Origin of the sequence: Salmonella sp. 32100201201700099SM (genome assembly GCF_017572645.1) — a bacterium.
Lineage (GTDB): Bacteria > Pseudomonadota > Gammaproteobacteria > Enterobacterales > Enterobacteriaceae > Salmonella > Salmonella enterica.
Genome location: NZ_JAGERQ010000010.1, coordinates 57,672 through 115,342, shown reverse-complemented (window position 1 = coordinate 115,342; position 57,671 = coordinate 57,672). Strand labels below are relative to the sequence as shown.

At 50.7% G+C, this 57,671-nt stretch carries 52 protein-coding genes, 1 tRNA gene and 4 pseudogenes (2 of these 57 cut by a window edge); 35 read left to right on the top strand and 22 right to left on the bottom strand.

Annotated features, from left to right (window positions below):
- From J4685_RS16675 to hprR, 3 genes and pseudogenes are all read right to left on the bottom strand, one after another.
- Positions 1-1,444, bottom strand: a pseudogene (locus J4685_RS16675) (C69 family dipeptidase); it reaches 26 nt to the left of the window's first position.
- A 172-nt stretch (positions 1,445-1,616) separates the two neighbouring features.
- Positions 1,617-2,981 carry a heavy metal sensor histidine kinase gene (locus tag J4685_RS16670; RefSeq protein WP_000240025.1) on the bottom strand — a complete coding sequence of 455 codons (1,365 nt, stop codon included), beginning with the start codon at positions 2,979-2,981 and terminating at the stop codon, positions 1,617-1,619.
- Positions 2,974-3,654, bottom strand: coding sequence for a response regulator transcription factor HprR (gene hprR / locus J4685_RS16665; protein WP_000698204.1), 681 nt, complete (start codon positions 3,652-3,654; stop codon positions 2,974-2,976). Before hprR ends, J4685_RS16670 begins: the two co-directional genes overlap by 8 nt.
- Positions 3,655-3,789: 135 nt before the next feature.
- On the opposite strand from hprR, the gene hiuH reads away from it, so the two are divergent.
- On the top strand, positions 3,790-4,200 hold the full coding sequence (gene hiuH / locus J4685_RS16660) for a hydroxyisourate hydrolase (protein WP_000833182.1): 411 nt from the start codon (positions 3,790-3,792) through the stop codon (positions 4,198-4,200).
- 332 nt (positions 4,201-4,532) lie between these two features.
- On the opposite strand, the gene J4685_RS16655 is transcribed toward hiuH, so the two are convergent.
- The 3 genes from J4685_RS16655 to hpaR all read right to left on the bottom strand — a co-directional run bounded on the left by J4685_RS16655 (position 4,533) and on the right by hpaR (position 7,283).
- The gene (locus tag J4685_RS16655) at positions 4,533-5,045 is read right to left on the bottom strand and encodes a 4-hydroxyphenylacetate 3-monooxygenase reductase subunit (protein ID WP_001195556.1); all 513 of its coding nucleotides are present in this window, start codon (positions 5,043-5,045) and stop codon (positions 4,533-4,535) included.
- A gap of 17 nt (positions 5,046-5,062) precedes the next feature.
- Positions 5,063-6,625, bottom strand: coding sequence for a 4-hydroxyphenylacetate 3-monooxygenase, oxygenase component (gene hpaB, locus J4685_RS16650; protein WP_000801496.1), 1,563 nt, complete (start codon positions 6,623-6,625; stop codon positions 5,063-5,065).
- A gap of 217 nt (positions 6,626-6,842) precedes the next feature.
- Entirely contained in the window at positions 6,843-7,283 is a 441-nt protein-coding gene (gene hpaR / locus J4685_RS16645; protein WP_000543922.1) for a homoprotocatechuate degradation operon regulator HpaR, read from the bottom strand.
- A gap of 274 nt (positions 7,284-7,557) precedes the next feature.
- Between hpaR and hpaG the strand changes: the two are divergent.
- From hpaG to J4685_RS16600, 9 genes and pseudogenes are all read left to right on the top strand, one after another.
- Positions 7,558-8,846, top strand: a pseudogene (hpaG, locus tag J4685_RS16640) (4-hydroxyphenylacetate degradation bifunctional isomerase/decarboxylase).
- Complete coding sequence (gene hpaE / locus J4685_RS16635; RefSeq protein ID WP_000723524.1) at positions 8,843-10,309, top strand: 5-carboxymethyl-2-hydroxymuconate semialdehyde dehydrogenase; 1,467 nt, start codon at positions 8,843-8,845, stop codon at positions 10,307-10,309. Before hpaG ends, hpaE begins: the two are co-directional and overlap by 4 nt.
- 1 nt (position 10,310) lies before the next feature.
- Positions 10,311-11,162: a 3,4-dihydroxyphenylacetate 2,3-dioxygenase gene (gene hpaD, locus J4685_RS16630; RefSeq protein ID WP_000516978.1), complete on the top strand. Its 852-nt coding sequence runs from the start codon at positions 10,311-10,313 to the stop codon at positions 11,160-11,162.
- A gap of 9 nt (positions 11,163-11,171) precedes the next feature.
- Positions 11,172-11,552, top strand: coding sequence for a 5-carboxymethyl-2-hydroxymuconate Delta-isomerase (locus J4685_RS16625; protein ID WP_001119858.1), 381 nt, complete (start codon positions 11,172-11,174; stop codon positions 11,550-11,552).
- A 142-nt stretch (positions 11,553-11,694) separates the two neighbouring features.
- The gene (gene hpaH / locus J4685_RS16620; RefSeq protein WP_000884795.1) at positions 11,695-12,498 is read left to right on the top strand and encodes a 2-oxo-hept-4-ene-1,7-dioate hydratase; all 804 of its coding nucleotides are present in this window, start codon (positions 11,695-11,697) and stop codon (positions 12,496-12,498) included.
- Positions 12,499-12,508: 10 nt separating this feature from the next.
- Entirely contained in the window at positions 12,509-13,300 is a 792-nt protein-coding gene (hpaI, locus tag J4685_RS16615) for a 4-hydroxy-2-oxoheptanedioate aldolase (RefSeq protein ID WP_000785059.1), read from the top strand.
- Positions 13,301-13,372: 72 nt separating this feature from the next.
- Entirely contained in the window at positions 13,373-14,749 is a 1,377-nt protein-coding gene (hpaX, locus tag J4685_RS16610) for a 4-hydroxyphenylacetate permease (RefSeq protein WP_001285795.1), read from the top strand.
- Between the two features lie 9 nt (positions 14,750-14,758).
- Positions 14,759-15,655 carry a 4-hydroxyphenylacetate catabolism regulatory protein HpaA gene (hpaA, locus tag J4685_RS16605; RefSeq protein WP_000336602.1) on the top strand — a complete coding sequence of 299 codons (897 nt, stop codon included), beginning with the start codon at positions 14,759-14,761 and terminating at the stop codon, positions 15,653-15,655.
- A 13-nt stretch (positions 15,656-15,668) separates the two neighbouring features.
- Positions 15,669-16,607, top strand: coding sequence for an MBL fold metallo-hydrolase (locus tag J4685_RS16600; protein ID WP_000976568.1), 939 nt, complete (start codon positions 15,669-15,671; stop codon positions 16,605-16,607).
- 407 nt (positions 16,608-17,014) lie between these two features.
- Here the strand turns inward: J4685_RS16600 and J4685_RS16595 are convergent, their stop codons facing one another.
- The 3 genes from J4685_RS16595 to cbpA form a co-directional block, all read right to left on the bottom strand.
- Complete coding sequence (locus J4685_RS16595; protein WP_001537781.1) at positions 17,015-17,377, bottom strand: anti-adapter protein IraM; 363 nt, start codon at positions 17,375-17,377, stop codon at positions 17,015-17,017.
- Positions 17,378-18,030: 653 nt separating this feature from the next.
- Entirely contained in the window at positions 18,031-18,336 is a 306-nt protein-coding gene (gene cbpM, locus J4685_RS16590) for a chaperone modulator CbpM (protein WP_001284253.1), read from the bottom strand.
- Entirely contained in the window at positions 18,336-19,256 is a 921-nt protein-coding gene (cbpA, locus tag J4685_RS16585) for a curved DNA-binding protein (RefSeq protein ID WP_000420603.1), read from the bottom strand. Before cbpA ends, cbpM begins: the two co-directional genes overlap by 1 nt.
- 235 nt (positions 19,257-19,491) lie before the next feature.
- Between cbpA and J4685_RS16580 the strand changes: the two genes are divergently transcribed.
- The 5 genes and pseudogenes from J4685_RS16580 to agp all read left to right on the top strand — a co-directional run bounded on the left by J4685_RS16580 (position 19,492) and on the right by agp (position 24,279).
- A complete protein-coding gene (locus J4685_RS16580; protein ID WP_001118902.1) occupies positions 19,492-19,854 on the top strand; it encodes a copper resistance protein in 363 nt (120 codons plus the stop codon).
- Positions 19,855-19,902: 48 nt separating this feature from the next.
- Positions 19,903-21,789: pseudogene (locus J4685_RS16575) on the top strand (protein-disulfide reductase DsbD family protein).
- Entirely contained in the window at positions 21,786-22,409 is a 624-nt protein-coding gene (locus J4685_RS16570) for a DsbA family protein (protein WP_000876685.1), read from the top strand. The pseudogene J4685_RS16575 and the gene J4685_RS16570 overlap by 4 nt, the downstream one beginning before the upstream one ends.
- Positions 22,399-22,905, top strand: coding sequence for a protein disulfide oxidoreductase (locus tag J4685_RS16565; protein WP_000907526.1), 507 nt, complete (start codon positions 22,399-22,401; stop codon positions 22,903-22,905). The genes J4685_RS16570 and J4685_RS16565 overlap by 11 nt, the downstream gene beginning before the upstream one ends.
- Positions 22,906-23,037: 132 nt before the next feature.
- Positions 23,038-24,279 carry a bifunctional glucose-1-phosphatase/inositol phosphatase gene (gene agp / locus J4685_RS16560; RefSeq protein WP_000749198.1) on the top strand — a complete coding sequence of 414 codons (1,242 nt, stop codon included), beginning with the start codon at positions 23,038-23,040 and terminating at the stop codon, positions 24,277-24,279.
- Positions 24,280-24,312: 33 nt separating this feature from the next.
- On the opposite strand, the gene J4685_RS16555 is transcribed toward agp, so the two are convergent.
- Together J4685_RS16555 and wrbA are read right to left on the bottom strand one after the other, a co-directional pair.
- Positions 24,313-24,540, bottom strand: a complete 228-nt coding sequence (locus J4685_RS16555) for a YccJ family protein (protein WP_001143125.1) — start codon at positions 24,538-24,540, stop codon at positions 24,313-24,315.
- A gap of 20 nt (positions 24,541-24,560) precedes the next feature.
- Positions 24,561-25,157, bottom strand: coding sequence for an NAD(P)H:quinone oxidoreductase (gene wrbA / locus J4685_RS16550; protein ID WP_001062893.1), 597 nt, complete (start codon positions 25,155-25,157; stop codon positions 24,561-24,563).
- A gap of 384 nt (positions 25,158-25,541) precedes the next feature.
- On the opposite strand from wrbA, the gene J4685_RS16545 reads away from it, so the two are divergent.
- Entirely contained in the window at positions 25,542-25,709 is a 168-nt protein-coding gene (locus J4685_RS16545; RefSeq protein WP_001273663.1) for a general stress protein, read from the top strand.
- A gap of 135 nt (positions 25,710-25,844) precedes the next feature.
- Positions 25,845-26,483 carry an HTH-type transcriptional regulator RutR gene (gene rutR / locus J4685_RS16540; protein WP_000083132.1) on the top strand — a complete coding sequence of 213 codons (639 nt, stop codon included), beginning with the start codon at positions 25,845-25,847 and terminating at the stop codon, positions 26,481-26,483.
- Here the strand turns inward: rutR and J4685_RS16535 are convergent.
- A complete protein-coding gene (locus J4685_RS16535) occupies positions 26,480-26,875 on the bottom strand; it encodes a lysozyme inhibitor LprI family protein (protein ID WP_000821059.1) in 396 nt (131 codons plus the stop codon). The two genes, rutR and J4685_RS16535, sit on opposite strands and share 4 nt — an antisense overlap.
- Before the next feature lie 58 nt (positions 26,876-26,933).
- Positions 26,934-30,896 (bottom strand): trifunctional transcriptional regulator/proline dehydrogenase/L-glutamate gamma-semialdehyde dehydrogenase, encoded by a 3,963-nt coding sequence (gene putA, locus J4685_RS16530; protein WP_000537496.1) that lies wholly within the window; start codon positions 30,894-30,896, stop codon positions 26,934-26,936.
- Between the two features lie 421 nt (positions 30,897-31,317).
- Here putA and putP point away from each other — a divergent pair, with 421 nt between their 5' ends.
- Together putP and phoH are read left to right on the top strand one after the other, a co-directional pair.
- Positions 31,318-32,826: a sodium/proline symporter PutP gene (gene putP / locus J4685_RS16525; RefSeq protein WP_001018463.1), complete on the top strand. Its 1,509-nt coding sequence runs from the start codon at positions 31,318-31,320 to the stop codon at positions 32,824-32,826.
- Positions 32,827-33,717: 891 nt separating this feature from the next.
- On the top strand, positions 33,718-34,506 hold the full coding sequence (gene phoH / locus J4685_RS16520) for a phosphate starvation-inducible protein PhoH (protein WP_000533527.1): 789 nt from the start codon (positions 33,718-33,720) through the stop codon (positions 34,504-34,506).
- 105 nt (positions 34,507-34,611) lie between these two features.
- Here the strand turns inward: phoH and J4685_RS16515 are convergent, their stop codons facing one another.
- From J4685_RS16515 to J4685_RS16505, 3 genes are all read right to left on the bottom strand, one after another.
- The gene (locus J4685_RS16515) at positions 34,612-35,493 is read right to left on the bottom strand and encodes a MurR/RpiR family transcriptional regulator (protein ID WP_000433675.1); all 882 of its coding nucleotides are present in this window, start codon (positions 35,491-35,493) and stop codon (positions 34,612-34,614) included.
- A gap of 285 nt (positions 35,494-35,778) precedes the next feature.
- On the bottom strand, positions 35,779-37,275 hold the full coding sequence (locus J4685_RS16510; RefSeq protein WP_000628085.1) for a sodium:solute symporter: 1,497 nt from the start codon (positions 37,273-37,275) through the stop codon (positions 35,779-35,781).
- Between the two features lie 336 nt (positions 37,276-37,611).
- Positions 37,612-38,292 (bottom strand): N-acetylmannosamine-6-phosphate 2-epimerase, encoded by a 681-nt coding sequence (locus J4685_RS16505; protein ID WP_000054244.1) that lies wholly within the window; start codon positions 38,290-38,292, stop codon positions 37,612-37,614.
- Positions 38,293-38,797: 505 nt separating this feature from the next.
- On the opposite strand from J4685_RS16505, the pseudogene J4685_RS16500 reads away from it, so the two are divergent.
- From J4685_RS16500 to J4685_RS16485, 4 genes and pseudogenes are all read left to right on the top strand, one after another.
- Positions 38,798-39,957: pseudogene (locus tag J4685_RS16500) on the top strand (N-acetylneuraminate epimerase).
- Positions 39,958-40,002: 45 nt separating this feature from the next.
- Positions 40,003-40,695, top strand: a complete 693-nt coding sequence (locus J4685_RS16495; RefSeq protein WP_000700610.1) for an oligogalacturonate-specific porin KdgM family protein — start codon at positions 40,003-40,005, stop codon at positions 40,693-40,695.
- A 282-nt stretch (positions 40,696-40,977) separates the two neighbouring features.
- Positions 40,978-42,258: an MFS transporter gene (locus J4685_RS16490; RefSeq protein WP_000560757.1), complete on the top strand. Its 1,281-nt coding sequence runs from the start codon at positions 40,978-40,980 to the stop codon at positions 42,256-42,258.
- A 10-nt stretch (positions 42,259-42,268) separates the two neighbouring features.
- Positions 42,269-43,375 (top strand): Gfo/Idh/MocA family protein, encoded by a 1,107-nt coding sequence (locus J4685_RS16485; RefSeq protein ID WP_000988591.1) that lies wholly within the window; start codon positions 42,269-42,271, stop codon positions 43,373-43,375.
- A 150-nt stretch (positions 43,376-43,525) separates the two neighbouring features.
- Here the strand turns inward: J4685_RS16485 and J4685_RS16480 are convergent.
- Positions 43,526-43,613 (bottom strand) — tRNA-Ser (locus tag J4685_RS16480).
- Positions 43,614-43,849: 236 nt separating this feature from the next.
- On the opposite strand from J4685_RS16480, the gene ghrA reads away from it, so the two are divergent.
- From ghrA to J4685_RS16460, 4 genes are all read left to right on the top strand, one after another.
- On the top strand, positions 43,850-44,788 hold the full coding sequence (ghrA, locus tag J4685_RS16475) for a glyoxylate/hydroxypyruvate reductase GhrA (protein ID WP_000402552.1): 939 nt from the start codon (positions 43,850-43,852) through the stop codon (positions 44,786-44,788).
- An 84-nt stretch (positions 44,789-44,872) separates the two neighbouring features.
- Positions 44,873-45,610: a phosphatase gene (locus tag J4685_RS16470; protein ID WP_000283643.1), complete on the top strand. Its 738-nt coding sequence runs from the start codon at positions 44,873-44,875 to the stop codon at positions 45,608-45,610.
- 23 nt (positions 45,611-45,633) lie between these two features.
- Positions 45,634-46,188 carry a molecular chaperone gene (locus J4685_RS16465; protein WP_001001883.1) on the top strand — a complete coding sequence of 185 codons (555 nt, stop codon included), beginning with the start codon at positions 45,634-45,636 and terminating at the stop codon, positions 46,186-46,188.
- Positions 46,189-46,288: 100 nt separating this feature from the next.
- A complete protein-coding gene (locus J4685_RS16460; RefSeq protein WP_001546652.1) occupies positions 46,289-46,771 on the top strand; it encodes a DUF1097 domain-containing protein in 483 nt (160 codons plus the stop codon).
- 38 nt (positions 46,772-46,809) lie between these two features.
- On the opposite strand, the gene csgG is transcribed toward J4685_RS16460, so the two are convergent.
- The 4 genes from csgG to csgD form a co-directional block, all read right to left on the bottom strand.
- Entirely contained in the window at positions 46,810-47,643 is an 834-nt protein-coding gene (csgG, locus tag J4685_RS16455) for a curli production assembly/transport protein CsgG (protein WP_001137620.1), read from the bottom strand.
- A 26-nt stretch (positions 47,644-47,669) separates the two neighbouring features.
- Complete coding sequence (gene csgF, locus J4685_RS16450; protein WP_000143883.1) at positions 47,670-48,023, bottom strand: curli production assembly/transport protein CsgF; 354 nt, start codon at positions 48,021-48,023, stop codon at positions 47,670-47,672.
- An 89-nt stretch (positions 48,024-48,112) separates the two neighbouring features.
- Positions 48,113-48,508: a curli production assembly/transport protein CsgE gene (gene csgE, locus J4685_RS16445; RefSeq protein ID WP_000833307.1), complete on the bottom strand. Its 396-nt coding sequence runs from the start codon at positions 48,506-48,508 to the stop codon at positions 48,113-48,115.
- Between the two features lie 4 nt (positions 48,509-48,512).
- A complete protein-coding gene (gene csgD, locus J4685_RS16440; RefSeq protein ID WP_000481519.1) occupies positions 48,513-49,163 on the bottom strand; it encodes a biofilm master transcriptional regulator CsgD in 651 nt (216 codons plus the stop codon).
- A gap of 754 nt (positions 49,164-49,917) precedes the next feature.
- Between csgD and csgB the strand changes: the two genes are divergently transcribed.
- The 6 genes from csgB (at position 49,918) to J4685_RS16410 (ending at position 53,761) form a co-directional block, all read left to right on the top strand.
- Entirely contained in the window at positions 49,918-50,373 is a 456-nt protein-coding gene (csgB, locus tag J4685_RS16435; RefSeq protein ID WP_000791655.1) for a curli minor subunit CsgB, read from the top strand.
- Positions 50,374-50,414: 41 nt separating this feature from the next.
- Positions 50,415-50,870, top strand: coding sequence for a curli major subunit CsgA (csgA, locus tag J4685_RS16430; protein ID WP_000771416.1), 456 nt, complete (start codon positions 50,415-50,417; stop codon positions 50,868-50,870).
- A 61-nt stretch (positions 50,871-50,931) separates the two neighbouring features.
- Positions 50,932-51,258, top strand: coding sequence for a curli assembly chaperone CsgC (gene csgC, locus J4685_RS16425; protein WP_000557254.1), 327 nt, complete (start codon positions 50,932-50,934; stop codon positions 51,256-51,258).
- Positions 51,259-51,389: 131 nt separating this feature from the next.
- Entirely contained in the window at positions 51,390-51,710 is a 321-nt protein-coding gene (locus tag J4685_RS16420; RefSeq protein ID WP_000111253.1) for a type 1 fimbrial protein, read from the top strand.
- Positions 51,711-51,798: 88 nt separating this feature from the next.
- A complete protein-coding gene (ymdB, locus tag J4685_RS16415) occupies positions 51,799-52,338 on the top strand; it encodes an O-acetyl-ADP-ribose deacetylase (RefSeq protein WP_000203942.1) in 540 nt (179 codons plus the stop codon).
- Positions 52,274-53,761, top strand: coding sequence for a phospholipase D family protein (locus J4685_RS16410; RefSeq protein WP_011233080.1), 1,488 nt, complete (start codon positions 52,274-52,276; stop codon positions 53,759-53,761). The genes ymdB and J4685_RS16410 overlap by 65 nt, the downstream gene beginning before the upstream one ends.
- A 16-nt stretch (positions 53,762-53,777) precedes the next feature.
- On the opposite strand, the gene mdoC is transcribed toward J4685_RS16410, so the two are convergent.
- Positions 53,778-54,932 (bottom strand): glucans biosynthesis protein MdoC, encoded by a 1,155-nt coding sequence (gene mdoC, locus J4685_RS16405; protein WP_000100069.1) that lies wholly within the window; start codon positions 54,930-54,932, stop codon positions 53,778-53,780.
- Positions 54,933-55,203: 271 nt separating this feature from the next.
- On the opposite strand from mdoC, the gene mdoG reads away from it, so the two are divergent.
- Both mdoG and mdoH read left to right on the top strand, forming a co-directional pair.
- Entirely contained in the window at positions 55,204-56,739 is a 1,536-nt protein-coding gene (mdoG, locus tag J4685_RS16400; RefSeq protein ID WP_011233079.1) for a glucans biosynthesis protein MdoG, read from the top strand.
- Positions 56,732-57,671: the 5' end (the start) of a glucans biosynthesis glucosyltransferase MdoH gene (gene mdoH / locus J4685_RS16395; protein ID WP_001044610.1), read on the top strand. The gene runs 1,604 nt beyond the window's last position; the window shows 940 of its 2,544 coding nt (coding positions 1-940); the start codon lies at positions 56,732-56,734; the stop codon falls past the right edge of the window. Before mdoG ends, mdoH begins: the two co-directional genes overlap by 8 nt.

Genomic DNA, 57,671 nt, shown 5'->3' with positions numbered 1-57,671 from the left:
ATTTCATATCTGTGCGGTAAGTCATTGTCGTAATAATATTATTGGTCAGGCGACGGGCGAGCGTCTGCGCATTTTGCATCGTTTTATCTTCAAAATTTTGCAGTAAGCGTTGTGCTTCTTTCGGATGCGACGCATATAATCTCAGATAGCTCTGCTCCATCTTATACTGTTGCTTAGCTGTTTGCTGTTCAAATGTTTTCCAGGCATGTTGCACATCTGGCGCAAACGTATTGTAGTCTTGCATAACCAGTGTTTGCAGCGTGCGGAATGTCCAGTAGGTAGAGTCGTTGCTCGCCCGATCGGTTCCTTTATCATCTCCGGGTTGATAATGACGCATCCCCTGGTAATAGGGGAGATAGACGCTAAGAGATGGCATTCCATAGGCGATGTATTCTACGTTGCCGATAGCCTGCGGTAATTTCGGTCTGACCTGTAAAATATGTGACTCCTGGGTACGAAAAACGGATATAGGTCGCCATGGTTCTTGTGGATTATGACTGGCATAAGGGTCGTGCGACGTTCCCTGATAGTGATTGCGTAACGCGTTTTTTACTGCCGCCACGCTGATCTTCGTTATTGGCGTTAAAAAAACAGGAAATGTTTCCCCTTCGCTAACGGCCGTATCCAGATGCGGATTAAACTGGTGTTGTAGCGTCCAGACGCGCGGATAATTATAGGTGGTATCGTTTTTGTTATCCTGCGAATAGGCTTGATGAAAGTCGAATTCGCCGCGGGCCGGATCATATAATCCCTGCTTTTTCGCAAAGCTTACTAACGTTGATGACGCCATATAATTCGCGTTATCATTCGGATCGTAATGCCGTAAACGTCCCTGATTGGCGGAAACGAAATAGCTATCTGCCGGAAGTCGTACTGCCAGCCATTGATGTCCGCTTCCCGTCTCCAGATACCATATCTCTTTGCTATCAATAAACGCGACGCCGAAACCTTCGCCAGCGCCTTTTTGTTCAATAATGTCGCCCAGTAATTTGGCGCCCTGACGCGCCGATTGCACCACTGGCAGGATCACGGACTCAATGGCGTCTTCCGTGATTCCCGTTTTTGTCACGTAAGGATCGGCAGCCAGCGCCGCTCTGCCGTTGTAAATGGTTTCCGTTGCGCTCATTCCGACGCCCGCCGAATTGAAACCGGCTTCACCCATGGCGTTATCGTTAGTATCAAAGTCATGAATCGCCGTATAGCGCATCGCTGTCTCCGGAAGCGGTCAGCTAAAATTGTTGCGATGTGCTTTATACTCGCCTTGTTGATGAAACGCGACGGGATGAATAACCTTATGCTTGGCGTTATTTGCCGAGCCATCCTCGTTGCGCGCGATAATAAAGGAGCCGTCAGCCGAAGCCTGATTGCCTACCAAAAGGGTAGTACAGGCGATGACTTTACCCATACCCAGCAGCGTAACGACGAAAGCAAGATACTTTTTCATAAAGGTTCCCACTGAATAACGCGTTATGGGATGAATTGACCCTGGATTGGAAACCGAGAAAGTGATCGAGCCAGCAATATTCTTTACCGGCATCCTTTATTTTCTTTTTATTGAGGTTGTATTGATAACCACAGCCCTGTGGCAGGGAAGGGGAACAGAACCTGTACTGACCTTAGCTATCACCGCTATCGGGCAGACGAACCGAAAAGATATTATGTTCATCGGCATAGCGGTAAGATGCCGAGCCACCGTGTAATAGAGCAATCGCGTTAACCAACGATAGCCCCAGGCCGAAACCGGCAGTGTGGCGGGCATTATCTCCTCGCCAAAAACGCCGGAAAAGCTTATCCGCATCAGCGGGGTGGCTGCCCGGATTAGCGACCCGAATTTCTGCAACGTTATCATCATAAGCGCTTTCAATACGTATCACGGCGTTTTCATCAGAATAACGGATGGCATTCGTCAGCAGGTTTGAGAGCACTCTTTGTAATAATATTTCGTCAGCCCATACCGTTCCCTGACATTGATTTATAAAACAGATGCGCTTCTCCTCGGCAAGGAGGCTAAGATAATCCAGCATATTTTCGACCAGCGCATTGAGCGAAACAGGCTGTTTTTTTACCGCTATATTCTGGTGTTCCGCGCGTGCCAGAAAGAGAATATTTTCTGTCAGTCGCGACAGTCCCTCCAGCTCTTCAATATTATCGACAAGGGCTTGTTGATACTCTTCGGCGCTGCGTTCCTGACTCAGCATCACCTGGTTTTTCCCCAGTAAAATATTAACCGGCGTGCGCAGCTCATGCGCCAGATCGTCGGCAAATTGGTTCAGGCGTTCAAAATCGTCGGAAAGCTTCTGGCGCATGGTATTTAGCGCTTGTCCAAGCGGCCTGAGCTCAACGGGTAACGCCTGTTCCGCCAACGGCTGGCGAAGTGTGCCGCTATCTGTCGCCGCGGTGAGTCGGCTGAGCGACGTAATGGCCCGCAGCCCGTTTCTGATGACTAATGGACTGAGTGCCGAACAGACGAGGATCGCGATAAGGCTAATCAGCAAACTGTTACGGCGATATTGCGCCAGCATTTGCCGCCTTTCCGTCGCCAGCCTGGCAATAGTAAGGGTCAGCGGGTCATCGCCGCTTCTGGCGTTTACTCGTACCGCGGTAAGTTCTGTGCCTTGTACCGCCTGGCGAAATAAGGTTTCGCGGGTGATGTTTTTAGCCAGCGGAATCTCGTTAAAGCGTTGGTCGGGGATGCCGCTATGATTAATCGCAACATTGTGGCCTGTTGCTGAATGGATCAATAAGATGTCCTGCTTCGTATCCACCATCCGATTGAAATAGAGCGGCAGATTTTCCGGCCTGGCGCCATCCAGTAACAGTTGCTGCATTTGCGCCGCCCGATTTATTAGCGTCATATCATCCCGATACGTTAATTCTTTGCTCAGCGCGTTATAGAGCGTCCAGCTAATGCCGGTACAGGCGAGGATAAGGATGGCGATAAAAGAAATTGTCAGGCGCAGCGTCATTGATAACTTAACCATTCTGCGACGTTTCCGCCTGTAATCGGTAACCCATCCCCCGGACGGTCATAATGAGCTTCTTTTCAAATGGATCGTCTACTTTGGCGCGCAGCCGACGAATCGCGACATCAACGGTGTTGGTTTCACTATCAAAGTTAATTCCCCAAACTTCGCTGGCGATCGCGGTTCGGGGCACGATTTCTCCTGCCCGGGACGCCAGTAACCAGAGGAGCAGGAATTCTTTGCGGGTCAGGGAAATCGGTTTGCCATTTCGTGACACCGATTGCTTTGTGGCATCCATGTCCAGACCATTGATCGTCAGTCGGGTAAAGACCGGGACGTGCTGTCTGAGTTGAGCTCTCACCCGGGCCAGCAGTTCGGCGAAGGAAAAAGGCTTAACAAGGTAATCATTAGCGCCCGCCTCAAGACCTTTGACGCGATCCTCAACCGAGTCGCGCGCCGTCAGGCAAATAACAGGGGACTGATGCGCAGTGCGTAACGCGCGTAAAACCTGCCATCCATCAAGCCCCGGCAGCATAATATCAAGAATAATCAATGAATAATGTTCCTGAAGGGCCAGGTGTAATCCGTCTCGTCCATCACAGGCATAATCAACCATATAGCCTGCCTCCGTGAGTCCCTGACGTACCCACTCAATGGTTTTCTGGTTATCTTCAATCAATAAAATCTTCATCGACGCAGTATGCCATAGGCTTGTTAGCGAATCCGTAAATCTCCAACAAGATGACATAATTGTCATGTCCGTGTAAGGTTAATCCTGGACGCGCCAGATATATTTTCCTGCATCAATACCGTAAAGGAGTGAAGCATGAAACGATATATACTGGCTACCGCGATAGCGTCTCTTGTTGCAGCCCCGGCAATGGCGCTGGCCGCTGGCAACAATATTCTCAGCGTACATATTCTCGATCAGCAAACAGGCAAACCAGCGCCCGGCGTGGAGGTGGTACTGGAGCAGAAAAAGGATAACGGATGGACGCAATTAAACACCGGGCATACCGACCAGGATGGACGTATTAAAGCACTGTGGCCCGAAAAAGCTGCCGCGCCGGGGGATTATCGCGTTATTTTTAAAACCGGCCAGTATTTTGAAAGTAAAAAACTGGACACGTTTTTCCCGGAGATTCCCGTCGAGTTTCATATCAGCAAAACGAATGAGCACTATCATGTGCCGCTGTTATTAAGTCAGTATGGTTATTCAACCTATCGCGGGAGCTAATTTAGAGCCTATCCCATTAGGGCTATTTTACTTGCCATTTTGGACCTGGGCAGTGCTCGCCAAAACGCGTTAGCGTTTTGAACGCCGCTAGCGGCGGCCCGAAGGGCGAGCGTAGCGAGTCAAACCTCACGTACAACGTGTACGCTCCGGTTTTTGCGCGCTGTCCGTGTCCAAACAGGCTGCGCCAATAACGCCTGGTGGGACAGGCTCTTAGATTTTATTAATCGCCGGGATTTATGGCGAGCAGACATCGCGGCGGGAATAAAAATCTTCAGCGTATCGACTCTCCTCCCACAAGCGGTGGTTATCCCGCTTGTGGGCATGAGTGACGGTTAAACAGGCGCTTCCATCTCAAGTCTGACCGGATGAAAACGGCGTTTGAAATAAATCAGGCCATGCCCATCCTGGCTAAGGATAATATTTTTGATCGCCACCAGATACACCAGATGCGTGCCAATGGTTTGTACCTCGCTGATCTCGCCTTCAAGACCGGCCAGCGCGCCGTTAAGTACCGGCTGGCCCAGCGGCCCGTTTTGCCAACATGGCTGGTGAAAACGCTCCTCCATCGCCATCCCCGTCATACCGGCAAAGTGGCGCGCCATCAGCTCCTGCTCATGGTTAAGTACATTAATGCACAGCCTGCCGTTACCCTGAAAAACGGGGTTCATGGCGCTATTGGCATTAATACATACCATCACGGAGGGCGGCGTATCGGTGACGGAACAGACCGCTGTTGCGGTGATACCACAGCGTCCGGCGTGACCCGCCGTGGTTACGATGTTGACCGCTGCCGCCAGACTTGCCATCGCATCGCGAAAACGCAGACGTTGTTCATCTACTTGCATGAGAACCTCCTGCCGCGTTATTTCAGCAGCTTATCCAGTTGATTGATGTCGTCGTTATTGTGCAAATGCGAAACCGTCCAGCCATTCTGATCGTATTCGGAGAGGCAGCGATCGACCATTGCCATCATCTTATCCATATTGCCGGAGCTCTGGGCCTGACGCAGGCACTGCAAACGAATTTCATCCTGGCTGCCCGAGTAATTAATCTCGTACAGCTCATGGCGACCGCCAAACTCGCTGCCGATGGCATCCCACATCAATTTAAGAATTTTGATACGTTCAACATGGTCCATTCCGTTAGAGCCGCGTACGTATTTCGCCAGGTACTGGTCGATTTGCGGATTATTCAGATCGCGGGCGCTGGAAGGCAGGTAAATCAGGCCGCTGGTAACGTTACGTTCAATAATATTTTTAATTTTCGCGTAGGCCATTGGGGCCATCACACGATAGGTTTGCAGCGCGGCGTGGTCCGGCAGCCAGGCGCCGTTTACCCACGGGGTTGCTTCAGAACACATAGAATCGCTCAATGCCCAGAACATATTGCGCCAGGCCACGACTTCGCCGAGATCGGCCTGCACGCCCCGGAACTCTACGGTACCCGTACATTCGAGCGATTTTTTCAGCAGCGCGGTAATGAAATCAAGTTTAACCGCCAGACGAACACAGGCTTGCAGTGGATACATACGGGCAAAGCCGCCTTCCATCGTCCAGCGACGGCAACGATCGAAATCACGGTAAATCAACACGTTTTCCCACGGGATCAACACCTTGTCCATCACCAGAATGGCATCGTTTTCATCAAAGCGGCTGGAGAGTGGATAATCAAACGGCGAGCCCGTCGCGCCCGCGACCATTTCATACGAGGCGCGCGAAATAAGTTTTACGCCTTCGGCATCCATTGGCGCGACAAACATCAGAGCAAAATCCGGGTTTTCGCCCATCACCTGGGCTGAGCCGAAACCAATCATGTTGTAGTGAGTCAGGGCGGAGTTAGTGGCGACGACTTTCGCCCCGCTGACAATAATCCCGGCGTCCGTCTCTTTCTCCAGCTTGATATAGACGTCTTTCACTTCGTCGGCAGGTTTGTGGCGGTCAATGGGCGGGTTGACGATAGCATGGTTAAAGTACAGGCCGGTCTCCTGAATACGGGTGTACCAGTTGCGGGCGTTCTGCTCAAACTGGCCGTAGAAGGCTGGGTTAGCGCCCAGAGCGCAGCCAAAGGCGGCTTTGTAATCCGGTGTGCGTCCCATCCAGCCGTAACTCAGGCGTGACCACTCGGCGATAGCATCACGCTGTTGGCGCAGATCGTCTGCGCTTTTCGCCACGCGGAAAAATTTATGCGTATAACCGCCGCTGCCGGTATCGGTATTCCAGCATAGGGTATCTTGCATCGACGGTTTATGTAATGCGTCATACAGTTGTGCGACAGAGGCTGCGGCATTGCGGAATGCCGGATGTGTCGTAACATCTTTAACGCGTTCGCCGTAAATATAAATTTCCCGCCCGTCCTGCAGGCTTTTTAAATACTCTTCGCCCGTTAACGGACGCTTGTTATCAGTACGAAAATCTTCAGGTTTCATTGCGGCCTCTTCCTCGTTAATCGGAATGTTTTGTTAATGATATGTTTCTTGTTTGTTGTTAAATTGAATAGGCAGAAGCGTAAACTGTGAAGAGACTTTCAGGACAACGGCGGGTACTTTTCAGATGAACGTCGAAGAAGAAGAGTAAAATGCGATCGCCGTCAACGTTGTAAGCGGGAGGGGATTCCCGTGTCGGCGGCGTGGGAAGGTAAGAATACTATGCTTCCGCTTCGCTATCAGGATGCTGGCGCCCCAGAGCAATAAGATCGTCCAGCAGCAGCATCAATTGCTGTGTTTTTTCGGGCGTGAAATCGGCCTCAATTTTTCGATAAGCCTCTTCTACCTGGCTTCGGGCACGGGCGTACAACGTTTGTCCCTGCTCCGTCAACATGACATATAACTTACGCTGATCGTTAACCGGCTTGAGTCGCAACACCAGTCCGTCTCGCTCCATGCGCGTCAATATTCCGGTCAGACTTGGACGCAAAATGCAGGTACGAAAGGCCAGCTCGTGAAAATCCATAGAGGGGCTATCGGCCAGGATTCGCACAATGCGCCATTGCTGGTCGGTCAGATTGTGGCTTTTAACGATGGGGCGGAAATAGGTCATTGCCGCTTCGCGCGCCTGAAGCAATGCGATGGTTAATGAATCATGCATAAGCGTTTCTCTTTTGCAGAATTATTAATACCTGAATAATCGTGTTTACCGATGTGAGCTATGACATCTGTTTTATGTCCAAAGTTTAACAGAAACAAGGGCTTTTATTTAACTATTTGATATTTATGTATTTAATAATGAGTTTGTGAGAATATTGTTAATCACATCACAAATACTTTACTTCAGCTTGCTAAATGTACAGCGAAAGCATAAATTTAATCATTAATATATTAATGAAATCACAGCCCGTTAAATCGGCCTGAGGAGTTTATGTATGAAGGGTACTGTTTTCGCCGTTGCGTTAAACCATCGCAGCCAGCTTGATGCCTGGCGAGAGGCTTTCTCTCAGCCTCCCTATAATGCGCCGCCTAAAACCGCAGTGTGGTTCATCAAGCCGCGTAATACGGTGATTCGTCACGGCGAACCCATTCCTTATCCGCAGGGAGAAAAGGTACTGAGCGGCGCGACAGTGGCGCTCATTGTGGGGAAAACCGCCAGCCGGATACGCCCTGAAGCGGCGGCGGACTATATCGCCGGGTATGCGCTGGCTAACGAGGTCAGCCTGCCGGAAGAGAGCTTTTATCGCCCGGCGATTAAAGCGAAATGTCGCGATGGCTTTTGCCCGTTGGGTGAAATGGCGCCGCTGAGTGATGTGGATAACCTCACCATTATCACTGAAATCAACGGACGAGAAGCGACCACTGGAATACTGCCGATTTACAGCGTAGCGCCGCACAACTGCTTAGCGCGTTAAGTGAGTTCGCTACGCTTAACCCTGGCGATGCGATCTTACTCGGTACGCCGCAGAATCGCGTTGCGCTGCGTCCCGGCGATCGGGTGCGTATTCTGGCGAAAGGTTTACCCGCTCTGGAAAATCCGGTTGTCGCAGAAGATGAATTCGCCCGCCACCAGACGTTTACGTGGCCGCTGTCAGCGACGGGAACGCTATTTGCGCTGGGGTTGAACTACGCCGATCACGCCAGCGAGCTGGCATTTACGCCGCCGAAAGAGCCGCTGGTATTTATCAAAGCGCCAAACACCTTTACCGAACATCACCAAACGTCGGTGCGCCCGAACAACGTCGAATATATGCACTATGAAGCCGAACTGGTCGTGGTGATTGGCAAAACGGCGCGTAAGGTGAGCGAAGCCGAAGCCATGGAGTATGTGGCCAGTTACACCGTCTGTAACGACTACGCGATCCGCGACTATCTGGAAAACTACTACCGTCCGAATCTGCGGGTAAAAAGCCGCGACGGCCTGACGCCGATAGGCCCGTGGATTGTGGATAAAGAGGCGGTTTCTGATCCGCATAACCTGACGTTACGCACCTTTGTTAACGGTGAGCTGCGCCAGGAAGGGACGACCGCCGATCTGATCTTCAGCATCCCGTTCCTGATTTCTTATCTGAGCGAATTTATGACGTTGCAACCGGGCGACATGATTGCCACCGGTACGCCGAAAGGGCTGTCCGATGTGGTGCCGGGGGATGAAGTTGTTGTGGAAGTAGAAGGCGTGGGTCGCCTGGTTAACCGAATCGTCAGTGAGGAGAGCGCAAAATGAAGAAAATAAATCATTGGATTAACGGCAAAAACGTTGCAGGTAACGACTACTTCCAGACCACTAACCCGGCGACCGGTGACGTGCTGGCGGAAGTGGCCTCCGGCGGTGAAGCAGAAGTGAACCAGGCTGTCGCGGCGGCAAAAGAGGCGTTCCCGAAATGGGCCAACCTGCCGATGAAAGAGCGCGCGCGCCTGATGCGTCGCCTTGGCGATCTGATTGACCAGCATGTGCCGGAAATCGCGGCGATGGAAACCGCCGACACCGGCCTGCCTATTCACCAGACTAAAAACGTGCTGATCCCGCGCGCCTCGCATAACTTCGAATTCTTCGCCGAAGTGTGCCAGCAGATGAACGGCAAGACCTATCCTGTTGACGATAAAATGCTCAATTATACGCTGGTGCAGCCCGTCGGCGTCTGCGCGCTGGTGTCGCCGTGGAACGTGCCGTTTATGACCGCGACCTGGAAAGTCGCGCCGTGCCTGGCGCTGGGCAACACCGCGGTGCTCAAAATGTCCGAGCTGTCGCCGTTGACTGCCGACAGGCTGGGCGAGCTGGCGCTGGAGGCAGGAATTCCGGCAGGCGTGCTGAACGTGGTGCAGGGCTACGGCGCGACGGCGGGCGATGCGCTGGTACGCCACCATGACGTGCGTGCGGTGTCGTTTACCGGCGGTACCGCCACCGGTCGCAATATCATGAAAAATGCCGGCCTGAAAAAATACTCGATGGAGCTGGGCGGTAAATCGCCGGTGCTGATTTTTGAAGATGCCGACATTGAGCGCGCGCTGGACGCCGCGCTGTTCACCATCTTCTCAATCAACGGCGAACGCTGCACCGCCGGGTCGCGCATCTTTATCCAGCAGAGCATTTACCCTGAGTTCGTGAAGCGCTTTGCCGAACGCGCGAATCGCCTGCGTGTCGGCGATCCGACCGACCCGAACACTCAGGTCGGCGCGCTGATTAGCCAACAGCACTGGGAAAAAGTCTCCGGTTATATCCGCCTCGGCATTGAAGAGGGCGCAACGCTGCTGGCGGGCGGTGCGGAAAAACCCACTGACCTGCCTGCGCATCTGAAAGGCGGTAACTTCCTGCGCCCAACCGTGCTGGCCGATGTCGACAACCGTATGCGCGTCGCGCAGGAAGAGATCTTTGGGCCAGTCGCCTGTCTGCTGCCATTCAAAGACGAAGCGGAAGGGTTACGTTTGGCGAACGACGTGGAATACGGTCTGGCCTCTTATATCTGGACCCAGGACGTGAGCAAAGTGTTGCGCCTGGCGCGTGGGATTGAAGCCGGCATGGTCTTCGTCAACACCCAGAACGTCCGCGACCTGCGCCAGCCGTTCGGCGGCGTGAAAGCCTCCGGTACCGGGCGCGAAGGCGGCGAATATAGCTTCGAAGTGTTTGCGGAAATGAAAAACGTCTGCATCTCAATGGGCGACCATCCTATCCCAAAATGGGGAGTTTGATATGGGCAAGTTAGCGTTAGCAGCAAAAATTACCCACGTGCCGTCGATGTATCTTTCTGAACTGCCGGGAAAAAATCACGGTTGTCGTCAGGCAGCCATTGATGGGCATATTGAAATAGGCAAGCGTTGCCGCGAAATGGGCGTTGACACCATTATCGTATTCGACACCCACTGGCTGGTGAATAGCGCTTACCACATTAATTGTGCCGACCATTTCCAGGGCGTCTATACCAGCAACGAATTGCCGCACTTTATTCGCGACATGACCTATGACTATGACGGTAATCCAGAGCTCGGCCACCTGATCGCCGACGAGGCAGTCAAACTGGGCGTGCGCGCTAAAGCGCATAACATCCCGAGCCTGAAGCTGGAGTATGGCACGCTGGTGCCGATGCGCTACATGAACAGCGACAAGCACTTCAAAGTGGTCTCCATCTCGGCGTTCTGTACTGTGCATGACTTTGCCGACAGTCGCAGACTGGGCGAAGCCATTCTCAAGGCGATTGAGAAATATGACGGTACCGTAGCGGTATTCGCCAGTGGTTCTCTGTCGCACCGTTTTATTGACGACCAACGGGCGGAAGAGGGGATGAACAGCTACACCCGCGAGTTCGATCATCAAATGGACGAGCGCGTGGTCAAGCTGTGGCGCGAAGGCAAATTCAAGGAGTTTTGCACCATGTTGCCGGAGTACGCCGACTACTGCTACGGCGAAGGCAACATGCACGACACGGTCATGCTGCTGGGAATGCTGGGCTGGGACAAATACGACGGCAAGGTGGAGTTCATCACCGACCTGTTCGCCAGCTCCGGTACCGGCCAGGTGAACGCTGTTTTCCCGCTGCCTGCGTAAGGGGGGGTTATGCCGCACTTTATTGCTGAATGTACTGAAAATATTCGCGAGCAGGCTGATTTACCAAGCCTGTTCAGCAAGGTAAACGAGGCGCTGGCCGCCACCGGGATTTTCCCCATCGGCGGTATCCGCAGTCGCGCCCACTGGCTGGATACCTGGCAGATGGCTGACGGTAAGCATGATTACGCGTTTGTGCATATGACGCTGAAAATCGGTGCCGGGCGCAGCCTGGAGAGCCGTCAGGAAGTCGGCGAAATGCTGTTTGGGCTGATTAAAGCCCACTTCGCCGACCTGATGGAGAACCGCTATCTGGCGCTGTCGTTTGAGATTGCCGAGTTACATCCAACGCTCAATTACAAACAAAACAACGTACACGCGTTATTTAAATAGCACACTCTTTCGCCCGGTGGCGCTGCGCTGACCGGGCCTACAAAAAAACGATGCACGAAGCAGTACCGAACCGTAGGCCGGGTAAGACGCACCTGCGTCGCCACCCGGCGCAGCAGCACCGAATGACGTAACAGGAAACACTATGCTCGATAAACAGACCCATACCCTGATCGCCCAGCGACTTAATCAGGCTGAAAAACAGCGCGAACAGATTCGCGCAGTGTCGCTGGATTATCCCAACATCACTATTGAAGATGCCTATGCCGTACAGCGTGAATGGGTCAATATCAAGATTGCCGAAGGGCGCACGCTCAAAGGCCACAAAATCGGCCTGACCTCAAAAGCGATGCAGGCCAGCTCGCAAATCAGCGAACCGGATTACGGCGCGCTGCTTGACGATATGTTCTTCCATGACGGCGGGGATATCCCCACCGACCGTTTTATCGTCCCGCGTATTGAAGTGGAGCTGGCGTTTGTGCTGGCGAAACCGCTGCGCGGCCCTCACTGCACGCTGTTCGACGTCTACAACGCCACGGATTATGTGATTCCGGCGCTGGAACTGATTGACGCCCGCAGCCACAACATCGACCCGGAAACCCAGCGCCCGCGCAAAGTGTTCGACACCATTTCCGACAACGCCGCCAACGCCGGGGTGATCCTCGGTGGTCGCCCCATCAAACCAGACGAGCTGGATCTGCGCTGGATCTCCGCGCTGCTCTATCGCAACGGCGTGATCGAAGAAACCGGCGTCGCCGCAGGCGTGCTGAATCATCCGGCCAACGGCGTGGCGTGGCTGGCGAACAAGCTTGCCCCCTACGATGTCCAGCTTGAAGCCGGGCAGATCATCCTCGGCGGCTCGTTCACCCGCCCGGTGCCGGCGCGCAAGGGCGACACCTTCCATGTCGATTACGGCAACATGGGCGCGATCAGTTGCCGGTTTGTGTAAGGAAAAAACGATGAAAAATGCTTTCAAAGACGCGTTAAAAGCGGGGCGCCCGCAAATCGGTTTGTGGCTGGGGCTTGCCAACAGTTACAGCGCTGAACTGTTAGCGGGCGCCGGCTTCGACTGGCTACTGATTGACGGTGAACACGCGCCAAACAACGTGCAGACGGTGTTGACCCAGTTGCAGGCGATTGCGCCTTATCCCAGCCAGCCGGTGGTGCGTCCGTCATGGAACGATCCGGTACAGATTAAGCAACTGCTCGACGTCGGCGCGCAAACGCTGCTGATACCGATGGTGCAGAATGCCGATGAAGCGCGAAACGCCGTGGCGGCTACGCGTTATCCGCCTGCCGGTATTCGCGGCGTGGGCAGCGCGCTGGCGCGGGCATCGCGCTGGAACCGCATTCCGGACTATCTCCACCTGGCCAACGACGCCATGTGCGTACTGGTGCAGATTGAAACGCGTGAGGCGATGAGCAATCTGGCGTCAATTCTCGACGTGGATGGCATTGACGGCGTGTTTATTGGTCCGGCGGACCTCAGCGCCGATATGGGCTTTGCCGGCAATCCGCAGCACCCGGAAGTGCAGGCGGCGATTGAGAACGCCATCGTGCAGATACGCGCGGCGGGGAAAGCGCCGGGGATTCTGATGGCCAATGAAGCACTGGCGAAACGTTATCTGGAACTGGGGGCGCTATTTGTCGCCGTCGGCGTTGACACCACGCTGCTGGCGCGCGGCGCAGAGGCGCTGGCGGCGCGCTTTGGCGCAGAAAAAAACCTGTCCGGTGCGTCCGGCGTCTATTAAGCCTGGCCCGGTAAGCGCAGCGCTACCGGGCAACCGTAGTACCCTACAAAAATTCCCATCAGAGGAAAAAAAATGAGCGACACATCATCTGCACTTCCGGAAAGCCCCGAGTCTGTCCGTTCGCACAACGCGCTCAGCACGGGTCAACAAACCGTCATAAATAAACTGTTCCGCCGACTGATCGTATTTTTATTCGTGTTGTTTATCTTCTCGTTTTTAGACCGTATCAACATCGGTTTTGCCGGGTTGACGATGGGGCAGGATCTGGGGTTAAGCGCCACCATGTTTGGCCTTGCCACGACGCTGTTTTACGCCACCTACGTCATTTTCGGCATTCCCAGCAACGTGATGTTGAGCATTGTCGGCGCCCGCCGCTGGATTGCGACCATTATGGTGCTATGGGGCATTGCATCTACCGCCACGATGTTCGCGGTGGGACCGAAAAGCCTGTATGTGCTGCGAATGCTGGTGGGCATTACCGAAGCGGGCTTTTTGCCAGGAATATTGCTCTATTTAACCTACTGGTTCCCGGCATTTTTCCGCGCCCGCGCCAACGCATTATTTATGATTGCCATGCCGGCCACTACCGCGTTGGGGTCGATTGTCTCCGGCTATATTTTATCGCTGGACGGCATATTCAATCTGCATGGATGGCAGTGGTTATTCCTGTTGGAAGGATTTCCGTCAGTTTTGTTAGGCATTATGGTCTGGTTTTACCTGGATGATACCCCGGCAAAAGCCAAATGGCTGACGGCAGAGGATAAAAAATGTTTGCAGGAGATGATGGATAATGACCGCCTGACGCTGGTTCAGCCGGAGGGGGCCATCAGCCATAACGCCATGCAGCAGCGTAGTCTGTGGCGCGAAGTATTCACGCCAATTGTACTGATGTATACGCTGGCCTATTTTTGCCTTACCAATACGCTTAGCGCCATTAGTATCTGGACGCCGCAAATCCTGAAAAGTTTTAATGAAGGCAGCAGCAATATCACCATCGGCCTGCTGGCGGCGATCCCGCAGATTTGTACTATTCTGGGCATGATTTACTGGAGCCGCCATTCGGACAAACATCAGGAGCGTAAACATCACACGGCGTTGCCGTTCCTGTTTGCCGCCGCGGGCTGGCTACTGGCGTCGGCGACCGACCATAACCTGATCCAGCTCCTGGGGATCGTGATGGCATCCACGGGTTCCTTTAGCGCGATGGCGATCTTCTGGACCACGCCGGATCAGTCGATCAGTTTACGCGCCAGGGCGATAGGCATTGCGGTCATCAATGCCACCGGCAATATTGGCTCCGCACTTAGCCCGTTTATGATTGGCTGGCTAAAAGATATCACCGGTAGCTTCAATAGCGGACTCTGGTTTGTCGCTTCTCTGTTAGTCGTCGGCGCCGCCATTATCTGGCTCATTCCCATGAAAGCATCGCGTCCGCGCGCCACCCCTTGAGGAGAAACTATGTGCCAACGTGCGATCGCCAATATTGATATCAGCAAAGAGTATGACGAAAGCATGGGCAGTAACGATGTGCATTATCAGTCGTTTGCTCGTATGGCGGATTTCTTTGGTCGTGATATGCAGGCGCATCGCCACGACCAGTTTTTTCAAATGCACTTTCTTGATACCGGGCAGATTGAGCTACAGCTCGACGATCATCGCTATTCGGTGCAGGCGCCGCTATTTGTGCTTACGCCGCCCTCGGTGCCACATGCTTTTATTACCGAATCGGATAGCGATGGTCATGTTCTGACGGTACGCGAAGAGCTGGTTTGGCCGCTGCTGGAGGTGCTTTATCCCGGCACCAGAGAGGCCTTCGGCCTGCCGGGAATCTGTCTGTCGCTGGCGGATAAACCCAACGAGCTGGCGGCGCTCAAACATTACTGGCAGCTAATTGAGCGGGAGTCCACGGAACAACTGGCTGGCTGCGAACATACCCTGGTGCTACTGGCGCAGGCGGTATTTACCTTGCTGTTGCGTAATGCGAAGCTGGACGATCACGCCGCAACCGGGATGCGCGGTGAACTGAAACTCTTTCAGCGCTTTACCCTGTTAATTGACAACCACTTCCATCAGCACTGGACGGTGCCCGATTATGCCTGCGAGCTGCATATTACCGAATCTCGTTTGACCGATATTTGCCGACGTTTTGCTAATCGCCCGCCTAAACGCCTGATTTTTGATCGGCAATTACGCGAGGCGAAACGACTGCTGCTTTTTTCCGACAATGCTGTCAACGAGATCGCCTGGCAATTAGGTTTTAAAGATCCGGCTTATTTCGCCCGTTTCTTTAATCGCCTTGCGGGCTGTTCTCCTTCGCAGTTTCGCCAACGTGAAGTTCCCTCTTTTCTCAACTAAGAAGAGTAAAAACATGATGAAAAAAAGCGTCGCTATGCTGGCGGTTTGTATGCTGGCGCAAAGCCACCTTGCCCTTGCTGCCGGTACTCCTGCGCCTCAAGAGATCAACATTGTTTTACTGGGCACCAAAGGCGGGCCTTCTTTGCTCAATACAGCCAGACTACCGCAAGCGACGGCGCTTACTATCGGCGATAAAATATGGCTGATAGATGCCGGCTACGGCGCCAGTCTGCAACTGGTGAAAAATGGCATTCCACTGCGCAACATCAATACTATTTTGCTCACCCATCTGCACAGCGACCACATACTGGATTATCCTTCCTTGCTGATGAATGCCTGGGCAAGTGGTCTGAAAGACCATACCATACAGGTTTATGGCCCGCCGGGAACCCAGGCGATGACGAAGGCTAGCTGGAAGGTCTTTGACAGGGATATCACGTTACGCATGGAAGAAGAGGAGAAACCCGATCCGCGCAACCTGGTTAAGGCGACCGATATTGGCCAGGGCGTCATCTATAAAGATGAACTGGTCACAATAAGCGCGCTGAAAGTGCCTCATTCCCCTTTTCCGGACGGTGAAGCGTTTGCTTACCGTTTTGATACCCAGGGTAAGCGAATCGTCTTCTCTGGCGATACGTCCTGGTTTCCGCCGCTTGCAACGTTTGCCCAAGGGGCGGATATCCTGGTACATGAGGCGGTACATGTCCCTTCGGTAGCAAAACTGGCTAATAGTATTGGCAACGGAAAAACGCTGGCTGAAGCGATTGCGTCGCATCACACCACGATTGAAGATGTCGGTAAGATTGCTCGCGAGGCCCACGTGAAAAAACTGGTGTTAAGTCATCTGGTGCCTGCGACGGTTGCGGATGACGTCTGGCAACAGGAAGCCATGAAAAATTACCCGGGCCCTGTCATTGTCGGTCATGACAATATGACGATAAGCGTACCGTAAGTATCAGGGCAGGGGTAAACCCACGGGCTGACATGATGTCAGCCCGTTATGCTTTTGGCGATCAGCATAACGCGCAGAGCTTTTGTCTAAAACATTATTTTTTCTAAACACTACTTGCTGATTTTTATGCACAATAAAGGTAAGATGATTGCTCTGGTGAAATATCACTAAATAAGAATGTCACGGATGGAATTTATACAGTGTTAAAAGCAATGCGTTTCTTTGTCTGCCGGCCATCAGTAATATCCTCTGTACCGGCTCCTCGTTGCCAAAGTGAAGGTTAGATTAAACGAATCAAAAAATATCCGAACTGTACAATTTTTATATCAAACATATTTAACTGCAAAATACTGCAAACGTGCGCGAATACACTTAATCAGTAGTATGGCTAATGCATACTTTATTTCCTAAACTTTCTTATTATCTATTTGAATATTTCTGGTTAAACCAAATGGACAAACGGATACCAGACACTCGAAAGGATAACTGCAGGCTTCTGGTTTAGGATTGCAGTTACCAGGACAGTGGCTATTTTCTTTAAGCGATTTCCATAGAACAGGATTAAACCTGGTAACGTTGTAAACAGTAACGGGATAAAGTTTATCGTTTATTAAGACCCCCTTATTAAAGGGGATGATAATGCTACCTGGAGGCATGTAAACATCTGCCTGATACCATAAGGTCAATCTAAGATTTTTTAGGCTATGTATGCATGAGAACGACACTCCGGTAGAGGGACTTATAACTGTATCAACGACCTTCCATTCCATTACAGAAACCTTTTAAGTGAAATAGTCAATGGTGTAAATTACATTTTCCGCAAGCCTATTCAGGATAGATGAAAATCTGAGAAACATAACTCGTTGAAAACGATCGTTTTTTATTGACCACTCTATTTATATTGATTTTTTAATAAGTTATTTATTTTATGCTCTTATTTTGTTTACATTCTATTACATTTTTGTATTTTAGGCGTGGTGTAAATATTGGGCGGTAGTGGATGTTATAACGCTCAATTATTAAACTGTAAGTGACTGTTGTATTTCTTATTTATAAATACCGCAACCTGTAAGCGCAGCGGTACATTTTACCCGGCATTGACAGTGAGAAGGTACGTATCAACCAGAGAGTACAAAACAGTGAAAGAATATATTCTTCAGGCAATAAATGATCGCTAACGTGTAAAAATAACCGACGTATCTAAAAAATGTGAACGTGTGGCTGGTCTTTATTTAAACGATGATCTTCGCAATGGCGCATTAATGGCTGACATTGGCGGTTCGTTGATCGGGTTGTGCGCGGTGAAAGGCTATATTTCTTCCGTTGGGGGAAGTATGTCAGAGGCATTCTGGTATTATACCGGGTGCATGTAAATCCGGGGTGGGCAGAAAGCCCACCCTCGGTTTATTGCCTTTATCGTGGATTAGGGATGCGAGATAAAGCGAGAAAGGCGTTGCAGCAGTAACCGGTTTTCTTCGCGCAGCCGTGAATTCTCTTCCAGCAGCGTTAACGCGACCGCGATCCCAGGCCAGTCGAGCGCCAGCTCCTCGCGTAAGCGTAGCGCGCGTTGTACCACGCTCGCTGCGCGATCGTCGAATTGCCAGTCGGTGTTATCGTCTTCGTAAGGCTCAATTACGCCAAGTCCGACGATTTCGTTTAGCTCCTCTTCCGTCACGCCGGTGTGCAAACAAAATTCGGTGATGGTAAAGGTGACAGTGATGTTAGCCATTATGCTTTCCCCCATTGCTGGCGTGGGTCAAAGGACGACTGCGCGTCCGCCAGTTGTTGCCACAGGGCAGCTGTTTTCTCGTCAGGTTTCGGCGGCATAACGATTTTGATGATGGCATAGAGATCGCCAGTGTGCTTTTTACTGGCTAATCCTTTTCCTTTGATACGCAGCCGCTGACCAGCCTGGCTGCCGGGGGGAATGGTCAGCAAAATACGCTCTTTAAGCGTTGGCACAGACACCTTAGCGCCGAGCGCCGCCTCCCATGGGGCAAGCGGAAGGACGACTTCCAGATCCTGATTGACGATATCAAAGAGCGGATGCGGGGCAATATGGATAACGAGCCATAAATCGCCATTAGGTCCGCCGTTTTCCCCCGGCGTGCCCTGGCCTTTCAGTCTGATTCGTTGCCCGTTGCTGACGCCAGCCGGGATTTTCACATTCAATGTTTTGGGAATTTCCCGCTCCACCAGGCCGAACGCGTTATAAACGGGGACGGAATAGCTAATCGTACGCTGGTGCTCTTCCAGCGTTTCTTCCAGGAATACCGCCACTTCAATTTCGATATCATGACCGCGTGCGGCGTGGCGGTGATGCGAATGGCGACCGTGCTGACCAAAAATAGACGAGAAAATATCATCAAAATCTTCAGCGTTATACGGCTGGCCTTCGTGTTGCTGGAACTGGCGATTAAATTGTGGATCGTTACGGTGTTGCCATAACTGGTCATACTCGGCGCGCCGTTGCTCATCACTCAGCACTTCCCATGCTTCAGCAACCTCTTTGAAACGGGCTTCGGCATCGGGTTCTTTGCTGACATCTGGATGGTACTTGCGGGCCAGTCGGCGATAGGCGGTCTTAATCGTCTTGAGATCGTCCGTCGGTTTCACGCCCATAATGGCGTAATAATCCTTAAGTTCCATAGCATCATCTCGCTAAATCAATACATACAGAAGGGACCCCAAAAAGGTTTCTCCACTAAGTGTAGGGTAAACCTGAAAAGTGCGTATGAAAACACCAGTTATATCATTAGTAAGAATAAATTACGTTGTTCGACTATCAGAAGGTTGCGCAGCGCGCCGACATAACTTTACAGGGGAAAGGTTGCCAAAACCGCGCCAGTGGCTAAGATAACTCGCGTTAAACAGTGAGGGCGCAATGGCGAAACAACAACGGATGGGCTGGTGGTTTCTTTGCCTTGCATGTGTCGTGGTAATGGTTTGTACCGCGCAACGCATGGCGGGCCTGCACGCCTTGCAGATGCAGGCGACGGCCTCTGCTGCGGTGGTCAGCGCTCCCTCCTCGACAGATGACGGCTCGCCGGTCACTCCCTGCGAATTAAGCGCCAAGTCGCTGCTGGCGGCGCCTCCGGTACTCTTTGAAGGCGCTATCCTTGCGCTTTGTCTACTGCTTTCCTTACTGGCGCCTGTCCGGGTCATGCGCCTGCCGTTTTCGCCTCCACGGGCTATTTCGCCGCCCACATTACGGGTACATCTACGATTTTGTGTCTTCCGTGAATGACAGACCGGTTATTACTAACGGTTAATTACTCATTCACGGAGAAAAAATATGATGATTTTATTCAGGCGGATACTGTTCTGCCTGTTATGGCTTTGGCTGCCCGTCTCCTGGGCGGCGGAAAGCGGCTGGCTGCGTTCGCCCGATAACGACCATGCCAGCATACGGCTACGTGCCGATACGTCCGCTAACGGTGAGACCCGGCTGTTGCTGGATGTCAAACTGGAAAACGGCTGGAAAACCTACTGGCGCGCGCCGGGGGAAGGGGGCGTGGCGCCCTCTATCGCCTGAAAAGGCGACATGCCTGAGGTAAGCTGGTTCTGGCCAACCCCCTCGCGCTTTGATGTGGCGAATATCACCACCCAGGGATATCACGACGAGGTGACCTTTCCGATGATCGTGCGCGGTACGCCGCCGGCGACCTTGCGCGGTGTGTTGACGTTATCAACCTGCAGCAATGTTTGTCTGTTGACCGATTACCCCTTTTCCGTGACGCCCACTGTGCAGAATGCCGATTTTGCCCATGACTATGCGCGGGCGATGGGTAAAATTCCGCTCCGCAGTGGACTAACGGACTCGCTTGACGTCGGCTATCGCCCGGGAGAACTGGTGGTCACTGCTACGCGAGCGGCGGGCTGGTCATCGCCCGGGCTCTATCTTGACACCATAGATGACGTCGATTTTGCGAAGCCTCGCCTGCGCGTAGAGGGCGACAGGTTACAGGCGACGGTGCCGGTGACGGACAGTTGGGGCGAAAAGGCGCCCGATTTGCGCAACAAATCGCTGACCCTCGTGTTAGCCGATGGCGCTATCGCCCAGGAGAGCACGCAAACCATTGGCGCTGCGCCAGCACAAACGCCGGACAATGCGGCGCTACCTTTCTGGCAAGTTGTAATGATGGCGCTGATCGGCGGACTGATTCTTAATTTAATGCCCTGCGTACTGCCGGTTCTGGGCATGAAACTTGGCTCTATTCTATTGGTAGAGGAAAAAAGCCGCTCTCACATCAGGCGACAATTTTTGGCTTCGGTCGCCGGTATCATTGCGTCATTTATGGCGCTGGCGGCGTTTATGACCCTCCTTCGCCTGTCAAACCATGCGCTGGCCTGGGGAGTCCAGTTCCAGAATGCATGGTTTATTGGTTTTATGGCGCTGGTGATGTTGTTGTTTAGCGCCAGCCTGTTCGGGCTTTTTGAGTTCAGGCTTCCCTCATCTATGACCACGAAACTGGCCACTTACGGCGGTAACGGTATGTCGGGACATTTCTGGCAGGGGGCATTCGCCACGCTGCTGGCGACGCCTTGTAGCGCGCCGTTTCTGGGCACGGCGGTCGCCGTGGCGCTCACGGCGTCGTTGCCGACGCTGTGGGGGCTGTTCCTTGCGCTAGGCCTGGGGATGAGCGCGCCGTGGCTACTGGTCGCGATACGACCAGGGCTTGCGCTACGTTTACCGCGCCCCGGGCGCTGGATGAATGTCCTGCGCAGGATCCTCGGTCTGATGATGCTGGGGTCGGCTATCTGGCTGGCGACGTTACTCCTGCCGCATTTCGGCTTCACTGCGTCAAAGAGCGCGCAAGACACGGTTCAGTGGCAACCGTTGAGTGAACAGGCAATCCAGTCGGCGCTGGCGCAGCATAAGCGGGTATTTGTCGATGTCACTGCGGACTGGTGTATTACCTGTAAAGTGAATAAATACAATGTCCTGCAAAAAGAGGATGTACAGGCTGCCTTGCAACAGCCGGATGTTGTGGCGCTGCGGGGAGACTGGACGCTGCCGTCCGATGCCATTACAGATTTTCTGAAAACGCGTGGCCAGGTCGCCGTGCCGTTTAATCAGGTATATGGCCCCGGCTTGCCGGAAGGGGAGGCATTGCCCACTTTGCTGACCCGCGATGCGGTATTACAAACGTTGAAAAAAGCGAAAGGAATAACCCAATGAAATACATGATTGTTTTGCTGCTGGCGCTGTTTTCGACGCTAAGCATCGCGCAAGAAACCGCTCCTTTTACGCCGGATCAGGAAAAGCAGATTGAAAATCTGATCCATGCGGCGTTGTTTAACGATCCTGCCAGCCCGCGGATAGGCGCTAAACACCCTAAGCTGACGCTGGTGAACTTTACGGATTACAACTGCCCGTACTGCAAACAGCTCGATCCGATGCTGGAAAAGATTGTGCAGAAATATCCTGACGTTGCGGTCATTATTAAACCGCTGCCATTCAAAGGAGAGAGTTCCATACTGGCGGCGCGTATTGCGCTGACCACCTGGCGCGAGCATCCGCAACAGTTCCTCGCGCTACATGAAAAACTCATGCAAAAGCGCGGTTACCATACGGATGACAGTATTAAACAGGCCCAGCAGAAAGCAGGGGCTACGCCAGTGACGCTGGATGAAAAAAGCATGGAAACGATACGCACTAATTTGCAGTTGGCAAGGCTGGTCGGCGTGCAAGGAACGCCAGCGACGATCATTGGCGACGAGCTGATTCCGGGCGCAGTGCCCTGGGATACGCTGGAAGCGGTGGTGAAAGAAAAACTGGCGGCTGCCAATGGCGGGTAAACTGCGGCGTTGGCTGCGTGAAGCCGCGGTTTTTCTGGCGCTCCTCATCGCGATAATGGTGGTCATGGATGTCTGGCGCGCGCCGCAGGCGCCTCCGGCGTTTGCCGCGACACCGTTACATACGCTGACGGGAGAGTCGACAACTCTGGCGACCTTGAGCGAGGAACGCTCCGTACTGCTCTATTTTTGGGCCAGCTGGTGCGGGGTATGCCGCTTTACTACGCCTGCGGTCGCTCGCCTGGCGGCTGAAGGGGAAAACGTCATGACCGTTGCGCTCCGCTCCGGCGGTGACGCTGAGGTTGCCCGCTGGCTGGCGCGCAAGGGCGTTGACTTTCCGGTCGTCAATGATGCTAACGGCGCCTTATCCGCTGGCTGGGAAATCAGCGTGACGCCAACGCTGGTGGTGGTTTCACAAGGTCGGGTTGTGTTCACCACCAGCGGCTGGACCAGCTATTGGGGCATGAAGCTTCGGCTGTGGTGGGCAAAAACGTTCTGAATATGCGCCGGGGTTTCCCGGCGCTAACGCGTTTACTGTAAGAAAAACCCCCGTTTTGCGAAATCGTTCCCGGAAAAATGATCCATTTCTGTCACACTCAGAACGATTTGATAACAACAAGAGGTCATAGGGATGAAAAAATCATTACTCGCTGTTGCTGTGGCAGGGGCTGTTTTGTTGTCATCCGCCGTACAGGCGCAGACAACGCCGGAAGGTTATCAATTACAACAGGTGCTCATGATGAGCCGCCATAATCTGCGGGCGCCGCTGGCGAATAATGGCAGCGTACTGGCGCAGTCGACGCCGAACGCCTGGCCGGCGTGGGACGTTCCCGGCGGGCAACTGACGACGAAAGGCGGCGTGCTGGAAGTCTATATGGGACACTACACACGTGAATGGCTGGTCGCGCAGGGGCTGATACCGTCGGGAGAATGTCCGGCGCCCGACACGGTATATGCCTATGCGAATAGTTTGCAGCGCACCGTCGCCACCGCGCAATTTTTCATTACCGGCGCTTTCCCCGGCTGTGATATTCCTGTTCATCATCAGGAAAAAATGGGCACTATGGATCCTACCTTCAATCCGGTGATTACCGATGATTCCGCCGCGTTCCGGCAACAGGCCGTACAGGCGATGGAAAAGGCGCGTAGTCAGCTACATCTTGATGAGAGTTATAAACTGCTTGAGCAGATAACGCATTATCAGGACTTGCCGTCCTGCAAAGAGAAGCATCAGTGTTCGCTAATCGACGCGAAAGATACCTTCAGCGCGAACTATCAGCAAGAGCCTGGTGTGCAGGGGCCGCTGAAAGTAGGGAATTCGCTGGTGGATGCGTTTACCCTGCAATATTACGAAGGGTTTCCGATGGATCAGGTCGCCTGGGGCAAGATTAACACCGATCGGCAGTGGAAGGTGCTGTCAAAACTGAAAAACGGCTACCAGGACAGCCTGTTTACCTCACCCACGGTGGCGCGCAATGTCGCTGCGCCGCTGGTGAAATATATCGATAAGGTGCTGGTTGCCGAGCGCGTTAGCGCGCCGAAGGTTACCGTACTGGTGGGGCATGATTCCAATATCGCGTCGCTGCTGACGGCGCTGGATTTTAAACCCTATCAGCTCCATGACCAGTATGAGAGAACGCCGATTGGCGGTCAGCTTGTCTTCCAACGCTGGCATGACGGCAACGCTAACCGGGATTTGATGAAAATCGAGTATGTCTACCAGAGCGCCCGGCAGTTACGTAATGCGGAAGCGTTAACGCTCAAATCGCCTGCGCAAAGGGTAACGCTGGAACTGAAAGGATGTCCGGTGGATGCGAACGGCTTCTGTCCGCTGGATAAGTTCGATAACGTCATGAACACTGCCGCAAAATAGCCGTATGCCCCCGCGCAGGCGGGGGCGTTTGTGTTATACGTTCTTACGTTCGATGATCTGCTCGCCCCAGAAGAGCGAATCTTTGTCCGTTTTCTCAAAGGCTTTGATCAGCACCTCATCGCTACCTTCTTCCCATATTTTTTCTGCCAGTTTCTCGTCATAGTGAGCGACTTCAAAAATGGCTTCGGCAATTTCCGGCGACGTATTACGCAGGCTTGCCCATTCGCCGACGCGGTGCGCTTTTGCTTCTTGAGTTGGCATTCGAATCCTCCTGTTGAAGATTAGCCGTTGAGTTTGACTGCCAGACCGGCGACGTATTCCCCCTGATAGCGAGCGATAGAGAGTTCCTCCTGGCTTGGTTGACGTGAACCGTCGCCTCCAGCGATAGTCGTTGCGCCGTAAGGCGTGCCGCCGCGAACCTGGGAGACGTCAAACAGTTCCTGTGCGGCATAGCCTATCGGGACAATCACCATTCCATGATGGGCAAGCGTAGTCCAGGTCGAGGTGATGGTCTGCTCCTGGCCGCCGCCCGTTCCGGTAGAACTGAACACGCTGCCGAGCTTGCCGTATAGCGCGCCGGATGCCCACAGTCCGCCGGTTTGGTCCAGGAAGGTACGCATCTGGCCTGGCATATTGCCAAACCGGGTTGGCGTACCAAAAATAATGGCATCGTAATCCGCCAGCTCCTGTGGGGTGGCAACCGGTGCGTTTTGCGTTTTACCGCCAGCTTTTGCGAAGATTTCAGGCGGCATTGTTTCTGGCACACGCTTTATAATGACCTCTGCGCCGTCGACTTTCTTTGCCCCTTCCGCCACCGCGTGCGCCATGGTTTCAATGTGTCCGTACATGGAATAATAGAGCACCAGAATCTTTGCCATTTGTACTACTCCTCAGATTAATCAGGTGTGTAGCGATTCGCTACGTCTATTTAAAGATATGCTCTCCTGTGAAGAGTGCAAATTTCAGCGCCATTTCTTTGATTTATAACAATAATTAATTTGGCGACCTTTGTTGCAAAATGATACATTTTTAAGCGCTTTGATTTTCCCAAATATAAGAATAACTTATTTATTTCTTATGGTTATTATTCTGCGTATTCGGCTTCCAATGTTGCAGAATATTTCGGTAAGCGGCCTACCACGACGTTTTTCACTATGCTTAATGTTACGCGGCGTTACTGATGATATCGTTCATACGCTGCGCGAGGAGATACTCCTCATTACCTATGCAATATGATGTCTAATCTATGACGGAGGTCAGTAATGGCAAACCATCGTGGCGGTTCCGGTAATTTTGCGGAAGACCGCGAAAGAGCATCAGAAGCAGGTCGTAAAGGTGGTCAGCACAGCGGGGGCAATTTTAAGAATGACCCGCAGCGTGCATCCGAAGCAGGCAAAAAAGGGGGCAAAAGCAGTAACCGTAATAGCTAGCCTGCGTCACAACAGCAAGACGCTGAGCGTTTCACGCTAAAAAGCGTCATGCGCCACCGCCGCCGGATTTCCGGCGGTTTTTTGTTTATAAGCCGGATTTGGTATGCTTGCGTCCTGACGAAAAGGAGAGGGCGCATGTCGCAACGCACAGAGAAAAAAATCGGGAAACGCTCGCAGGCCACCGGTGCAAAACGGCAGCTTATCTTAACCGCCGCGCTTGTTGTTTTTTCCCAGTATGGCATTCATGGCGCGCGTCTTGAGCAGGTCGCCGAGCGGGCAGGCGTCTCCAAAACCAATCTGCTTTATTATTATCCCTCGAAAGAGGCGCTGTATGTCGCGGTAATGCGACAGATCCTGGATGTCTGGCTGGCGCCGCTCAAGGCGTTTCGCGCAGAATTTTCCCCTCTGGAGGCCATCAAAGAGTATATCCGTCTCAAGCTGGAGGTTTCGCGTGATTATCCGCAGGCGTCGCGGCTCTTCTGCATGGAGATGCTGGCGGGTGCGCCGCTCTTAATGGATGAACTGACCGGCGATCTAAAAGCGTTGATAGATGAAAAATCCGCGCTGATTGCCGGATGGGTGCACAGCGGGAAACTGGCGCCCGTTTCTCCGCATCATTTGATCTTCATGATTTGGGCCGCCACGCAACATTACGCCGATTTCGCCCCTCAGGTTGAAGCGGTAACCGGCGCGACGCTTCGCGATGAAGCCTTTTTCAACCAAACGGTCGAAAGCGTTCAGCGCATTATTATTGAAGGGATTCGCGTGCGTTAACCGGCTGGCGGCAGTGGGCAGCTCAAATCACCCTCTTCACATTGCAGCAGCGAGGCTAAAAACGCTTCGCGTTCGTTCGTTTTATCGGTCAGACACTGGCTGGCGATCATGGGTTGAACGCTGCCGCCCTCCGTACCTGAGCGAATCAGCGCGCAATCGGCGTCGCGCAGGGCAATCCATGCCACCTGTGCTTTTTGTAACAGCTCACGCTGCGGCGGTTGCGCACGCTTAATCGCGCTTTGATAGGTTTCGTTCAGCTTTTTATCTGCCGCCTGGTATTGCGCGGCGGCGCAGCGATTCATTTCCAGCTGCGTACTGGCGCTGGCGCACTCATCGGCCAACGCCTGACTGCTGAACAACAACGCCGCGCAGGTAAGGAAAATTCGTTTCATACGCTCCTCTGACGCGAGTAAAAAGGCTCCATTGACGGAGCCTTAATTAACCACAGTATTAGCCAATTGTCATCAGGCTGGCATTACCGCCAGCGGCGGCAGTGTTTACGCTCAGCGAACGTTCAATATAGAGCCGTTCCAGCAGTATATTGCTTTCGCCGCGGGCGAACCCCTGTACCGACACTATCGCGCCTTCGCGGGCGGCGACGGCTTCGCACACGGTTCGCAGCTTGTCGGAGTCGCCGTGGAAAATCACCGCGTCAAACGGCTGCGCCATCAGCGTTTCCGCTTTCGCAAACTGGACACGCGCCGCAACGGCGGCGGGGAGACGTTTCGCCAGATCGCGGTGGAAGGCGTCGTCTGACCATAGCGCCTGACTGCCGACGGCGAGAACGGCGGCAAGCTGCGTCAACGCGTCCTGTTCGTCATCAGCCAGGCATAATACCCGTTCACGCGGCAACAGCGTCCAGGTATTACGCTCGCCGGTCGGTCCCGGTAGCAGGCGCTGCGTGCCGGCCTGCGCCAGATCGGCGAATTGTCGGCAGAGCGTCTGTAGCGCTGGACGATCCGCCGCCCATTGCGTCAGGGCGGTCAACGGCGCGAGTAGCTTGGTTTTAAGCTGCGCATCCACCGGGTAACGCGCATCCTGACGAGTCAGCGTCGTATTGAGCGCATTGGGCGGGCGGTGTGCCAGCAGGCGGTAGAGATAGAGCGGCCCTCCCGCTTTTGGCCCGGTGCCGGACAGTCCTTCGCCGCCAAACGGCTGGACGCCGACGACCGCGCCCACCATATTACGGTTAACGTACAGGTTGCCGACATGGGCGGAACCGGTGACTTGCGCAATGGTTTCATCAATACGGGTATGTACGCCCAGCGTTAGCCCGTAGCCGGAAGCGTTAATCTGTTCGATAAGCTCCGCCAGTTGGTTACGGTTATAACGCACGACGTGCAGCACGGGTCCGAAGACCTCTTTTTCCAGTTCTGCGAAGTTTTCCAGCTCAATAAGCGTGGGCATAACAAACGTACCGGTCTGCCATTCCTGCGCATCATCACTGTTTTCACGTGCGGCCTGGAAAACCGGACGGCCTTTGGCGCGCATCGTCTGGATGTGACGTTCAATGTTGGCTTTGGCCTCGCTATCGATCACCGGCCCGATATCGGTCGTCAGACGGCCTGGATTCCCCATCCGACACTCCGCCATCGCGCCGCGTAACATTTTCAGCGTATGTTCGGCGATATCGTCCTGCAAACACAGCACGCGGAGCGCGGAACAGCGTTGTCCGGCGCTGTCGAAGACGGAAGCCAGCACATCCACGACCACCTGCTCGGTGAGCGCGGAAGAGTCGACAATCATAGCGTTCATACCGCCGGTTTCCGCAATCAACGGAATAGGGCGGCCCTGGGCGTCAAGACGCGTGGCAATGTTGCGCTGCAACAACGTCGCGACCTCCGTGGAACCGGTAAACATCACGCCGCGTACACGCGCATCGGCGGTAAGCTGGGCGCCGACGGTTTCTCCCCGTCCCGGCAACAGTTGCACGACGCCCGGTGGTACGCCCGCTTCCAGCAAAATGGCAATGCCCTGGGAGGCAATCAGCGATGTCTGCTCTGCCGGTTTCGCCAGAACGCTGTTGCCTGCCGCCAGCGCGGCGGCGATTTGGCCGGTAAAAATAGCCAGCGGGAAGTTCCATGGACTGATGCAGACCACCGGCCCTAACGGGCGATGCGTTTCGTTATCGAAATCGTCACGCACTTGACTGGCATAATAATGGAGGAAGTCTACCGCTTCGCGCACTTCGGCAATGGCGTTGCTGAACGTTTTCCCCGCTTCACGTACCAACAGGCCAATCAACTGCTGCATTTGGTCTTCCATCAATACCGCCGCCCGCTGCAAAATAGCGGCGCGTTCTTGCGGCGGCGTCGCAAACCAAACCGGCGCCTGATTGACCGCGTTTTGCAACGCCTGTTCAACCTCGCTTTCTGTCGCTTCGCGTCCCCAACCAACAATATCTTTCGGTTCCGCCGGGTTGATAACCGGCGTCATCTCACCGTCGGCCACCGGTTGTTCCAGCACAGGTTTGGCCTGCCATTTCTGCATGGCGTTGCTTAACAGGGCAGAAGAAAGCGAGGCGAGGCGATGTTCATTCGCTAAATCAAGTCCGGCGGAGTTTATCCGACCTTCGCCGTACAGATCGCGCGGCAGCGGAATTTTCGGATGCGGTATGCCAGCCTGACCTTCCTGCTGCGCCAGTTTTTCCACGGCCTCGACCGGGTCGGCCACCAGTTCATCGAGCGGTAGGGTGGCATCGGCGATGCGGTTGACAAAAGAGGTGTTGGCGCCGTTTTCCAGCAGGCGTCGTACCAGATAGGCCAGCAGGGTTTCGTGTGTTCCCACCGGCGCGTAAATACGGCAGGGACGGTTAAGTTTTCCGTCCGCTACTTTACCGGTGACCTGTTCATACAGCGGTTCGCCCATGCCGTGCAGGCACTGGAATTCGTACTGACCCGGATAGTAATTTTGCCCGGCCAGATGATAAATCGCCGCCAGTGTGTGAGCGTTATGGGTCGCGAACTGCGGGTAGATCAGATTAGGAACGGCGAGCAGTTTTTTCGCGCAGGCCAGATAAGAGACATCGGTATACACTTTGCGGGTATAAACCGGATAGCCCTCCAGCCCTTCCATTTGCGCGCGTTTGATCTCGCTATCCCAGTAGGCGCCTTTCACCAGACGAATCATCAGCCGACGGCGGCTACGGGAGGCCAGATCGACTAAATAATCAATGACCAGCGGGCAGCGTTTCTGGTAAGCCTGAATCACAAAGCCAATGCCGTTCCAGCCCGCCAGTTCGGGTTCGAAGCAGAGTTTTTCCAACAGATCGAGCGAGATCTCCAGACGATCCGCCTCTTCGGCATCGATATTGAGACCGATATCATACTGGCGCGCCAGCAGCGTCAGGGATTTCAGGCGCGGATAAAGCTCCTCCATTACCCGATCGTATTGCGCGCGACTATAGCGTGGATGCAGGGCAGACAGCTTAATCGAGATGCCTGGCCCTTCGTAAATACCGCGACCGTTAGACGCTTTGCCGATGGCATGAATCGCCTGCTGGTAAGAGACCATATAGGCCTGCGCATCGGCGGCGGTTAACGCGGCTTCGCCCAGCATATCGTAAGAATAGCGGAACCCTTTCTCTTCCAGTTTTCGGGCATTCGCCAGTGCCTGAGCAATGGTTTCGCCAGTCACGAACTGCTCTCCCATTAAACGCATCGCCATGTCGACACCTTTGCGGATTAACGGTTCGCCGCTCTTGCCGATAATGCGGTTCAGCGAGCGTGAAAGATTGGCTTCGTTATGCGTTGAGACCAGTCGGCCGGTAAAGAGCAGCCCCCAGGTGGCGGCATTTACAAACAGTGACGGGCTACGGCCAATATGCGACTGCCAGTTGCCATTACTGATTTTGTCGCGAATTAACGCATCGCGCGTAGCTTTGTCGGGAATACGCAGCAGCGCTTCCGCCAGACACATCAGCGCTACGCCTTCTTGCGAAGAGAGGGAAAACTCCTGCAACAGGCCTTGTACCATACCCGCGCGACCGCTGGCGGATTTTTGATTGCGCAATTTCTCCGCTAGTTGATACGCCAGTTTATGCGCCTGCTCAGCGACAGGCGGCGACAGGCGCGCCTGTTCCATTAGCATTGACACCGCATCGGTTTCCGGGCGGCGCCAGGCGGCGGTGATGGCGGCGCGAGAGACGGATTGGGGAAGAATCTGTTCGGCAAACTCCAGAAAGGGCTGATGCGGCTCATCCTGCGGCGCGACCGGCTCCTCGCTTTCATTTGCCGCGCCGGCAAACAGCGCAGGTAGCTCCGGTAGCGTATCGCTATTTTCCAGCTTGTCCAGATAGCTAAAGATTGCCTGTTTTATTAACCAGTGCGGCGTGCGATCGATACGCGACGCGGCCATTTTGATCCGTTCGCGCGTGGCGTCGTCCAGTTTAACCCCCATCGTGGTGGTTCCCATACCCTCTACTCCTGTTATTCGCTCTATCTGCTAACCAATAGTTAGCGGAAAATATCCACTATGTTGCAACTTTGTGCAACCGCGTTAAATGTGACCTGCGTTGCAAGCTTAAAAATGAATAAATTGTTAAAAAAAGAAAGAGGGAGTCTGACGGGGAAAACCATCTGGATTTATTTTCTCTGCGGTAGTTAACACTTTTAAAAGGTGCAACCGCAAAAAATGTGAGAGAGTGCAACCTGGAGAAAAATAGTATCCCTCTGCAATCAAATTTGATGTAAATGGTGTGTTAAATCGATTGTGAATAACCACCGTTTCCGGCAGGATACGGTCGCCCTGGTAAACATAACACCCTTGCCACGTTCCGGCAGGGTACAAAACGGCACGCTACGGTAGTGCCAATAAATAAATTTGGAGAACCTTGATGGCTATTAGCACACCGATGTTGGTGACATTCTGTGTCTATATTTTTGGCATGATATTGATTGGGTTTATCGCCTGGCGCTCAACCAAAAACTTTGATGACTATATTCTTGGCGGTCGCAGTCTGGGGCCGTTTGTTACGGCTTTATCAGCCGGCGCGTCGGATATGAGCGGCTGGCTTTTAATGGGGCTGCCTGGCGCTATCTTTCTGTCGGGGATCTCTGAAAGCTGGATCGCCATTGGCCTGACGTTAGGCGCATGGATTAACTGGAAGCTGGTGGCCGGGCGCCTGCGCGTGCATACCGAATTTAACAATAACGCGCTCACGCTGCCGGACTATTTTACCGGTCGGTTTGAGGATAAGAGCCGAGTCCTGCGTATTATTTCCGCGCTGGTCATTCTGCTGTTTTTCACTATCTATTGCGCATCAGGTATTGTCGCTGGGGCACGACTGTTCGAAAGCACCTTCGGTATGAGCTATGAAACCGCACTGTGGGCGGGGGCCGCGGCAACCATTATTTATACCTTTATCGGCGGGTTTCTTGCCGTTAGCTGGACGGATACCGTTCAGGCCAGCCTGATGATTTTTGCGTTAATCCTGACGCCGGTGATGGTAATTGTCGGCGTAGGCGGTTTTAGCGAGTCGCTGGAAGTGATCAAGCAAAAGAGCATCGAGAATGTCGACATGCTCAAGGGGCTGAATTTTGTCGCTATTATTTCTCTGATGGGCTGGGGACTAGGTTACTTCGGTCAGCCGCATATCCTGGCGCGCTTTATGGCGGCGGACTCCCATCACAGCATTGTTCATGCGCGTCGTATCAGTATGACCTGGATGATTCTGTGTCTGGCGGGCGCGGTGGCGGTGGGCTTCTTTGGCATTGCGTACTTTAACAATAACCCCGCGCTGGCCGGGGCGGTGAACCAAAACTCAGAACGCGTATTTATAGAACTGGCGCAGATCCTGTTTAATCCGTGGATTGCCGGTATTTTGCTGTCTGCTATCCTGGCGGCGGTGATGTCGACGTTGAGCTGTCAGTTGCTGGTATGCTCCAGCGCGATTACGGAAGATTTATATAAGGCTTTTCTGCGTAAAAGCGCCAGCCAGCAAGAGCTGGTATGGGTAGGGCGAGTGATGGTGCTGGTGGTAGCGCTGATCGCCATTGCGCTGGCGGCGAACCCCGATAACCGTGTGCTGGGGCTGGTGAGCTACGCCTGGGCTGGATTCGGCGCGGCATTTGGGCCTGTTGTCCTGTTTTCTGTGATGTGGTCGCGTATGACACGTAACGGCGCGCTGGCGGGAATGATTATTGGCGCGGTGACGGTTATCGTCTGGAAACAATATGGCTGGCTGGATCTGTATGAGATCATCCCTGGCTTCATTTTCGGCAGCCTGGGGATCGTAATCTTTAGCCTGCTTGGCAAAGCGCCGACAGCAGCGATGCAGGAACGCTTTGCAAAAGCGGACGCGCATTATCATTCCGCGCCGCCGTCGAAGCTACAGGCGGAATAACCGACATGTCCGATAGCATTATTGCCATCGGACATATTTTACCAGGCGGCGTTATACGCCTGCCTGGTCCTCTGATAAGTCCCGGACCGATTGACTGAAGATGTTCAGGTAAATGAGGACGCTCTCTCAAACTATTTTTAGCCCTTGAGCGCCGTTAACGCGGGCGTAATACGTCTCGAGTAATCACTAACTGGCCATATATGAAATCGCCTGTTAATGGTACCAATAGCCTTGACGCAATAGAGTAATGACAAAAATTAAAACGAGTCAGCGTTACTGGCGTAAGTATGCCGCACAAAATTTTGCATAAATAATGCCGTTTTAGCGATGGGAGAGAGGACACGTTAACTACTCCGTTTTAACCTTTTATATGTTGAATATTCAATGGGTTATGGGTGGTTTCACCATTAATACCCATAGTAGCTAATGATTATCTTTTTTAGTCTCCTGCCAATGAAATAATTGTGTAATCTTTCTGTAAGAGACTGACAATGACGCAATAATGTTTGGTTAATGTTTGGTGAATATATTGTTGCATTATTGATGTTTTGTGTTGTACTTAGTAGTAATAGCGGTAGTTCCCGGCAGTGATGGTCACTCACTATGGAGATCGCGAATGGTAATGTCCGCACCAGGACACATTGTTTACAGTAGTTACAACACCCTGTACGGACATTCTCTCTCCGGTGGTGGTCTTGTCACCTTAAAAGCTCTCATCATTTCTCTTACTGTCCATACCCATGACGTCATATGTGGTGCGCGTAGCCGTGTGTGGCGTCGTTTCAAAAAGCAAGCTAAGGCTTACAAGGAAGCCAACCCTCAGATGTGTGTGCGCATAATCGCGTTCAAGAGAACGCGGGTGATGTATACCTACAACTCAAGGTGCTATCCATGGGAAGACAAAAAGCAGTGATCAAAGCTCGTCGTGAAGCAAAGCGTGTGTTGAGACGAGATTCGCGTAGTCATAAGCAACGTGAAGAAGAATCGGTCACGTCACTGGTACAGATGGGCGGAGTAGAAGCCATTGGCATGGCGCGCGATAGTCGCGATACCTCTCCTGTTAAGGCGCGAAATGAAGCACAGGCGCATTATCTGAACGCTATCGACAGTAAACAGCTTATTTTTGCGACCGGCGAAGCCGGCTGCGGAAAAACATGGATCAGTGCGGCAAAGGCGGCAGAAGCATTGATTCATAAGGACGTCGAGAGGATCATTGTGACGCGTCCGGTATTGCAGGCTGATGAAGATCTTGGTTTTTTGCCCGGTGATATCGCTGAAAAATTCGCGCCTTATTTTCGTCCCGTCTACGATGTCCTGCTTAAACGGTTGGGCGCGTCCTTTATGCAATATTGTTTGCGCCCGGAAATCGGTAAGGTAGAAATTGCCCCGTTCGCCTATATGCGTGGGCGTACTTTTGAAAATGCGGTCGTGATCCTCGACGAGGCGCAAAATGTGACTGCGGCGCAAATGAAAATGTTTTTGACGCGATTAGGCGAAAATGTCACGGTCATTGTCAATGGCGATATTACGCAATGCGACCTGCCGCGCGGCGTGCGTTCCGGATTGAGCGATGCGTTGGAACGCTTTGAAGAAGATGAAATGGTAGGGATTGTGCATTTCAACAAAGACGACTGCGTGCGCTCGGCGCTTTGTCAGCGAACGCTCCACGCATACAGCTAATATAGCATTGACTTTCAGAGCCCGGGAGACCGGGCTTTGTTGTCTATAAAGCGTCCAGCAGACTCATGGACAAAAAAGGAAAATGACGCCTGTACGTGAAGGGAATTATTTTGTCATGTCCAGGGCATTCATTGTCCGTAATTTGCTTTCTCGGGCCTGTTCCGGCGAGGACTGTACAAGAAGGGTATAGAGCAGGTCAAAGACGAAAAGCTGCGCGGCTTTCGTACCGATCGAGTCACCCTGCAACATTCCTTGCCGATTACCATTGATCAGGCAAAAATCGGCCTCTTCACATAATGGAGAACCCAGATTATGGGTAATGGCGACTGTGGTGGCGCCAGCCTGTCGGGCCAATCGGAGTGAATGCACTGTTTCTGGCGATGTGCCCGAGTGACTGACACCCATCGCGACATCGCCTGCTTTTAATAGCGTAGCCTGCATGTACATAAAATGGTTATTGCTTACCGCATCGCCCCGTAAACCAATACGCATTAGCTTGTGTTTCATATCCAGCGCCGTGATCCCCGATGAGCCCACACCAAAGATATAAACTGAGTGACAGTGACGTAGGGCGTCCACGACACCGAGAACTTGTTGCATATCAAGCAGATTTAGCGTTTCAGATAATACATTACTAATGGTGTTCTGCAATTTTAAACCAATGGCGTGGGCATCGTCGGATTCGCTAACTTCGGCATCCAGTAGAGGACTACTGTCATCAGACTCGGTAGTGGCAAGTTCAATGGCCAGGTCCATTTTAAAATCCTGAAAACCTTTATAGCCCAGGGTGCGACAAAAGCGAATAACCGTGGCTTCTCCGGCCTGTGTGTCGCGCGACAAATCGGCAATAGATGACTGTGTCACCTGTCTGGGGAAGGCTAAAATATATTGCACAATACGCTGGGAGGCACGTGTCAGGCTTTTTTGCATAGCACCCAGAGTGTCAAGGATTTTTCCGGGTTTAAGACGTGGGGGTTGAGGCTCCATATAGTTCCTGCTCTTGAGGGCTGATTGCGGCAAAAAGCCTGCAATATCGAACAGAGCAGAGCCTATCAAGTCTGCGGCATGAAAAAAAGCGCGATGTAAGTAAAGGAGGGGGAATATTTACATCGCGTTGCCAACTTATGACAGAACATCACTGGAGAGTAATCTGTTTGCTCTTACGGTGTTTATAGCGCGCCATCTGACGGATGGTTTATATCTGGCCCGGTATTGTCGCCCCGCGCGTTGGCGTCACCGTGTGCTGTGTCGGTATAGCGTGGTATCATGAAATCATAATGTCACCTTTGGTTCAGGTTTTTCATCCAGCGTCAATGGCGGTGCCGGGGCAAATAACGGGGCGAAAATAACGCCGCTGATCACCACGCTTAGCGAGCCAATGACCCCATAAAAGAAGAAGTTAAGGTCAGTGGCATAGCGTGCGCCCAGCACGGTAATGACGCTGATAATAATTCCTAAAACCGCACTCCCGGCATTTGCTCGTTTAAAGAAAATGCCCAGCATGAACAGACCGGTCATTGGCCCTCCCATCAGACCTATCAGACTATTAAATGCATCCCAGATTTCTGATTCATCGGCCATGACCAGCCATACCGAGGCCGCGCTACTTATCAGGCCCGCGACCAGAATAACTAACTTAGCTATTTTCATACGGTTTTCTGGCGTTCTTTTTTTATGACTCAAACGCTGATAGATATCGGAATTAAAACAACTGGAAATGCTGTTTAAGCTGCTGGAGATACTGGACTGCGCAGCAGCGAAAATAGCGGCGATTATCAACCCTGCAATGCCGACTGGCATTTCGGTGACCACGAATAAGGGTAAAATGCCGCCAGTGTTGAATCCCGCCGGTAATAATTGTGGATGTTGCTGATAGTAGACAAACAATGCCGAGCCTATAGCAAAAAAGAAAACAGGGATCACAGCAACCAGTTTGGCATTTGTAAGTAATGTTTTCTTCGTTTCCTCTATGGAGTCAGTCACGATATAGCGTTGGACCACATCCTGACTGGCAGTAAATTGCTGAATATTGGCAAACAGAAAACCAATCATCAATACAGGTACTGTGCTTTCCGTCCAGCTCCAGTGGAACTGCGTAGCCGGAAAGAATTTATCCGCTTGCTGCGTCACCGTAAAAATTTCACCAATGCCGCCCTGGACTTTGAGACATATCACTATAAAAATCAGTATCGCGCTGCCAGAAAGTAAGAGGCCTTGAATAACATCAGTCCATATTACTCCTTCAATTCCACCCATCCAAGTATAAATGATACACATCACGCTAATCAACAGTACCAAAATCACCGGGTCTATAGCGATGAAGGGGCGCAAGGCCAGCACGGTGAGGAAAGTGATAATGGCGATACGTCCGATATGAAACAACATAAATGACATGCTGGCGAATAGACGGCAGCGCACATCGAACCGTGCTTCGAGATATTCATAGGCTGATGTGACTTTCAATTTCCGAAAAAACGGAATATAGAAATAAAAAACCAGCGGTAAAATTGCGATAGCCAGATACTGACCAATGATAAACGTCCAGTCGGAAGTAAACGCTTTGGCAGGAATTGACATAAATGTAATTGAGCTTAACGTAGTAGCAAATACACTGACCCCAGCCGCCCAACCAGGAACCCGGCCACCACCGCGAAAATAATCGTCTGCTGTTTTTTGCCGTCTGGAAAAATAGACACCGACTAACATCATGGCCAGGAGGTAACCAAATAATACAAGATAATTAACGATGCCGAAAGAATGTGTAATCATAGTTCTTTCCTGCTTATGGTTTTGAGTAGAGTTGCGGTCATCGTCTGTGTATTTTTATCTTCCCATCATTCAGACGATACGATATTCAGATCAAGTAATAGTTTTTGTTAATCTCAATGACGCTAATCATGAGATGTAAAAGGCAGAGCATTTATGCTCCACCAATGGTGATGCCCAGACGCATGTCCTGCCGGATACCTGAAATAGCAGCTATCCGATATTGCGTTCAAACAGGTTTCAGGCCTGGGTATCGTATTTGCCGATAGCATTATTAACGTCGGATCATTCTCTGAGACATAAATATCAATAGTAAGCGTGTTCATTTTCTTTTCCTGTTCAGCGTCTTACTGCGTGACTGAACCACTGACAGATATGCTCGATACGGGTGATAGCGGAACCAACGGTAACTGCCCAGGCACCATGCTCAATAGCATTGGCCGCCAGTGCAGGCGTGTTATAGCGCCCCTCGGCAATCACACGACAACCTGCATGGCTCAGTTGTGTCACCATTGCCAAATCTGGCTCAACCGGCGTGATGGGGCCGGTATAGCCAGACAGTGTTGTACCAATGAATTCGATTCCTTTCTGATGGCAACTTATGCCTTCATTCACGGTTGAACAGTCTGCCATCGCCAGTAATCCATGCAGGCGAATACGTGTCAGTAAACTATCAATATCAACCGGGCGAGAGCGGAATGAGGCATCAAAAGCGATAATATCGGCACCTGCCTGCGCCAGGGCGTCAACATCCTGTAAATAGGGAGTGATACGGACTGGCGACCCTGTAAGGTCACGTTTAATTATCCCAATAATAGGAACAGAAAGATGGGGACGAACAGTCCGCAGATTCTCAATGCCTTCAATGCGCACAGCGACCGCACCCGCCGAAGCCGCTGCCTGTGCCATTGCAGCCACAATTTCAGGTTTATCCATAGGGCTGCCTGGTACCGGTTGGCATGAGACAATCAGCCCACCGTTTTCGTGTACACTTTGTTCCAGCCTGGCTAATAGTGACATCCAGTTCCGCCTTATATATTTTGAAGTTTTGCTCCGTTTTATGTTATGTTGTGGAGCGTTGCTGCATCAAGCAAAAAGATAGAAAAATGTGAACACAGTCATAAGGTATGTTTGTTATTCAATTACTGCGCCAGCGGATTTGAGGCTATAACCTGAAGCTACAAGACAAATACAATTCACTCTGACGGCAGCATGCTGTATTTTATTAACTGCTTCCGGCATAAAGATAAAATGCTCAGAAGGAGCTTATACGCCACGGGATAGCCAGTATGAAATGCATCACATAATTCTTGTTGTATTTATTCGAATGCTATCACTAATGAGTTTGACCATAACAGGTCACCCATAATCACTTCTAACATCACCATGGTGTGCTTTTACCTCGCACATGATAACCCCATGTAATTATTTTTAGCGCTTGGTCACATTTTGTCATTATCATTGTTGAAATTGTGCACCATAAGATCACTAATGATGAAGCTTTACTCCAATTGTATTTCTTCGCATGGGGATGCAGATGAAAAATTTTAAGAAAATGATGACGCTAATGGCGCTATGTTTATCAGTCGCTATCACCACATCAGGATATGCAACGACGCTTCCTGATATACCAGAACCACTGAAAAATGGTACTGGCGCTATTGATAATAATGGCGTGATTTATGTCGGCTTAGGTACCGCAGGGACATCCTGGTATAAAATTGATCTTAAAAAGCAACATAAAGACTGGGAGCGTATAAAGTCGTTTCCTGGTGGAGCTCGTGAGCAATCCGTGTCGGTATTTTTAAATGATGAGCTTTATGTTTTTGGTGGCGTAGGGAAAAAAACAGTGAATCACCGTTGCAGGTTTATAGCGATGTGTACAAATACTCACCGGTGAAAAATACATGGCAAAAAGTTGACACTATATCTCCAGTTGGATTAACAGGGCATACGGGAGTAAAATTAAACGAAACGATGGTACTTATTACCGGAGGGGTTAATGAGCATATCTTTGATAAGTATTTTATTGATATAGCGGCTGCGGCTGCGGATGAAAGTGAAAAAAATAAAGTCATCTATAATTATTTTAATAAACCTGCCAAAGATTATTTTTTTAATAAAATCATATTTATCTACAATGCTAAAGAGAACACATGGAAGAATGCCGGTGAGCTGCCAGACGTGGGGACGGCAGGATCGTCATCGGTAATGGAAAATAATTTCCTGATGCTGATTAATGGTGAGCTCAAACCGGGTTTACGTACCGATGTGATTTACCGCGCCATGTGGGATAACGACAAGCTAACATGGTTGAAGAACAGCCAGTTACCGCCATCGCCTGGAGAACAACAGCAAGAAGGGTTGGCCGGAGCATTTTCGGGCTATAGTCACGGTGTCCTGCTTGTCGGTGGTGGCGCGAATTTTCCGGGAGCAAAACAAAATTATACCAATGGAAAGTTTTACTCCCACGAAGGAATAAATAAAAAATGGCGAGATGAAGTCTATGGTTTGGTTAATGGCCATTGGCAATATATGGGTAAAATGAAACAACCTCTCGGCTATGGTGTATCAGTAAGTTATGGTGATGAAGTTTTCCTTATTGGTGGTGAAAATGCTAAAGGGAAACCTGTTTCGTCTGTAACCTCCTTTACCATGTGTGATGGTAATTTATTAATAAAATAATTTTTTAAATACAAAAATAAAGTTAATTGATGAGCGGAGTATTTTATGAAAATCAACAAATATCTTCTGGGTATGGTTTCGTTTATAGCATTTTCATCATATCTACAAGCGGCAACCCTTGATTATCGGCATGAATATGCTGATAGAACAAGAATTAATAAAGACCGTATTGCTATAATTGAAAAGCTTCCTAACGGCATTGGTTTTTATGTCGATGCCAGCGTTAAATCGGGAGGAGTAGATGGTGAGCAGGATAAGCATTTAAGCGATCTCGTCGCAAACGCTATAGAACTGGGCGTAAGTTATAATTATAAAGTTACGGACAATTTTGTTTTGCAGCCTGGATTTATATTTGAAAGCGGTCCAGACACTTCAATTTATAAGCCTTATTTAAGGGGGCAATATAATTTTGATTCTGGTGTTTATATGGCTGGTCGTTACCGTTATGACTATGCAAGGAAGACAGCTAACTATAGTGATGATGAGAAAACGAATAGATTTGATACTTATATAGGTTATGTTTTTGATGAGTTGAAATTAGAATATAACTTTACCTGGATGGATAGCGATCAAATTAAATTTGATAACAAAAAAACAAACTATGAACATAATGTGGCTTTAGCCTGGAAACTGAATAAGTCATTTACACCATACGTTGAGGTCGGAAATGTAGCGGTGAGAAATAATACCGATGAGAGACAGACCCGTTATCGTGTTGGATTACAATACCACTTTTGAGAAAGGTTAAAGAGTTACTGTACTAATCTTTGCTTAGTATTCATATCGATAATCTTATAGCCCGTGGCTACGTTACAGAACGTTAGACTTTGTCTTGAGTATTCACGTCCTTAACGTAGCTACGAATAAGGATGATAAACAATGAATATACGTCTTACATAGCTACGATCTCAGGCGGTTGTCGGAAAGTGCCGGTTGATTGTGTCTTATTCGGCAATTGATATGACTTAAAAATTAATTCCGTAAGCATTTCAGACGGTAACAGCAAATAAGGGTTTTATTGTGATAGCAAAATTCTTCCCGTGGTATAGCGAGATAACTCGTCCACAAAAAAATGCTTTATTTTCAGCATGGCTGGGTTACGTTTTTGATGGCTTCGACTTTATGCTGATTTTCTACATTATGTATCTGATCAAGGCTGACTTAGGATTGACAGATATGGAGGGCGCATTCCTTGCCACAGCGGCCTTTATTGGGCGACCATTTGGCGGGGCGCTATTTGGTCTGCTGGCAGACAAATTTGGCCGTAAGCCGTTGATGATGTGGTCGATAGTTGCCTATTCTGTAGGTACAGGGTTAAGTGGCCTGGCTTCCGGTGTAATTATGCTGACGCTTAGTCGCTTCATTGTCGGTATGGGGATGGCGGGGGAGTATGCTTGCGCTTCTACTTATGCCGTGGAAAGTTGGCCAAAGCATTTAAAATCTAAAGCGAGCGCATTTCTGGTTTCAGGTTTCGGTATTGGTAACATCATAGCAGCCTATTTTATGCCGTCATTTGCCGAAGCGTATGGTTGGCGTGCTGCTTTTTTTGTCGGTTTGCTACCCGTTCTTTTAGTAATCTACATCCGGGCCAGGGCTCCTGAATCTAAAGAGTGGGAAGAAGCCAAACTCAGTGGTCCCGGAAAGCATTCACAAAGTGCCTGGTCAGTTTTCTCTTTGTCAATGAAAGGGCTATTTAATCAAGCTCAATTTCCACTAACATTATGTGTATTTATTGTTCTGTTCTCTATTTTCGGCGCAAACTGGCCGATCTTTGGTCTACTGCCTACATATTTGGCGGGAGAGGGCTTTGATACGGGCGTGGTCTCTAATTTAATGACGGCGGCGGCATTCGGCACTGTATTGGGAAATATCGTTTGGGGTCTGTGCGCAGATAGAATTGGTTTGAAGAAAACGTTCAGCATTGGTCTTCTCATGTCCTTTTTATTCATTTTCCCGTTATTCAGAATTCCGCAAGATAATTATTTACTGCTGGGCGCATGTTTATTCGGTTTAATGGCGACTAACGTAGGTGTTGGCGGGTTGGTTCCCAAATTTCTCTACGACTACTTTCCTCTTGAGGTTCGTGGTTTGGGTACCGGGCTGATTTATAATCTTGCTGCGACATCAGGCACATTCAATTCAATGGCGGCGACCTGGCTTGGAATAACAATGGGGCTAGGCGCTGCGCTAACGTTCATTGTTGCTTTCTGGACCGCAACAATTCTACTCATTATTGGCCTATCCATTCCGGATAGACTAAAAGCACGTCGTGAAAGTTTTCAATCAACAAAAGAATTTTAATAGAGGATAAATGATGACGAAATACGGTGTTGTAGGTACAGGTTATTTTGGCGCTGAACTGGCGCGATTTATGTCTAAGGTTGAAGGGGCGAAAATCACTGCGATTTACGATCCGGTAAATGCGGCTCCGATAGCGAAAGAGCTGAACTGTGTCGCCACTGCAACGATGGAGGCGCTTTGTACCCATCCTGATGTGGATTGCGTAATTATTGCTTCACCAAATTACTTACGTAAAGCGCCGGTCATTGCGGCGGCTAAAGCGGGTAAACACGTGTTTTGTGAAAAACCTATCGCCTTAAATTACCAGGATTGTAAGGATATGGTTGATGCCTGCAAAGAAGCTGGTGTTACCTTTATGGCGGGTCACGTTATGAACTTTTTTCACGGGGTTCGCCACGCTAAAGCGCTCATCAAAGCCGGTGAAATTGGTGAAGTTACACAAGTTCACACTAAACGTAATGGTTTTGAAGACGTGCAGGATGAGATCTCATGGAAGAAGATTCGCGCAAAGTCAGGTGGGCATCTGTACCATCACATTCACGAGCTAGATTGTACACTGTTCATCATGGATGAAACCCCATCCCTGGTTTCAATGGCGGCGGGGAATGTTGCGCACAAAGGTGAAAAATTTGGTGATGAAGATGATGTTGTCCTGATCACCCTTGAGTTTGAAAGCGGTCGTTTCGCGACACTTCAGTGGGGATCATCGTTCCACTACCCTGAGCACTATGTATTAATTGAGGGCACGACAGGTGCAATTCTCATTGATATGCAAAACACGGCTGGTTATCTAATAAAAGCGGGCAAAAAAACACACTTTCTTGTGCATGAAAGCCAGGCGGAGGATGATGATCGTCGCAACGGTAACATATCCAGCGAGATGGATGGCGCAATCGCTTATGGTAAACCCGGTAAACGTACGCCGATGTGGCTCTCATCAATTATGAAACTGGAGATGCAGTACTTGCATGATGTGATAAACGGTCTGGAGCCAGGCGAGGAGTTTGCTAAATTGCTAACGGGAGAAGCGGCGACAAATGCCATTGCTACCGCTGATGCTGCGACGCTTTCCTCAAACGAGGGGCGCAAAGTTAAACTCACTGAAATTCTTGGCTAAAATTGAAAGCCGGATGGTGGTGTTATTGGCCGGTGGCGCTGCGCTTATGTAGACTGGATAAGGCGCCTGTGAACTGTGCCGCCATCCGGCAATGGACGGGTCACATATAAGCAAAAAGCCCGTACTTTCGTACGAGCTCTTTCTTAAATATGGCGGTGAGGGGGGGATTCGAACCCCCGATACGTTGCCGTATACACACTTTCCAGGCGTGCTCCTTCAGCCACTCGGACACCTCACCATATTGTCGCTCCAGCATTACTGGAACGGGCGCTAATGTAGGGAAATATCTTTTCTACGTCAATCAACTTTTTTAAAAAAAAAGCGCGTTTATACAAACTTCCATCAATCTGTGGTTTTAATAAGCGAAAACTGCTTTTTTTGCCCGCGCCGGGAAATTTGCTATGCTGCACATCCCGTTGAAAACGCTGATAACAGGCGCAATCACATTCCGCACCATACTGCTCAGGAGATAACATGGAGATAATTTTTTATCACCCGACATTTAACGCCGCCTGGTGGGTAAATGCGCTGGAGAAGGCTCTCCCACATGCGCGCGTTCGTGAATGGAAGGTCGGTGATAACAACCCCGCAGACTATGCGCTTGTATGGCAGCCCCCGGTTGAAATGCTGGCCGGAAGACGCTTAAAAGCCGTCTTTGCGCTGGGCGCGGGGGTGGATGCAATTCTGAGTAAATTAAATGCGCATCCGGAAATGCTGGACGCCTCCATTCCTCTGTTCCGTCTGGAAGATACCGGAATGGGCCTGCAAATGCAGGAATATGCCGTCAGCCAGGTATTACACTGGTTCCGCCGTTTCGATGATTATCAGGCGCTGAAAAATCAGGCGCTATGGAAACCGTTGCCGGAATATACCCGCGAAGAATTTAGCGTCGGTATCATGGGCGCAGGGGTGCTGGGCGCAAAAGTGGCAGAAAGTCTACAGGCGTGGGGGTTCCCGTTACGTTGCTGGAGTCGTAGCCGCAAATCCTGGCCTGGCGTGGAAAGTTATGTGGGGCGTGAAGAGCTGCGCGCTTTCCTGAACCAGACGCGGGTGCTGATTAATCTGCTGCCGAATACGGCCCAAACGGTAGGAATTATTAATAGCGAATTGTTGGATCAATTGCCGGATGGCGCTTACGTGCTGAATCTCGCGCGCGGCGTTCATGTTCAGGAGGCGGATCTGCTGGCTGCGCTTGATAGCGGTAAGCTAAAAGGCGCGATGTTGGATGTCTTTAGCCAGGAACCGTTACCGCAGGAAAGTCCATTATGGCGCCATCCGCGAGTCGCCATGACGCCGCACATTGCGGCAGTCACCCGTCCGGCGGAAGCCATCGATTATATTAGCCGCACCATTACCCAGCTGGAGAAGGGAGAGCCGGTGACGGGGCAGGTGGATCGGGCGAGAGGATATTGACATCAACCCGGCGCGGGCCGGGTTTCGCTAAAAAACGCTGGCGATACCTGCTATCCTTGTCGGAAATGACTACAGGAGAGAGCAATGTATCCCGTTGACCTGCATATGCATACCGTCGCCAGCACTCATGCCTACAGTACTCTGAGCGATTATATCGCGGAAGCCAAACGCAAAGGCATTAAACTTTTTGCGATTACCGATCATGGTCCGGACATGGAAGATGCGCCGCATCACTGGCATTTTATTAACATGCGCATCTGGCCGCGTCTGGTTGACGGCGTGGGGATACTGCGTGGCATTGAGGCGAATATCAAGAACATTAACGGTGAAATTGATTGTTCCGGAAAGATGTTCGACTCGCTGGATCTGATTATCGCAGGCTTCCATGAGCCCGTTTTTGCGCCACATGATAAAGAAACCAATACCCAGGCGATGATCGCGACCATCGCCAGCGGCAAGGTGCATATAATTAGTCACCCCGGAAATCCAAAGTATCCAGTGGAGGTTAAAGCCATCGCGCAGGCGGCGGCGAAACACCATGTAGCGCTGGAAATCAACAACTCTTCTTTTCTGCATTCGCGTAAAGGAAGCGAAGATAATTGCCGCGCGGTCGCTGCCGCCGTACGCGATGCGGGAGGCTGGGTAGCGTTAGGCTCTGATTCCCATACGGCCTTTACGCTTGGCGATTTCACCGAATGCCGGAAAATTCTGGATGCGGTGAATTTTCCGGAAGATCGAATCCTGAACGTCTCGCCGCAGCGCTTACTGGCCTTTCTCGAATCACGCGGTATGGCGCCTGTACCGGAATTTGCCGAACTTTAATCGTTATTTATGGGAAGATATCAATGAATGAGTTTTCAATCCTGTGCCGTGTGCTGGGATCGTTGTTTTACCGCCAACCGCAAGATCCTTTACTGGTTCCGCTGTTTACGTTAATCCGTGAAGGTAAACTGGCGGCAAACTGGCCGCTGGAGCAGGATGACATGCTGGCGCGTTTACAGAAAAGCTGCGATATCACGCAGATTTCCACTGATTACAATGCGTTATTTGTTGGGGAAGAGTGCGCGGTAGCGCCATACCGCAGTGCGTGGGTCGAAGGCGCGGAAGAGTCTGAGGTGCGCGCTTTTTTAACGTCGCGAGGGATGCCGCTGGCCGATACGCCTGCCGATCACATTGGCACTTTATTGCTCGCGGCCTCCTGGCTGGAAGATCAGTCTGCCGAAGATGAAAGTGAAGCGCTGGAAACCTTATTTGCCGATTATCTGCTTCCCTGGTGCAATACCTTCCTCGGTAAAGTTGAAGCCCATGCCGTTACGCCATTCTGGCGCACTCTGGCGCCGCTAACGCGTGATGCGATAGGGGCCATGTGGGATGAACTTCAGGAAGAAGATGAAGAATAATGTGATGTAAATCACCATTAACTGCAACGAGTTTTACATCATTGCATAAAATGTGTGCGCGATCTCATTAATGTGCCGCTTTTCTGTTATGATGCGCGCCATGAACATACTTCTTTCTATTGCTATCACGACGGGCATCCTTTCTGGAATATGGGGATGGGTGGCCGTCTCCCTGGGGTTACTAAGCTGGGCCGGTTTTTTAGGCTGTACGGCTTATTTCGCCTGTCCGCAGGGCGGCTTTAAGGGATTGTTGATTTCCGCCTGTACGCTGTTAAGCGGTATGGTGTGGGCGCTGGTCATTATTCACGGTAGCGCGTTGGCGCCGCATCTGGAAATTGTCAGTTACGTGTTGACGGGGATCGTGGCATTCCTGATGTGTATCCAGGCAAAGCAGCTATTGCTTTCTTTTGTTCCGGGAACATTTATCGGCGCCTGCGCGACATTTGCAGGGCAGGGTGACTGGCGGTTGGTATTACCGTCGCTGGCGCTGGGGCTAATCTTTGGCTATGCCATGAAAAATAGTGGGCTATGGCTGGCATCACGCCGCGAGCAACATTCAGCGAATACGGCGGTCACAAAATAAAAAAGCGTGGGGTTCTTCCCCACGCTTTGTCGTATTCATCAGGATTCTGGCGGTACTGACAGCTCACGGTATTTCACCAGAATATCATTTTGCCTGTCCGCTTTATTCTGCAAATCCCACAGTCCGCGATCGATACCATCATTAATGAGGAAGATAACGCCGGTTTCAATGGCTGACATCAGACACAGCATCACCGGTTCGTTCGAGGTATAGCCGATTTCGCCTTCCAGTAAGCGCTGGTAATCAATAAAACGGAACACGCCTGCCTGTACTTCATAGGAAAGGATCGTTTTACTGGTGTTCACCGAGGAAAGGATCTCGCCCGTACTGACGTTAACCACGCGCAGGTTGACAGCAATCTGATCCAGCTGATACTGCGTATCGGCGCCAATACCGAAATATCTTGCGCCGACCCCGCCGGATTTGACGTTACTTTCATAACCAATAATAGAACCTTCCACCATAATATTTGCCGCCGTCAGCGACTGAAGCGGGATACGGTTATTCATCGCCACGGTGCCGTTTTCCTGGGCTGCGCGAATAATTTTCCGTTCATTCAAAAGATTCTGTAAGCCTTGTCGTTCCAGCGGGATAAACCAGCGCGAATCTTTCAGCGCAGTGACCAACATAGCGGTGGCGCTCTGCGGCACAGCCGTAGAAAAGTTACTTGCCGGGTAAGGTTTAAATTGGCCCGTTTCATCCTGAATGTTATATACCGAAACAAAGATCTTACCGGTGGGAGCAGGTAAGTGCGTCAAATCTTTGTAACTTTGTGCGCGGGGCATTAATGTCGGTTTCGCAGCTTGTTTCGGCGGGGCAGTTAAGCATCCGCTCAACAATAAAACGGCAACCAAAATAAGTAAGCGCGGCATGATTTATATCCTTTAGTGACTGTAGCTTAAAAATCGGTTGACTGAGTTTGTAAACCTGACACTTCGATGGTCGAGGTTCTTCCCGTTTTTCTGTCCGTGACGTTGAGCTGGAGCTGTCCGTCGCGATTAGCGATATCGATAATAAAATCGTTGGTCACCATACGTCCTGGTTTCCCGGTATTAATATTGGTCAACAAGCCGCCCAGAATTTGCGATTGAATAGCCTGCGTAAAGTTATCCAACGCTGAGGGGGTTTCGATACCAAAATCGTTATCATAAGCGGGGTCTTTATATGAATTTTGCGCCTGGGCGCTATTCAATAAAAAGGAACCGTTATTGGGGTTTCCACCAAAGTTAGGATTACGGAACTGGAACGTCATATTTCCAGCCTAGGTTAATGGCGAAAAAAGCATGAGCAGCACTACTGCATGTTTAACACGCATGACAGCCTCCGGATAAAAATCATGTTTTAGAATTCATCACGCGCTAAATCACTCGTACTTAATAGCGTTTGATCTATTTGTCGGCGATTTAATGCTTCCTCTGTTTGCGCTAATGCGAAGACGACGGTTTTCTCGAAGTCTCTTTTCATTGGAAATAAAAAGGTCTGGAAAATAACGTCCTGATTTACCGTTATGGTGATCCAGCTTCCCCAACGCGCACTGGGTCTTTCATTAATGGTCAGATTGCCGGTGTATTCGCTTTCCCATTTGTCGCTGAATGCACGATAGAATTCATGTCCTATCGAAGAGACGGTATGGTCGGTTAACAATCCGGGAACCTCGACTTCAACTTCATTGGCATGCAGGTTTCCGGTAGCGAACAGTAACTCTGCTGCTACAATCCAGGTCAGATAGCGTTTCATGGCCTTACCGCCTGAGATTATCGTTTGCCCATGAAACTGCCTGGGTGCGATTTTTGACAGCTATCTTTTTGAAAAGATTATAAAGATGTGTCTTAACCGTATTCTCGCTGATAAATAGCGACCTCGCGATTTCATTATTAGAGGCACCAATACGTAACTTATTGAGGATCTCTTTTTCGCGATGAGTGAGTAATGCGGACTCGGTGCTGTTGTAGCGGTAATTTCCTGAGTGCGTAATCAGGTAACTGGCTAATTTTTGTGAAAAATAGCATTCGCCACGCAGAATACCCTGTAATCCGCTGACCACGTGTTCCTGGTCTTCAGTGGCGTAAAACACGCCGTTAATATGAGGCCAGTTTTCAATTTCACGGTAGGGATAATCGTCAGGGGTATTTAACAATAATGTTTTTATATTATTGTTTTTGCGGCTTAAATTATCCTGCCAATAGTGGATAAGCTTCTTATCCGCTTCCATCATATCCATTAAAACAATGCAACTGGCTGAGATATCTTCCAGAGAACGTTGAATATTATGCAGTTTTCCGGTTATGGCCAGCGATTGCTTTAAATGTTGCAATAATGCCGTAGCTTGCAGAGATGGCTTTGTGATCAACAATAGTGTGTGACCATGACTACTATGGACTTCATTAAACATGATGAAACTCCACTTTTTTTAATCGCACATCTGACAGCTGCCCCCATAAAATAAAGGCACCAGAAGTACTGACAGATGTTGCACTGCTGTGGGTTGAAATAGCCCATTATCCAGAAAGAGAAAAATATTTACGAAAATACTTTTAACTGTTTTTAATCTAGCTATTACAAATCTTAAAGCAAGTGTTAAACTTGTAACAAAATATAAAAATATATATTAAAATGTTGTTTTTGGGTTTTTTTGAAGTTTATATTTGATAGTAAAGTTGTACATTTCGCTGTTATTGCATAGATTTAAAAAATCATACAAATTATAATAATTCATTGATTTTTAATCATTTTAATTATTATATGTTATGTTTTGATTTTATTTTTTCTTAAAATTTGAGACGTGGCATTAACCTGGACAGCACAAAGACAAAAAAAACGAAGTGTGTCACGTCTTGTGCGTATTGCCCCCCATGGGAAGCATAAGAACATCCCCATGGCGGCATAACACACACCAAAACTTCATTTTTTGGGTTCGCGATACACTCTCTTCTGTGGCCAAAAATCAATTATAAAAAATCACATGGCTATCGTTTTATTAGTACTTTGGTATGAGCTTAAATAACAAAATACCACGCGTGGGTGAGTTATTAAAAATGTTTCCACGGACATACTCTTCATCGTAACGACGCGTTAACAAAAAACGCATGTCGCTAACAAAGTAATAGATAATTTTCGCTATGTACGACCAGGTCCAGGGTGACAGCATGAAAAACAAATTGTTATTTATGATGTTGACAATACTGGGTGCGCCTGGGATTGCAACCGCGACAAATTATGATCTGGCTCGTTCAGAGTATAATTTTGCGGTAAATGAATTAAGCAAGTCTTCATTTAATCAGGCGGCCATTATTGGTCAAGTCGGCACGGATAATAGTGCCAGAGTACGCCAGGAAGGATCAAAACTATTGTCCGTTATTTCACAAGAAGGAGGAAATAATCGGGCGAAAGTCGACCAGGCAGGGAATTATAACTTTGCGTATATTGAGCAAACGGGCAATGCCAACGATGCCAGTATATCGCAAAGCGCTTACGGTAATAGTGCGGCTATTATCCAGAAAGGTTCTGGAAATAAGGCCAATATTACCCAGTACGGTACGCAGAAAACAGCAGTTGTAGTGCAGAAACAGTCGCATATGGCTATTCGCGTCACCCAACGCTAATACCGTTACGACTTTTAAATCAATCCGATGGGGGTTTTATCATGAAACTTTTAAAAGTGGCAGCATTCGCAGCAATCGTAGTTTCTGGCAGTGCTCTGGCTGGCGTCGTTCCACAATGGGGCGGCGGCGGTAATCATAACGGCGGCGGCAATAGTTCCGGCCCGGACTCAACGTTGAGCATTTATCAGTACGGTTCCGCTAACGCTGCGCTTGCTCTGCAAAGCGATGCCCGTAAATCTGAAACGACTATTACCCAGAGCGGTTATGGTAACGGCGCCGATGTAGGCCAGGGTGCGGATAACAGTACTATTGAACTGACTCAGAATGGTTTCAGAAACAATGCCACCATCGACCAGTGGAACGCTAAAAACTCCGATATTACTGTCGGTCAATACGGCGGTAATAACGCTGCGCTGGTTAATCAGACCGCATCTGATTCCAGCGTAATGGTGCGTCAGGTTGGTTTTGGCAACAACGCCACGGCTAACCAGTATTAATTTAGCGTCTGCGCTAATAAAAAAGCAGGGCGTAAGCCCTGTTTTTTTTCGGGAGGAAATTATGCATACTTTATTGCTCCTTGCCGCACTTTCAAATCAGATTACGTTTACCACGACTCAGCAAGGCGATATTTACACGGTGATCCCTCAGGTCACATTAAACGAACCCTGCGTCTGTCTGGTGCAAATTCTCTCTGTGCGCGACGGCGTCGGGGGACAAAGCCATACACAGCAAAAACAAACGCTATCTTTACCTGCTAATCAACCGATTGAGTTGTCTCGTCTTAGTGTAAATATATCTTCAGAGGACTCGGTTAAAATTATTGTTACTGTTTCGGACGGACAATCACTGCATTTATCACAACAATGGCCGCCTTCTGCACAGTAGTTTTTGATGGTGGCGGAAATGGATTGGCTGACCTGGGTATTAAAGAGGCGATAAAAGCGTCTCATCGTCTCGGCATGTCGCTAAAAGGTAACGCCGAACCCTCGAGGATGACTAATCATTGAGGAGTTAACATGTCCGTAATCAAGAAAAATATCCCTGCCATAGGCCTGTGTATCTGCGCTTTTTTTATCCATTCTGCGGTAGGGCAACAAACGGTACAGGGCGGCGTTATCCATTTTCGCGGCGCGATTGTTGAGCCACTGTGCGATATTTCTACTCACGCCGAAAATATTGATTTAACCTGCCTACGCGAAGGTAAAAAGCAAATGCACCGGATAGACCTTCGGCAGGCATCTGGATTACCGCAGGATATTCAGTCCATTGCGACGGTACGGCTGCATTATCTCGATGCGCAAAAAAGCCTGGCGGTGATGAATATTGAGCACCGTTAACGGCGGTGTCATAGATATAAAAAGAGCGACTCTGTTGAAAGCCCTGCTGTACACTTTGCAGATAAGGTGAGACAAAAGGGGGGGGGTTATGACATCACGTCTTCAGGTCATACAGGGTGATATCACTCAACTTAGCGTCGATGCGATTGTGAATGCCGCTAACGCATCATTAATGGGCGGCGGTGGCGTAGACGGCGCGATTCATCGCGCGGCGGGGCCGGCATTGCTGGACGCCTGTAAACTCATCCGTCAGCAACAGGGCGAATGTCAGACGGGACATGCGGTTATCACGCCTGCTGGCAAGCTTTCGGCAAAGGCGGTTATTCACACAGTGGGGCCCGTCTGGCGAGGCGGCGAACACCAGGAAGCTGAGCTACTCGAAGAGGCATACCGGAATTGTTTGCTGCTTGCCGAGGCGAATCACTTTCGTTCCATCGCTTTTCCGGCAATCAGTACCGGCGTTTATGGCTATCCACGCGCCCAGGCCGCTGAAGTCGCCGTCAGGACGGTTTCAGATTTTATTACCCGTTACGCTCTGCCTGAACAGGTATACTTTGTCTGTCATGATGAAGAAACAGCCCGGCTTTACGCAAGATTACTTACTCAGCAAGGCGACGACCCTGCCTGATAAAACACGCCTGGAGCGTGCCGTTGAACCGCTATGCGCGCGCCATCCCGGAGAGTGCGGCATTCTTGCGCTGGATAACAGTCTGGACGCTTTTGCCGCCCGCTACCGCCTGACCGAAATGGCGGCGCGGACGCTGGATGTGCAGTATTATATTTGGGAAGACGATATGTCCGGGCGGCTGCTCTTTTCGGTTCTGCTGTCGGCGGCGAAGCGCGGCGTTCATGTTCGTCTGCTGCTGGATGATAACAATACGCCTGGTCTGGATGATACGTTGCGCTTGCTGGATAGCCATCCTAATATCGAAGTTCGTCTGTTTAATCCTTTCTCTTTTCGTACGCTACGCGCGCTGGGATATTTGACGGATTTTGCGCGGCTGAATCGGCGGATGCACAATAAAAGTTACACTGCCGACGGCGTAGTGACGCTGGTCGGTGGGCGCAACATCGGCGATGCCTATTTCGGCGCTGGCGAGGAGCCGCTATTTTCCGATCTGGACGTGATGGCCATTGGCCCGGTGGTCAATGATGTCGCCAATGATTTTGAACGTTACTGGCGCTGTAGTTCAGTGTCGACATTGCAGCAAGTATTATCCCTTTCTGAGCAGGAACTGACGCAGCGTATCGAACTTCCCGAATCCTGGTATAACGATGAGATCACCCGCCGTTATCTGCATAAGCTGGAAACCAGCCAGTTTATGGCGGATCTCGATTGCGGAACGTTGCCGCTGATTTGGGCAAAAACACGCTTGCTTAGCGATGACCCTTCTAAAGGCGAGGGGAAGGCGCAGCGCCATTCGCTTCTTCCGCAGCGATTATTTGACGTGATGGGGTCGCCGACGGAGCGTATCGACATTATTTCCGCTTACTTTGTCCCTACGCGCGCAGGCGTGGCGCAGTTGCTTAATCTGGTCAGGAAAGGTGTGAAGATCGCCATCTTAACTAACTCTCTGGCGGCCAACGATGTGGCGGTCGTTCACGCAGGGTACGCGCGCTGGCGCAAGAAATTACTGCGCTATGGCGTGGAGCTCTACGAACTGAAACCGACCCGCGAACATGAAACCGCCGTACATGATCGCGGACTCACCGGGAACTCAGGTTCCAGCTTACATGCTAAAACGTTCAGTATTGATGGTAGTAAGGTGTTTATCGGGTCGCTTAATTTTGATCCCCGTTCAACGCTTTTAAATACCGAAATGGGCTTTGTCATTGAAAGTGAAACGCTGGCGACGCTTATTCATAAGCGTTTTACGCAGAGCCAACGCGATGCGGCCTGGCAACTGCGGCTGGATCGCTGGGGACGAATTAACTGGATCGATCGTCAGCAAGAAGAGGAAAAGGTGTTAAAGAAAGAACCCGCTACGCGTTTCTGGCAGCGAGTTCTGGTACGGTTGGCGGCAATTTTACCTGTGGAATGGTTGCTGTGAACCCGCGCGCGGAAAACTACCCGATCGCGGCGCGGCTTTCTTGTTTTACCGGCGGTTTACCTGAAAAGAGAAATTTCAGGAGCGGGATGCGTAAATGAATTTCATACAGAATTAACGCAATACCCATAACAAATATCAGCCCGCACAAGAACCCGATCAGGTTGGAGGAGATATGCGGTGTAATATACGCGCCAAAGAAAAGCGTTAAGGGATGATGCACCAGATAAATAAACAGCGAAGCATTCACGAAATAGGTGACACGCGCGGACTGAAAGTTTAACAAGCGATGCCCCAGTGAAAATACCACGTTCACCATCCATAGCCCCATTACCATCGTAATCACGGATTCGGTTTCGTACATCCAGGCGTCGCCGCTCCCATAACGTTGATTCAGCAGATACGCGATAAAAGCAACGGCAGCGCCTAAAGTGCATCCGCGTGAGGGCGTGGTGAAGCGCGCTTTCAGATCGGGGTGAATGAAGGCCAACGCGCCGAGAATAAAAAACGGCACATAAAATAGCGTTTGCATCACAATAAAATTGAACATGCCGTCACTGAGGATTGCCGGATATACGATGAAAATAATGCGCCTGATAGCGGCGTAAGCCATCCCCAGCAGGAAAAAAATAAGCGAAAGCCTGGCCAGTGAAATAGCGGCGGGACGAGGCTTGCTTGTTTCCTGCCTTTTTTGGAACCAGGTAAAAATCCCGATGCTGACTGTGGTTAATATCACCAGCACCAGTAAAAACCACAGATGTGAAATGAGTTCCCACGCTAACGTATTATATTTTTCATAGGCAGAGAGTGTAGGCCAGTTCTCTGTTTTCTCTTTGACATATTGCAACAGGATAAATTGCGGCAAGGTAAGCAAAGGGATTGCGGTAAGCATGGGAATACCCACACGTTCTACCCGTACTTTCCACCAGCGTTTTAACGGATAACGTAAAAACAACATGTACGAAAAATAACCAGAAATAACAAAAAACACCTGCATACGAAAAGCGTGGATAAAATCGTTAAACAGGGTTAGCCACCACGATGGCGTGGCGCTATTGACATGCCAACTGTGAGTGGAATAGATCAACGAGATATGAAAGGGAATCCCTAACAACATCAGCCATGCGCGGATAGAGTCAAGAAAATATTCGCGCGGCGCGGGTACAGAGCTCATATAAGGTCACGTATTCTCAGATTTTTCACCTTATCCATAAGGCGAATTATAGTTACATTCGGTAGCAACCCTACACCAACTCCGACAACCTGTCTCCAGGATAAGCACGCAAAGTGAAAACAGGCGCGGGAGGTGCTTAATCCATGAGCCAGCGCGCTGAACAAAGCCTGGATTCAGTTGTCGTAATGCCTGATTATCCATTAAAATGGATCGGATCGATATAAGCACACAAAGGGGGAAGTGCTTACTTATTATGAAACATAAACGACAAATGATGAAAATGCGTTGGTTGGGCGCAGCTATTATGTTAACGCTCTACGCATCATCGAGCTGGGCGTTCAGTATTGATGACGTGGCAAAACAAGCTCAATCTTTAGCCGGGAAAGGCTATGAGGCGCCTAAAAGCAACTTGCCCTCCGTTTTCCGCGACATGAAATATGCGGATTATCAGCAGATCCAGTTTAACAGCGATAAAGCCTACTGGAACAACTTAAAGACCCCTTTTAAGCTCGAATTTTACCATCAGGGGATGTACTTCGATACGCTGGTCAAGATTAACGAAGTGACGGCGACGACGGTCAAAAGAATCAAATACAGCCCGGATTACTTCAATTTTGGCAATGTTCAGCACGATAAAGACACGGTAAAAGATTTAGGCTTCGCCGGGTTCAAAGTACTGTACCCCATCAACAGTAAAGATAAGAACGACGAAATCGTCAGTATGCTTGGCGCCAGCTATTTCCGCGTTATCGGCGCAGGCCAGGTATATGGCTTATCTGCGCGCGGCCTGGCGATTGATACCGCCTTACCATCTGGTGAAGAGTTTCCCCGCTTTCGCGAGTTCTGGATTGAGCGTCCAAAACCCACCGATAAGCGTTTGACCGTCTATGCATTACTGGATTCTCCGCGCGCGACCGGCGCTTACCGTTTTGTGATCATTCCTGGCCGCGATACCGTAGTGGACGTGCAGTCAAAAGTCTATCTGCGCGATAAAGTGGGCAAGCTGGGCGTTGCGCCATTAACCAGTATGTTCCTGTTTGGGCCAAACCAGCCGTCGCCGACGACCAACTATCGTCCGGAACTGCATGACTCGAACGGCTTATCCATTCATGCGGGTAATGGCGAGTGGATTTGGCGTCCGCTGAACAATCCAAAACACCTCGCTGTGAGCAGCTATGCGATGGAAAACCCTCAGGGATTCGGCCTGTTGCAGCGTGGTCGCGAGTTCTCGCGCTTTGAAGATTTAGACGATCGCTACGACCTGCGTCCAAGCGCCTGGATTACCCCGAAAGGCGACTGGGGCAAAGGTAAGGTTGAACTGGTTGAAATTCCGACCAATGATGAAACCAACGATAACATCGTCGCTTACTGGACTCCGGATCAACTGCCGGAACCGGGTAAAGAGATGAACTTCAAGTACACTCTGACCTTCAGCCGCGATGAAGATAAACTTCATGCGCCGGATAATGCCTGGGTGCTGCAAACACGCCGCTCAACGGGCGACGTTAAACAGTCGAATCTGATTCGCCAGCCCGACGGCACTATTGCCTTTGTGGTGGATTTCGTTGGCGCCGACATGAAAAAACTGCCGCCGGATACGCCTGTCGCTGCGCAAACCAGCATTGGCGATAACGGTGAAATCGTTGACAGTAATGTACGCTATAACCCAGTCACTAAAGGCTGGCGTTTAATGCTGCGCGTGAAAGTCAAAGACGCGAAGAAAACCACGGAAATGCGTGCCGCATTGGTGAATGCCGATCAGACGCTAAGTGAAACCTGGAGCTACCAGTTACCTGCCAATGAATAAAACAACTGAGTATATTGACGCACTGCTGCTTTCTGAACGTGAGAAAGCGGCATTGCCGAAAACTGACATCCGCGCCGTGCATCAGGCGCTGGATGCCGAGCATCGGACTTACTCGCGAGAAGACGATTCACCGCAGGGTTCCGTAAAAGCCCGCCTTGAACACGCCTGGCCGGATTCATTGGCGAAGGGGCAGTTAATTAAAGATGATGAAGGGCGCGATCAGTTGCAGGCTATGCCAAAAGCGACGCGCTCTTCGATGTTTCCCGATCCCTGGCGAACCAACCCGGTTGGCCGTTTCTGGGATCGTCTGCGTGGGCGGGATGTAACGCCGCGCTATGTTTCTCGTCTGACAAAAGAAGAGCAGGCGAGCGAGCAAAAATGGCGTACCGTCGGCACTATACGCCGCTATATTTTGTTAATTTTGACTCTGGCGCAAACCGTCGTCGCGACCTGGTATATGAAGACCATTCTGCCTTATCAGGGATGGGCGCTCATCAATCCTATGGATATGGTGGGGCAGGATATTTGGGTCTCTTTTATGCAGCTCCTGCCCTACATGCTGCAAACCGGTATCCTGATTCTGTTTGCCGTGCTGTTCTGCTGGGTGTCAGCCGGATTCTGGACGGCGCTGATGGGCTTCCTGCAACTGCTTATCGGGCGCGATAAGTACAGCATCTCCGCGTCTACGGTTGGCGATGAGCCCCTCAATCCGGAACACCGGACGGCGCTGATCATGCCTATCTGTAATGAAGACGTTAGTCGCGTTTTCGCCGGTCTGCGCGCGACCTGGGAGTCCGTTAAAGCCACAGGCAACGCCGCGCATTTCGACGTCTATATCCTTAGCGACAGTTATAACCCGGATATCTGCGTGGCGGAGCAAAAGGCGTGGATGGAGCTTATCGCGGAAGTGCAGGGCGAAGGCCAAATTTTTT

Excerpts from the sequence above, each read along its gene's own strand:
- hpaB (WP_000801496.1), bottom strand. The coding sequence starts at position 6,625 with ATGAAACCTGAAGATTTTCGTACTGATAACAAGCGTCCGTTAACGGGC.
- J4685_RS16600 (WP_000976568.1), top strand. The coding sequence starts at position 15,669 with ATGATGAAAAAAAGCGTCGCTATGCTGGCGGTTTGTATGCTGGCGCAA.
- J4685_RS16545 (WP_001273663.1), top strand. The coding sequence starts at position 25,542 with ATGGCAAACCATCGTGGCGGTTCCGGTAATTTTGCGGAAGACCGCGAA.
- J4685_RS16670 (WP_000240025.1), bottom strand. The coding sequence starts at position 2,981 with ATGGTTAAGTTATCAATGACGCTGCGCCTGACAATTTCTTTTATCGCC.
- J4685_RS16535 (WP_000821059.1), bottom strand. The coding sequence starts at position 26,875 with ATGAAACGAATTTTCCTTACCTGCGCGGCGTTGTTGTTCAGCAGTCAG.
- phoH (WP_000533527.1), top strand. The coding sequence starts at position 33,718 with ATGGGAAGACAAAAAGCAGTGATCAAAGCTCGTCGTGAAGCAAAGCGT.
- hpaR (WP_000543922.1), bottom strand. The coding sequence starts at position 7,283 with ATGCATGATTCATTAACCATCGCATTGCTTCAGGCGCGCGAAGCGGCA.
- wrbA (WP_001062893.1), bottom strand. The coding sequence starts at position 25,157 with ATGGCAAAGATTCTGGTGCTCTATTATTCCATGTACGGACACATTGAA.
- J4685_RS16515 (WP_000433675.1), bottom strand. The coding sequence starts at position 35,493 with ATGGAGCCTCAACCCCCACGTCTTAAACCCGGAAAAATCCTTGACACT.
- hprR (WP_000698204.1), bottom strand. The coding sequence starts at position 3,654 with ATGAAGATTTTATTGATTGAAGATAACCAGAAAACCATTGAGTGGGTA.
- hpaI (WP_000785059.1), top strand. The coding sequence starts at position 12,509 with ATGAAAAATGCTTTCAAAGACGCGTTAAAAGCGGGGCGCCCGCAAATC.
- hpaE (WP_000723524.1), top strand. The coding sequence starts at position 8,843 with ATGAAGAAAATAAATCATTGGATTAACGGCAAAAACGTTGCAGGTAAC.
- csgG (WP_001137620.1), bottom strand. The coding sequence starts at position 47,643 with ATGCCGCGCTTACTTATTTTGGTTGCCGTTTTATTGTTGAGCGGATGC.
- J4685_RS16470 (WP_000283643.1), top strand. The coding sequence starts at position 44,873 with ATGTATCCCGTTGACCTGCATATGCATACCGTCGCCAGCACTCATGCC.
- csgA (WP_000771416.1), top strand. The coding sequence starts at position 50,415 with ATGAAACTTTTAAAAGTGGCAGCATTCGCAGCAATCGTAGTTTCTGGC.
- cbpM (WP_001284253.1), bottom strand. The coding sequence starts at position 18,336 with ATGGCTAACATCACTGTCACCTTTACCATCACCGAATTTTGTTTGCAC.
- J4685_RS16655 (WP_001195556.1), bottom strand. The coding sequence starts at position 5,045 with ATGCAAGTAGATGAACAACGTCTGCGTTTTCGCGATGCGATGGCAAGT.
- ghrA (WP_000402552.1), top strand. The coding sequence starts at position 43,850 with ATGGAGATAATTTTTTATCACCCGACATTTAACGCCGCCTGGTGGGTA.
- J4685_RS16510 (WP_000628085.1), bottom strand. The coding sequence starts at position 37,275 with ATGATTACACATTCTTTCGGCATCGTTAATTATCTTGTATTATTTGGT.
- agp (WP_000749198.1), top strand. The coding sequence starts at position 23,038 with ATGAAAAAATCATTACTCGCTGTTGCTGTGGCAGGGGCTGTTTTGTTG.
- J4685_RS16485 (WP_000988591.1), top strand. The coding sequence starts at position 42,269 with ATGATGACGAAATACGGTGTTGTAGGTACAGGTTATTTTGGCGCTGAA.
- J4685_RS16465 (WP_001001883.1), top strand. The coding sequence starts at position 45,634 with ATGAATGAGTTTTCAATCCTGTGCCGTGTGCTGGGATCGTTGTTTTAC.
- J4685_RS16420 (WP_000111253.1), top strand. The coding sequence starts at position 51,390 with ATGTCCGTAATCAAGAAAAATATCCCTGCCATAGGCCTGTGTATCTGC.
- mdoC (WP_000100069.1), bottom strand. The coding sequence starts at position 54,932 with ATGAGCTCTGTACCCGCGCCGCGCGAATATTTTCTTGACTCTATCCGC.
- hpaH (WP_000884795.1), top strand. The coding sequence starts at position 11,695 with ATGCTCGATAAACAGACCCATACCCTGATCGCCCAGCGACTTAATCAG.
- putA (WP_000537496.1), bottom strand. The coding sequence starts at position 30,896 with ATGGGAACCACCACGATGGGGGTTAAACTGGACGACGCCACGCGCGAA.
- rutR (WP_000083132.1), top strand. The coding sequence starts at position 25,845 with ATGTCGCAACGCACAGAGAAAAAAATCGGGAAACGCTCGCAGGCCACC.
- hiuH (WP_000833182.1), top strand. The coding sequence starts at position 3,790 with ATGAAACGATATATACTGGCTACCGCGATAGCGTCTCTTGTTGCAGCC.
- hpaA (WP_000336602.1), top strand. The coding sequence starts at position 14,759 with ATGTGCCAACGTGCGATCGCCAATATTGATATCAGCAAAGAGTATGAC.
- J4685_RS16505 (WP_000054244.1), bottom strand. The coding sequence starts at position 38,292 with ATGTCACTATTAGCCAGGCTGGAACAAAGTGTACACGAAAACGGTGGG.
- cbpA (WP_000420603.1), bottom strand. The coding sequence starts at position 19,256 with ATGGAACTTAAGGATTATTACGCCATTATGGGCGTGAAACCGACGGAC.
- mdoG (WP_011233079.1), top strand. The coding sequence starts at position 55,204 with ATGATGAAAATGCGTTGGTTGGGCGCAGCTATTATGTTAACGCTCTAC.
- J4685_RS16555 (WP_001143125.1), bottom strand. The coding sequence starts at position 24,540 with ATGCCAACTCAAGAAGCAAAAGCGCACCGCGTCGGCGAATGGGCAAGC.
- putP (WP_001018463.1), top strand. The coding sequence starts at position 31,318 with ATGGCTATTAGCACACCGATGTTGGTGACATTCTGTGTCTATATTTTT.
- csgE (WP_000833307.1), bottom strand. The coding sequence starts at position 48,508 with ATGAAACGCTATCTGACCTGGATTGTAGCAGCAGAGTTACTGTTCGCT.
- csgF (WP_000143883.1), bottom strand. The coding sequence starts at position 48,023 with ATGACGTTCCAGTTCCGTAATCCTAACTTTGGTGGAAACCCCAATAAC.
- J4685_RS16460 (WP_001546652.1), top strand. The coding sequence starts at position 46,289 with ATGAACATACTTCTTTCTATTGCTATCACGACGGGCATCCTTTCTGGA.
- J4685_RS16580 (WP_001118902.1), top strand. The coding sequence starts at position 19,492 with ATGGCGAAACAACAACGGATGGGCTGGTGGTTTCTTTGCCTTGCATGT.
- J4685_RS16565 (WP_000907526.1), top strand. The coding sequence starts at position 22,399 with ATGGCGGGTAAACTGCGGCGTTGGCTGCGTGAAGCCGCGGTTTTTCTG.
- J4685_RS16570 (WP_000876685.1), top strand. The coding sequence starts at position 21,786 with ATGAAATACATGATTGTTTTGCTGCTGGCGCTGTTTTCGACGCTAAGC.
- J4685_RS16410 (WP_011233080.1), top strand. The coding sequence starts at position 52,274 with ATGATGAAGAAACAGCCCGGCTTTACGCAAGATTACTTACTCAGCAAG.
- csgC (WP_000557254.1), top strand. The coding sequence starts at position 50,932 with ATGCATACTTTATTGCTCCTTGCCGCACTTTCAAATCAGATTACGTTT.
- hpaX (WP_001285795.1), top strand. The coding sequence starts at position 13,373 with ATGAGCGACACATCATCTGCACTTCCGGAAAGCCCCGAGTCTGTCCGT.
- ymdB (WP_000203942.1), top strand. The coding sequence starts at position 51,799 with ATGACATCACGTCTTCAGGTCATACAGGGTGATATCACTCAACTTAGC.
- J4685_RS16625 (WP_001119858.1), top strand. The coding sequence starts at position 11,172 with ATGCCGCACTTTATTGCTGAATGTACTGAAAATATTCGCGAGCAGGCT.
- J4685_RS16595 (WP_001537781.1), bottom strand. The coding sequence starts at position 17,377 with ATGGAATGGAAGGTCGTTGATACAGTTATAAGTCCCTCTACCGGAGTG.
- csgD (WP_000481519.1), bottom strand. The coding sequence starts at position 49,163 with ATGTTTAATGAAGTCCATAGTAGTCATGGTCACACACTATTGTTGATC.
- csgB (WP_000791655.1), top strand. The coding sequence starts at position 49,918 with ATGAAAAACAAATTGTTATTTATGATGTTGACAATACTGGGTGCGCCT.
- J4685_RS16495 (WP_000700610.1), top strand. The coding sequence starts at position 40,003 with ATGAAAATCAACAAATATCTTCTGGGTATGGTTTCGTTTATAGCATTT.
- hpaD (WP_000516978.1), top strand. The coding sequence starts at position 10,311 with ATGGGCAAGTTAGCGTTAGCAGCAAAAATTACCCACGTGCCGTCGATG.